54 protein-coding genes (1 of these 54 running past the window's edge) are annotated in these 56,690 nt (G+C 60.9%); 35 read left to right on the top strand and 19 right to left on the bottom strand.

Annotated features, from left to right (window positions below):
* Positions 1-133 carry the end of a TorF family putative porin gene (locus tag AB1462_RS11300; RefSeq protein WP_090400156.1) on the top strand. It extends 590 nt beyond the left edge of the window, so the window shows 133 of its 723 coding nt (coding positions 591-723); the start codon falls outside the window, past its left edge; it ends in the stop codon at positions 131-133.
* A gap of 67 nt (positions 134-200) precedes the next feature.
* Complete coding sequence (locus tag AB1462_RS11295) at positions 201-1,067, top strand: DUF6279 family lipoprotein (RefSeq protein ID WP_367246739.1); 867 nt, start codon at positions 201-203, stop codon at positions 1,065-1,067.
* Here AB1462_RS11295 and copD read toward each other — a convergent pair.
* The 5 genes from copD to AB1462_RS11270 form a co-directional block, all read right to left on the bottom strand.
* Positions 1,064-1,945 carry a copper homeostasis membrane protein CopD gene (gene copD / locus AB1462_RS11290; protein ID WP_367246738.1) on the bottom strand — a complete coding sequence of 294 codons (882 nt, stop codon included), beginning with the start codon at positions 1,943-1,945 and terminating at the stop codon, positions 1,064-1,066. The genes AB1462_RS11295 and copD overlap by 4 nt on opposite strands.
* Entirely contained in the window at positions 1,942-2,328 is a 387-nt protein-coding gene (gene copC / locus AB1462_RS11285; RefSeq protein ID WP_367246737.1) for a copper homeostasis periplasmic binding protein CopC, read from the bottom strand. Before copC ends, copD begins: the two co-directional genes overlap by 4 nt.
* 50 nt (positions 2,329-2,378) lie before the next feature.
* Positions 2,379-3,203: a copper resistance protein B gene (locus tag AB1462_RS11280; RefSeq protein WP_367246736.1), complete on the bottom strand. Its 825-nt coding sequence runs from the start codon at positions 3,201-3,203 to the stop codon at positions 2,379-2,381.
* Between the two features lie 10 nt (positions 3,204-3,213).
* The gene (locus AB1462_RS11275; protein WP_090400167.1) at positions 3,214-4,929 is read right to left on the bottom strand and encodes a copper resistance system multicopper oxidase; all 1,716 of its coding nucleotides are present in this window, start codon (positions 4,927-4,929) and stop codon (positions 3,214-3,216) included.
* Between the two features lie 131 nt (positions 4,930-5,060).
* The gene (locus tag AB1462_RS11270) at positions 5,061-5,450 is read right to left on the bottom strand and encodes a transcriptional regulator (protein WP_090400168.1); all 390 of its coding nucleotides are present in this window, start codon (positions 5,448-5,450) and stop codon (positions 5,061-5,063) included.
* A gap of 154 nt (positions 5,451-5,604) precedes the next feature.
* Between AB1462_RS11270 and AB1462_RS11265 the strand changes: the two genes are divergently transcribed.
* On the top strand, positions 5,605-5,880 hold the full coding sequence (locus AB1462_RS11265; RefSeq protein ID WP_090400170.1) for a hypothetical protein: 276 nt from the start codon (positions 5,605-5,607) through the stop codon (positions 5,878-5,880).
* Between the two features lie 52 nt (positions 5,881-5,932).
* Here the strand turns inward: AB1462_RS11265 and AB1462_RS11260 are convergent, their stop codons facing one another.
* Positions 5,933-7,279, bottom strand: coding sequence for a DEAD/DEAH box helicase (locus tag AB1462_RS11260; RefSeq protein WP_090400172.1), 1,347 nt, complete (start codon positions 7,277-7,279; stop codon positions 5,933-5,935).
* Between the two features lie 193 nt (positions 7,280-7,472).
* Here AB1462_RS11260 and AB1462_RS11255 point away from each other — a divergent pair, with 193 nt between their 5' ends.
* From AB1462_RS11255 to AB1462_RS11230, 6 genes are all read left to right on the top strand, one after another.
* Positions 7,473-8,762: a mechanosensitive ion channel family protein gene (locus AB1462_RS11255; protein WP_367246735.1), complete on the top strand. Its 1,290-nt coding sequence runs from the start codon at positions 7,473-7,475 to the stop codon at positions 8,760-8,762.
* A gap of 317 nt (positions 8,763-9,079) precedes the next feature.
* On the top strand, positions 9,080-10,459 hold the full coding sequence (locus AB1462_RS11250; RefSeq protein ID WP_259193684.1) for an iron-containing redox enzyme family protein: 1,380 nt from the start codon (positions 9,080-9,082) through the stop codon (positions 10,457-10,459).
* Between the two features lie 12 nt (positions 10,460-10,471).
* Positions 10,472-10,786: a Rieske 2Fe-2S domain-containing protein gene (locus AB1462_RS11245; RefSeq protein ID WP_053133022.1), complete on the top strand. Its 315-nt coding sequence runs from the start codon at positions 10,472-10,474 to the stop codon at positions 10,784-10,786.
* Positions 10,787-10,794: 8 nt separating this feature from the next.
* The gene (locus AB1462_RS11240; protein WP_090400176.1) at positions 10,795-11,976 is read left to right on the top strand and encodes an MFS transporter; all 1,182 of its coding nucleotides are present in this window, start codon (positions 10,795-10,797) and stop codon (positions 11,974-11,976) included.
* 12 nt (positions 11,977-11,988) lie between these two features.
* Positions 11,989-13,206 (top strand): ATP-grasp domain-containing protein, encoded by a 1,218-nt coding sequence (locus tag AB1462_RS11235; RefSeq protein WP_259193685.1) that lies wholly within the window; start codon positions 11,989-11,991, stop codon positions 13,204-13,206.
* Positions 13,207-13,210: 4 nt separating this feature from the next.
* Entirely contained in the window at positions 13,211-13,888 is a 678-nt protein-coding gene (locus tag AB1462_RS11230; RefSeq protein ID WP_090400181.1) for a phenylalanine--tRNA ligase beta subunit-related protein, read from the top strand.
* A 124-nt stretch (positions 13,889-14,012) separates the two neighbouring features.
* Here AB1462_RS11230 and AB1462_RS11225 read toward each other — a convergent pair whose 3' ends face one another.
* The 4 genes from AB1462_RS11225 to AB1462_RS11210 all read right to left on the bottom strand — a co-directional run bounded on the left by AB1462_RS11225 (position 14,013) and on the right by AB1462_RS11210 (position 16,653).
* Positions 14,013-14,429, bottom strand: a complete 417-nt coding sequence (locus tag AB1462_RS11225) for an Lrp/AsnC family transcriptional regulator (protein WP_027603763.1) — start codon at positions 14,427-14,429, stop codon at positions 14,013-14,015.
* 68 nt (positions 14,430-14,497) lie between these two features.
* Positions 14,498-15,373, bottom strand: a complete 876-nt coding sequence (locus AB1462_RS11220; RefSeq protein ID WP_090400183.1) for a carboxylate/amino acid/amine transporter — start codon at positions 15,371-15,373, stop codon at positions 14,498-14,500.
* A gap of 211 nt (positions 15,374-15,584) precedes the next feature.
* Entirely contained in the window at positions 15,585-16,187 is a 603-nt protein-coding gene (locus AB1462_RS11215) for an FMN-dependent NADH-azoreductase (RefSeq protein ID WP_090400185.1), read from the bottom strand.
* A gap of 151 nt (positions 16,188-16,338) precedes the next feature.
* A complete protein-coding gene (locus tag AB1462_RS11210) occupies positions 16,339-16,653 on the bottom strand; it encodes a 3-phosphoglycerate kinase (RefSeq protein ID WP_090400187.1) in 315 nt (104 codons plus the stop codon).
* Positions 16,654-16,702: 49 nt separating this feature from the next.
* Here AB1462_RS11210 and AB1462_RS11205 point away from each other — a divergent pair, with 49 nt between their 5' ends.
* The 5 genes from AB1462_RS11205 (at position 16,703) to aqpZ (ending at position 21,853) form a co-directional block, all read left to right on the top strand.
* Positions 16,703-17,626 carry a LysR family transcriptional regulator gene (locus AB1462_RS11205; RefSeq protein WP_090400189.1) on the top strand — a complete coding sequence of 308 codons (924 nt, stop codon included), beginning with the start codon at positions 16,703-16,705 and terminating at the stop codon, positions 17,624-17,626.
* Positions 17,627-17,640: 14 nt separating this feature from the next.
* On the top strand, positions 17,641-18,444 hold the full coding sequence (locus tag AB1462_RS11200; protein ID WP_090400191.1) for an alpha/beta hydrolase: 804 nt from the start codon (positions 17,641-17,643) through the stop codon (positions 18,442-18,444).
* Between the two features lie 3 nt (positions 18,445-18,447).
* Entirely contained in the window at positions 18,448-19,011 is a 564-nt protein-coding gene (locus AB1462_RS11195; RefSeq protein WP_367246734.1) for a peptidylprolyl isomerase, read from the top strand.
* Between the two features lie 82 nt (positions 19,012-19,093).
* Complete coding sequence (locus AB1462_RS11190) at positions 19,094-20,926, top strand: ABC transporter ATP-binding protein (protein ID WP_090400193.1); 1,833 nt, start codon at positions 19,094-19,096, stop codon at positions 20,924-20,926.
* A 225-nt stretch (positions 20,927-21,151) separates the two neighbouring features.
* Positions 21,152-21,853 carry an aquaporin Z gene (aqpZ, locus tag AB1462_RS11185; RefSeq protein ID WP_367246733.1) on the top strand — a complete coding sequence of 234 codons (702 nt, stop codon included), beginning with the start codon at positions 21,152-21,154 and terminating at the stop codon, positions 21,851-21,853.
* A 135-nt stretch (positions 21,854-21,988) separates the two neighbouring features.
* Here the strand turns inward: aqpZ and AB1462_RS11180 are convergent, their stop codons facing one another.
* The gene (locus AB1462_RS11180) at positions 21,989-23,113 is read right to left on the bottom strand and encodes a GNAT family N-acetyltransferase (protein WP_367246732.1); all 1,125 of its coding nucleotides are present in this window, start codon (positions 23,111-23,113) and stop codon (positions 21,989-21,991) included.
* 283 nt (positions 23,114-23,396) lie between these two features.
* Between AB1462_RS11180 and AB1462_RS11175 the strand changes: the two genes are divergently transcribed.
* Positions 23,397-24,740 carry a putative porin gene (locus tag AB1462_RS11175; protein ID WP_367246731.1) on the top strand — a complete coding sequence of 448 codons (1,344 nt, stop codon included), beginning with the start codon at positions 23,397-23,399 and terminating at the stop codon, positions 24,738-24,740.
* A gap of 82 nt (positions 24,741-24,822) precedes the next feature.
* Here the strand turns inward: AB1462_RS11175 and AB1462_RS11170 are convergent, their stop codons facing one another.
* The 5 genes from AB1462_RS11170 to aceK all read right to left on the bottom strand — a co-directional run bounded on the left by AB1462_RS11170 (position 24,823) and on the right by aceK (position 32,910).
* A complete protein-coding gene (locus AB1462_RS11170; protein ID WP_090400201.1) occupies positions 24,823-25,056 on the bottom strand; it encodes an anti-sigma factor in 234 nt (77 codons plus the stop codon).
* A complete protein-coding gene (locus tag AB1462_RS11165) occupies positions 25,050-25,664 on the bottom strand; it encodes an RNA polymerase sigma factor (protein ID WP_090400203.1) in 615 nt (204 codons plus the stop codon). The genes AB1462_RS11170 and AB1462_RS11165 overlap by 7 nt, the downstream gene beginning before the upstream one ends.
* Positions 25,665-25,681: 17 nt before the next feature.
* Complete coding sequence (locus AB1462_RS11160) at positions 25,682-26,803, bottom strand: beta-ketoacyl-ACP synthase III (RefSeq protein ID WP_027603750.1); 1,122 nt, start codon at positions 26,801-26,803, stop codon at positions 25,682-25,684.
* A gap of 361 nt (positions 26,804-27,164) precedes the next feature.
* Positions 27,165-31,076, bottom strand: coding sequence for an ATP-dependent RNA helicase HrpA (gene hrpA, locus AB1462_RS11155; protein ID WP_367246730.1), 3,912 nt, complete (start codon positions 31,074-31,076; stop codon positions 27,165-27,167).
* A 118-nt stretch (positions 31,077-31,194) separates the two neighbouring features.
* Positions 31,195-32,910 carry a bifunctional isocitrate dehydrogenase kinase/phosphatase gene (gene aceK / locus AB1462_RS11150; RefSeq protein WP_367246729.1) on the bottom strand — a complete coding sequence of 572 codons (1,716 nt, stop codon included), beginning with the start codon at positions 32,908-32,910 and terminating at the stop codon, positions 31,195-31,197.
* Between the two features lie 390 nt (positions 32,911-33,300).
* On the opposite strand from aceK, the gene AB1462_RS11145 reads away from it, so the two are divergent.
* Both AB1462_RS11145 and AB1462_RS11140 read left to right on the top strand, forming a co-directional pair.
* The gene (locus AB1462_RS11145) at positions 33,301-34,926 is read left to right on the top strand and encodes a methyl-accepting chemotaxis protein (RefSeq protein WP_259193695.1); all 1,626 of its coding nucleotides are present in this window, start codon (positions 33,301-33,303) and stop codon (positions 34,924-34,926) included.
* 52 nt (positions 34,927-34,978) lie between these two features.
* Complete coding sequence (locus AB1462_RS11140; RefSeq protein WP_367246728.1) at positions 34,979-35,863, top strand: DMT family transporter; 885 nt, start codon at positions 34,979-34,981, stop codon at positions 35,861-35,863.
* A 30-nt stretch (positions 35,864-35,893) separates the two neighbouring features.
* Here the strand turns inward: AB1462_RS11140 and AB1462_RS11135 are convergent, their stop codons facing one another.
* On the bottom strand, positions 35,894-36,754 hold the full coding sequence (locus AB1462_RS11135) for a DMT family transporter (protein ID WP_090400219.1): 861 nt from the start codon (positions 36,752-36,754) through the stop codon (positions 35,894-35,896).
* A gap of 421 nt (positions 36,755-37,175) precedes the next feature.
* On the opposite strand from AB1462_RS11135, the gene AB1462_RS11130 reads away from it, so the two are divergent.
* Both AB1462_RS11130 and AB1462_RS11125 read left to right on the top strand, forming a co-directional pair.
* Positions 37,176-37,967: a lysostaphin resistance A-like protein gene (locus AB1462_RS11130; RefSeq protein ID WP_367246727.1), complete on the top strand. Its 792-nt coding sequence runs from the start codon at positions 37,176-37,178 to the stop codon at positions 37,965-37,967.
* A 104-nt stretch (positions 37,968-38,071) separates the two neighbouring features.
* Positions 38,072-39,637 (top strand): PAS domain-containing methyl-accepting chemotaxis protein, encoded by a 1,566-nt coding sequence (locus AB1462_RS11125; RefSeq protein ID WP_090400247.1) that lies wholly within the window; start codon positions 38,072-38,074, stop codon positions 39,635-39,637.
* A 49-nt stretch (positions 39,638-39,686) separates the two neighbouring features.
* Here AB1462_RS11125 and AB1462_RS11120 read toward each other — a convergent pair whose 3' ends face one another.
* Positions 39,687-40,415 (bottom strand): alpha/beta family hydrolase, encoded by a 729-nt coding sequence (locus AB1462_RS11120; RefSeq protein ID WP_315338308.1) that lies wholly within the window; start codon positions 40,413-40,415, stop codon positions 39,687-39,689.
* A 79-nt stretch (positions 40,416-40,494) separates the two neighbouring features.
* Between AB1462_RS11120 and ccoN (AB1462_RS11115) the strand changes: the two genes are divergently transcribed.
* From ccoN (AB1462_RS11115) to hemN, 14 genes are all read left to right on the top strand, one after another.
* Complete coding sequence (ccoN, locus tag AB1462_RS11115; protein WP_090400251.1) at positions 40,495-41,919, top strand: cytochrome-c oxidase, cbb3-type subunit I; 1,425 nt, start codon at positions 40,495-40,497, stop codon at positions 41,917-41,919.
* 10 nt (positions 41,920-41,929) lie between these two features.
* Positions 41,930-42,538, top strand: a complete 609-nt coding sequence (gene ccoO / locus AB1462_RS11110; protein WP_090400253.1) for a cytochrome-c oxidase, cbb3-type subunit II — start codon at positions 41,930-41,932, stop codon at positions 42,536-42,538.
* A gap of 3 nt (positions 42,539-42,541) precedes the next feature.
* On the top strand, positions 42,542-42,742 hold the full coding sequence (locus AB1462_RS11105; protein WP_145337008.1) for a cbb3-type cytochrome c oxidase subunit 3: 201 nt from the start codon (positions 42,542-42,544) through the stop codon (positions 42,740-42,742).
* On the top strand, positions 42,739-43,653 hold the full coding sequence (gene ccoP, locus AB1462_RS11100) for a cytochrome-c oxidase, cbb3-type subunit III (RefSeq protein WP_259193715.1): 915 nt from the start codon (positions 42,739-42,741) through the stop codon (positions 43,651-43,653). Before AB1462_RS11105 ends, ccoP (AB1462_RS11100) begins: the two co-directional genes overlap by 4 nt.
* Before the next feature lie 418 nt (positions 43,654-44,071).
* Entirely contained in the window at positions 44,072-45,514 is a 1,443-nt protein-coding gene (gene ccoN / locus AB1462_RS11095) for a cytochrome-c oxidase, cbb3-type subunit I (protein WP_090400259.1), read from the top strand.
* A complete protein-coding gene (ccoO, locus tag AB1462_RS11090; protein ID WP_003193167.1) occupies positions 45,514-46,122 on the top strand; it encodes a cytochrome-c oxidase, cbb3-type subunit II in 609 nt (202 codons plus the stop codon). Before ccoN (AB1462_RS11095) ends, ccoO (AB1462_RS11090) begins: the two co-directional genes overlap by 1 nt.
* A gap of 6 nt (positions 46,123-46,128) precedes the next feature.
* On the top strand, positions 46,129-46,314 hold the full coding sequence (locus AB1462_RS11085; protein WP_003175465.1) for a CcoQ/FixQ family Cbb3-type cytochrome c oxidase assembly chaperone: 186 nt from the start codon (positions 46,129-46,131) through the stop codon (positions 46,312-46,314).
* A complete protein-coding gene (gene ccoP / locus AB1462_RS11080; protein ID WP_090400261.1) occupies positions 46,311-47,288 on the top strand; it encodes a cytochrome-c oxidase, cbb3-type subunit III in 978 nt (325 codons plus the stop codon). Before AB1462_RS11085 ends, ccoP (AB1462_RS11080) begins: the two co-directional genes overlap by 4 nt.
* Before the next feature lie 289 nt (positions 47,289-47,577).
* Positions 47,578-49,005 (top strand): cytochrome c oxidase accessory protein CcoG, encoded by a 1,428-nt coding sequence (gene ccoG / locus AB1462_RS11075; RefSeq protein WP_090400263.1) that lies wholly within the window; start codon positions 47,578-47,580, stop codon positions 49,003-49,005.
* A 33-nt stretch (positions 49,006-49,038) separates the two neighbouring features.
* Positions 49,039-49,578: a FixH family protein gene (locus AB1462_RS11070; RefSeq protein WP_090400265.1), complete on the top strand. Its 540-nt coding sequence runs from the start codon at positions 49,039-49,041 to the stop codon at positions 49,576-49,578.
* Between the two features lie 8 nt (positions 49,579-49,586).
* On the top strand, positions 49,587-52,037 hold the full coding sequence (locus tag AB1462_RS11065; protein ID WP_090400267.1) for a heavy metal translocating P-type ATPase: 2,451 nt from the start codon (positions 49,587-49,589) through the stop codon (positions 52,035-52,037).
* A 22-nt stretch (positions 52,038-52,059) separates the two neighbouring features.
* Positions 52,060-52,278, top strand: coding sequence for a cbb3-type cytochrome oxidase assembly protein CcoS (ccoS, locus tag AB1462_RS11060; RefSeq protein WP_053257431.1), 219 nt, complete (start codon positions 52,060-52,062; stop codon positions 52,276-52,278).
* Positions 52,271-52,954, top strand: a complete 684-nt coding sequence (locus tag AB1462_RS11055; protein WP_367246726.1) for a sulfite exporter TauE/SafE family protein — start codon at positions 52,271-52,273, stop codon at positions 52,952-52,954. The genes ccoS and AB1462_RS11055 overlap by 8 nt, the downstream gene beginning before the upstream one ends.
* A gap of 102 nt (positions 52,955-53,056) precedes the next feature.
* Positions 53,057-54,439, top strand: coding sequence for an oxygen-independent coproporphyrinogen III oxidase (gene hemN, locus AB1462_RS11050; RefSeq protein ID WP_259193717.1), 1,383 nt, complete (start codon positions 53,057-53,059; stop codon positions 54,437-54,439).
* Here hemN and AB1462_RS11045 read toward each other — a convergent pair whose 3' ends face one another.
* The gene (locus AB1462_RS11045; RefSeq protein WP_259193718.1) at positions 54,440-54,907 is read right to left on the bottom strand and encodes a hypothetical protein; all 468 of its coding nucleotides are present in this window, start codon (positions 54,905-54,907) and stop codon (positions 54,440-54,442) included. It abuts the gene before it with no gap.
* Between the two features lie 151 nt (positions 54,908-55,058).
* On the opposite strand from AB1462_RS11045, the gene fnr reads away from it, so the two are divergent.
* Positions 55,059-55,793 carry a fumarate/nitrate reduction transcriptional regulator Fnr gene (gene fnr, locus AB1462_RS11040; protein ID WP_146371568.1) on the top strand — a complete coding sequence of 245 codons (735 nt, stop codon included), beginning with the start codon at positions 55,059-55,061 and terminating at the stop codon, positions 55,791-55,793.
* Between the two features lie 79 nt (positions 55,794-55,872).
* Entirely contained in the window at positions 55,873-56,421 is a 549-nt protein-coding gene (locus tag AB1462_RS11035; RefSeq protein ID WP_090400275.1) for an adenine phosphoribosyltransferase, read from the top strand.
* Positions 56,422-56,690 lie beyond the last annotated feature (269 nt).

Below are 56,690 nucleotides of genomic sequence, written 5' to 3'. Positions count from 1 at the left end.
CTGGAATGGCATCGACCTGGACCTGATCTACAGCGACTCCAGCCTCAGCGGCGGCGATTGCTCGGCCTATTCCGGACACAATTCGCAATGCGATGGCCTGTTGACCTTGAAGGCGGTGCGGTCGTTTTATTGATGGGCTGAACTGTCGCGTGCGCCGCGGGTTCACATGCATTAACTCCCCTCTGCGCAAGGACACGCCCATGCTGCGTCGGCTCAAACTGCTGGTGGTATTCCTGACCCTGAGCCTGGTGCTCGCCGGCTGCAACCGCGTGGGCCTGGCCTATCGCAACCTGGACGTGATCATCCCCTGGACCCTCAACGACTACCTGGACATGAACGCCGGGCAGAAGAGCTGGTTCAACGACACACTCAAGGGACACCTGGCCTGGCACTGCACCACGCAATTGCCGGATTACCTCGACTGGCTCGACCGCCTGCAGGCAATGGTCGAAAGCAACCAGGTCACCGATGCAGCGCTGCAAACCCGCACGGTTGAGGCCAAGCAGGCGATTGCCAAGGTGGCGCGGGAAATCACCCCGTCGGCGATTGAATTGTTACAAGGGCTGGATGACCAACAGGTCAACGACATGAACGATGCCCTGGCCAAGGACCTGCGCAAACGCCAGGACGACTATCTCAAGCCGCCACTGGCCAAGCAGATCCAGGAGCGCGCCGAGCGCATGAACAAGCGCCTGGATACGTGGATGGGGCCACTGAGCGATAGCCAGAAGAACCGAGTGATGGCCTGGTCAATCAGCCTGGGCGAGCAAAACGAACAATGGATCGGCAACCGTGCCCACTGGCAGGCACAATTCATCGACGCCGTGCAGCAACGCCAAAGCGCCGATTTCCCGCAGAAAATCCAGCAACTGCTGGTGGACCGCGACAGCCTGTGGACACCGGAATATCGCGCGGCGTATGCACAGACCGAGGCCGCTGCGCGCGGCCTGATCATCGACGTCATGGCCGAAAGCAGCGTGCAGCAACGGCTGAAACTCACCCAGAAAATCGACAACGTACGCAGTGACTTCCAGGCACTCAAATGCCTGAAAAGCGCGCAGTCCTAATTGGGTGCCAGGGTGCCCAGCCAGGCCACCAGCGCGAGGATCAGCGCAGCCGTACTCAACTCCAGCACCATGCTGCGCCGCAGCGCAGCAATGGCAGCGACATAATCACCTGCCGCCACAGACCGTTGCAGAAGCGGGGTGAGGTGGAAACGATTGAGCGCCGCCAGCCCCAATATCAGGCCAAACAGCCCTAGCTTCAGGCATAACAGGATCGCGTAGACGCCACCGGTAAGGCCGTCCAGATTCGGTCCGACCACCAACAGATAATTCGCCACACCGGTGCCGATCAGCACCGCGACAAATCCCGCCCCCACGTGCTCGAACCCCGCCAGCGCTCTTGCCAACACCCGAACGTGATCGGCGTGGTGCAAAGACGCACGCCTCAACAACAACCCGAACGCGGCCAACGCCCCCACCCAACCTCCCGCCGCCAACAGATGCGCGCCGTCGCTGAGGATGTGCCACACACCCAGCGCGCCTTCATGCATCACTCCGTGCCCGGTCCACGCCAGTGTCACCAATGCGGTGGCGCCCGACAACGTGGTCAGTGGCAGGCAGGTGCCAAGCACAGCCACGCCCAGCGCCCCCATCCGTAGCCACCACATCAACCCCAGGTCGGTCTGCCAGAGCATCATGTGCAGATGCGGCCACAGCGTCTGCCAATCCGTGGCACCACTCATGGCCTGGGTCAGCGTCAACAGCGACGCCATCGACAGCACTAGCCCAAGGCCAGCCGTCAGCCGCAGCAGGCCGCTGAAATTCAGCAGCTCGCGCTCCGGCGCTTTCAACCCATAAAGACCAAAGAGCCCCAGGCCAAACAACACCATCAGGTCAAGATAGAGCGCAAAACGCAGTGCGACTTGGGTCAGTTCACTCATGGCTGGACGCTGAACACCACGTTACCGGTGATCGGGTGGGTGTCCGATGACACTGCACGCCAATCGACCCGATAGGTGCCGGTAGTCAGCGCATAGGCTGGCTTGATCAGCATCACCTTGGGGTCGGCGCTCGCCGTGACACTGGCCTTGACCGGCATCGGCGAATTGGGCATGCCGGGCATATCGGTCATGGTCAGCTTGGCCCCGGAAAACTGCGTCAGCAGGTTCTCCGAGAAGCGCAGTTCAATGACTGTCGGCGCGCCACCTTGGGCCCCGGCAGGAGGGAGGGACGACAGCAATTTCGGATGGGCCGACGCCGGCAGGCTGATCATTAATCCGGCCCACAGCGCACCACTCGTTAACGCGGTTTTCAACATTGACATGCAAGGCTCCAGGCCGCTCAAGGCGGCGAGTTATAAGAATAAGAAACCGTTTAAAACCACAAGCGCACGCCGACCACCCAACGCAGTTGGCTGACGTCTTCGTCTTCGTCGCGAGCGTATTGCGCCGTCTGGCCATAGCTGCGGTTCCAACTGACACCCACGTACGGCGCAAACTCCCGGCGCACCTCATAGCGCAACCGCAGGCCCAGCTCGCTTTCCGACAGGCCGGAGCCGACCCTGCGTTGCGGGTCGTTCTGCGCATAAAAATTGAGTTCGGCTGTCGGCTGCAGGATCAGGCGGTTGGTGAGCAAAATGTCGTAGTCACCTTCCAGGCGTGCCGCGGCGTGGCCCGACTCGCCAACAAACAGCGTCGCCTCGGCCTCGAAGTTGTAGAGCGCCAAGCCCTGTACGCCGAAGGCTGCCCAGGTCTGGCTGTCTGCGGGCTTGAAGTCCTGGCGCACACCGCCAACCAGGTCCCACCAAGGGCTGATGGCGTGCCCCCATAAGGCCTGGGCTTCGGCGCTGTCGGTGCGGCTGGCACTGCGCTCGCCCTCACTGCGCAACCACAGGCGGTCGATGTCGCCACCGACCCAGCTCTTGACGTCCCAGTTCAGCGCACCGCTCTCACCGCCGCCTTGCCATTCCAACTGGTTGATCAGCAGCATGGCGTTGATGGCGCTGTCATGCACCATGTGCCCGCCCGGCGCGTTGTACACAGCGGCGCGATCAGCGTCGGTCAGCAGCGGAATCGGCGTACGACTTTCGCTCAGCGCCGGAACCGCCGGGCTCATGCCCTGAAACTCCTCAGCCTGCGCCAGCGAGCCGAACGCCAACCAGGCCAGCGCGATACACACAAATAACACCCGACGGCTCATGCTCGCTTCCTCATTCATTCACGCGCACTTCACGGAACATGCCCATTTCCATGTGGTACAGCAGGTGGCAGTGATAGGCCCAACGGCCCAGGGCATCGGCGGTCACGCGGTAACTGCGGCGCGAGCCTGGCGGCATGTCGATGGTGTGTTTGCGCACCTGGAATTGGCCGTTTTCGTCCTCCAGGTCGCTCCACAGGCCGTGCAGGTGAATCGGGTGGCTCATCATGGTGTCGTTGACCAACACCAGCCGGACACGCTCGCCATAGGTCAGTTGCAAGGGCTCGGCATCGGAAAACTTCACGCCATTGAATGACCAGGCAAACTTCTCCATATGCCCGGTGAGATGCAATTCAAGGGTACGCGCGGGATCGCGGCCATCGGGATCGTCGAAGGTGCTGTGCAGGTCGGCGTAGGTCAGCACCCGACGACCGTTGTTGCGCAGGCCGATGCCGGGGTCATCGAGCTTGGGCACCGGGTTCATCGCCTGCATGTCCACCAAAGGGTTGTGCTGCTCGCTGGCCGGGTGGCTCTGCATCGACATCGCGCCCATCGCACTGTGATCCATGCCCGCCATATCCGGCATGTCCGCCATGGCGCCGTGATCCATCCCACCCATGCCCATGTCGTCCATGGTTATCCACGGGCGCGGCTCAAGCACCGGTACGGGCGCCGTCGCCCCCGCCTGGCGGGCAAGCGTGCCACGGGCATAGCCCGTGCGATCCATGGACTGGGCAAACAGCGTGTAGGCCGCTGCCGTGGGCTCCACCAGCACATCGAAGGTTTCGGCGACGGCAATGCGGAATTCATCGACGCTGACCGGCTTGACCGGCTGGCCATCGGCGGCGATGACGGTCATCTTCAGCCCCGGGATACGCACATCGAAATAGGTCATCGCCGAACCGTTGATAAAACGCAGGCGAATTTTCTCCCCGGCCTCAAATACTCCGGTCCAGTTGAGCCCGGGCGGCTGGCCATTGAGCAGGTAGGTGTAAGTCTCGCCGCTGACGTCCGCGAGGTCGGTGGGGTTCATCTTCATTTGTGCCCACATCAGCCGGTCAGAAACGGTGGCCGACCAGCCCTGCTTGCCCACATCGCGTACGAAATCGCCCACGGTGGGCTTATGCAGGTTGTAGTAATCGGACTGCTTCTTGAGGGTCTTCATCAGGGCGACGGGGTCTTCGTCGGTCCAGTCCGAGAGCATCACCACGTAGTCACGCTGATAGGTGAATGGCTCGGGCTCCAACGGATCGATGACCAGCGGGCCGTACACCCCCTGCTGCTCCTGGAACCCGGAATGGCTGTGGTACCAGTAAGTGCCATGCTGCTTGACCTTGAACTGATAGACAAACACGCCACCCGGCTCGATGCCCTTGAAACTCAGGCCGGGCACGCCGTCCATGGTCGACGGCAACAAGATGCCGTGCCAGTGGATCGACGTCGGCTCGCTGAGGCGATTTTTTACGCGCAGGGTCACGGTGTCGCCTTCGCGCCAGCGCAGCAAGGGGCCGGGCAGGCCGCCATTGATGGTCAACGCCGTGCGCTTCAGACCGGTGAGATTGACCGGCGTCTGGTCGATAAACAGATCGAATTCGGTGCCCGCCAGCACCGTGGGCTCGCCCGCACTTGTCAGCGCCCATACCGGCGTGCGCCATAGCCCGAGCCCGCCCAGCAGGCCGCCGGCGGCCAGGCCTTTGACGAAGGTTCGTCTGGAGGTAATAGAATGCATGCCGATTCAAGTCCGTCAGTTGAATGGCAGCAGATTAGGGTTCGCCGGCTGTCAGCAACCTTAGCGGCAGATTACCGATCCGACAGTTTCGGCGTGCCCGGCACCGCCAGAGTGCCGGGGCTTGCGGGGGCTCAGGCGATCTGCGCTTTGGAGGCCACTTGCGCGAAGGTCGCCGGGTCCAGCGCATCGGCCTGCTCATCCAGCACCTGGCGCGGGTGATCATTGCCCGGGATCGAGCTGTCGATCAGCGCCAATAGCTGCGCGCCCAGTGCGGTCAGAATGAAATTCTCACCATTGCCGCCCTCTTCCTCAGGCCGCGACTCGATAAACCCACGCTTGAACAACAGCGCTTCGTAGTCCGCAGCGGTCTTTTTCAACGCATCCAGGTTGCCGGTGGACTCGCCCGCCGTGGCCTTCTCGGCCGCTTCCTGCTCGGCGTACTTGCGCGGGGCAAAGCTACCCTCGCCGTTCTGCACTTCATGCAGCAGACGTTCGATCAAATCCCAGTTGTAAGTCGTCATCCTGATTCCTCCTGCGGGCCTAAGGAAAGTAGCCCGCCTATAGGAGTGACCCTGCGCGTCTATGGCCGTTCAGACCAACCGACGGACGTCATTTCTCTGAACTTTCCAGACGTTCGCCACCTCAACTGAGCATCACCGCCAAGGAGGTCCGACCATGAAATCCCTGAAAAACCTGGCCATCGTCGCCACGCTGCTCACCGCCCTGCCCGCCTGGGCCTGCACCCCGGAAGAGGCCACGGCCAAGCGCGAGCAACTGGCGCAGGAAGTGGCCAAGCTCACCGAGCAGAACCCGACCAAGGCCAAGGAGATGAACGACGAGCTGCAGAAGATGGACCTGGATACTGAAAGCGCAGAGTTCCCTGACAAGTGCCAGTTGATCGACGCCCGGCTCAAGGAATTGAAAGAAGCTGCCGCCAAGGCTAAAAATTGAGGACATAAAAAAACCGGACAAGGTCGTCCGGTTTTTTCACATCCCTTAAGCCTTACTCGGCCGCAGGTGCTTCTGGCTTGCGACGCTTGAGCGGCGCCATGCCATCCTTGCTGACGAGCGACAGGTTGTCGGTCTTCGGCCGGTTGGCGATCTTGCGCTTGGTCGGCGACTTGGCACCGGCCTTTTTCTTGTCGCCCTTGGCGTCGGTCTTTTTCTTCTTCACGCCAACGGCCTTGCCCGACGCCTTGACCTTCTTCGGCCCAGTGTAGGTGCCTTTGACTTCCTTGATGGTGCGACGCTCGAACGACTGCTTGAGGTAGCGCTCGATGCTCGACATCAGGTTCCAGTCGCCGTGGCAGATCAGCGAGATCGCCAGGCCATCGTTGCCCGCACGCCCGGTTCGGCCGATACGGTGCACGTATTCGTCGCCGCTGCGAGGCATGTCGAAGTTGATGACCATGTCCAGGCCGTCCACGTCCAGGCCGCGCGCGGCGACGTCGGTGGCGACCAGGATCTTCACGCCGCCGGCCTTGAGGCGGTCGATCGCCAGTTTGCGGTCCTTCTGGTCTTTTTCACCGTGCAGCACGAACGCCTTGTAGTCCTGCGCCACCAGGCGACCGTAGATGCGGTCGGCCGCAGCACGGGTGTTGGTGAACACGATGGCCTTCTGATAGGTCTCGTTGGCCAGCAACCAGTTGAGGATCTGTTCTTTGTGCACGTTGTGGTCAGCGGTGACGATCTGCTGGCGCGTGGTGGCGTTCAGGTCGCTGACGTTGTTGACCTGCAGGTGCTCAGGGTTGTTCAGGACCTTGGCGACCATGTCGCGCAGGGTCGAACCGCCGGTGGTGGCGGAGAACAGCATGGTCTGCTGGCGGTTCACGCATTCAGCCACCAGACGCTGCACGTCGTCGGCAAAACCCATGTCGAGCATACGGTCGGCTTCGTCGAGCACCAGCACCTCGACTTCCTTGAGGTCAAGGTTGCCGGCGTTGAGTTGCTCGATCATGCGGCCAGGAGTGCCGATCAGGATGTCCGGCACCTTGCGCAGCATGGCGGCCTGGACCTTGAAGTCTTCGCCACCGGTGATCAGGCCGGACTTGATGAAGGTGAACTGCGAGAAGCGCTCGACTTCCTTCAAGGTCTGCTGGGCCAGCTCGCGAGTTGGCAGCAGGATCAGGGTCTTGATGCTGACGCGGACTTTGGCCGGGCCGATCAGGCGGTTAAGAATCGGCAGGACGAAAGCGGCGGTCTTGCCACTCCCGGTTTGAGCCGTCACCCGCAGGTCACGCCCTTCGAGCGCGAGCGGGATGGCCGCTGCTTGCACAGGCGTAGGCTCGACAAATTTCAGCTCGGCCACAGCTTTGAGCAGGCGTTCGTGCAGGGCGAATTGGGAAAACACGGGTGCTACCTCGAAGAAATACAAAAAATCAGCTGCATAGGGTACCGGTTTCGGGCGTCCAAACCGAGTGTCTTTACGCGAACGGCGCCAATCTGTTGCTTTTTTGTCAGGGCATTTGTCCACGGCATCAACTTTGTTGCACTTAAATGCTCTAATCGCGCCGTCTTGTCTTACAGAAGAATCGGTTTCATCCATGGATATCAAACAGCTCTGGCTCAACGTCCAAGACCTCTGGGGCGCCCTCGACGAACACCCGCTGCTGCATGCCAGCCTCGGTTTCCTGGTGTTGCTGGTGGTGGCCCTGCTGCTCGGACGGGTGGCGCGCTACCTCATCCTCCACGCCGTCAAATTACTCGGCCGGCAACCGGCGCTGCACTGGCTCAACGACCTGCGGCACAACAAAGTCTTCCACCGCCTGGCGCAGATGACGCCTTCGCTGGTGATCCAGTTCGGCCTGTACCTGGTGCCGAACCTGAGCAAGACCGCGATCCTGTTTATCGGCAACGTGGCACTGGCATTGACCATCCTGTTCCTGGTGCTGGCGATGAGCGCCCTGCTCAACGCCCTGCTGGACATCTATGCCCGCACCGAACACGCGCGTACCCGCTCGATCAAGGGTTATGTGCAACTGGCGAAGATGGTGCTGTTCGTGTTTGGCGCGATCATCATCGTCGCCACGTTGATCGACCGTTCGCCACTGTTGCTGCTGTCAGGCCTGGGTGCGATGTCGGCGGTGATCCTGTTGGTCTACAAGGACACGCTGCTGTCGTTCGTCGCCAGCGTGCAGTTGACCAGCAACGACATGCTGCGCGTCGGCGACTGGATCGAAATGCCCCAGGTCGGCGCCGACGGCGATGTGGTGGACATCACCCTGCACACGGTCAAGGTGCAGAATTTCGACAAGACCATCGTCTCCATCCCCACCTGGCGCCTGATGTCCGAGTCGTTCAAGAACTGGCGCGGCATGCAGGCCTCGGGTGGGCGACGTATCAAGCGCAGCCTGTTCATCGATGCCAGCGGCGTGCGCTTCCTGCGTGACGATGAAGAAATACGCATGACCCAGGTGCACCTGCTCACCGACTACATCGGGCGCAAGCAGGCCGAACTCAAGGCCTGGAACGAAGCCCAGGGCCACAGCGCGCAACTGTCGGCCAACCGCCGGCGCATGACCAACCTCGGGACCTTCCGCGCATACGCCCTGGCCTACCTTAAGAGCCATCCGGACATCCAGCCGAACATGACCTGCATGGTGCGCCAGATGCAAACCACCGCCGAAGGCGTGCCGCTGGAAATCTACTGCTTCACTCGCACCACCGTGTGGGCCGACTACGAGCGGATCCAGGGGGATATTTTTGACTACCTGCTGGCCGTGTTGCCGGAGTTCGGACTGAACCTGTACCAGCAACCCAGTGGCACCGACTTGCGCACCGGGATACTGGCACTGACACAAAATACCCGCACCCCGGAAACCGCGGAGTACTGACAACGATACCGGCGAGGCACTGGCAAGCGCCTCGCCGGTAGGTGCGACAAACACTGGAGCGGTATTGATCTGAACACCACTGATAAAACAGCACGTTCACGTGCAACTTGAGCCACCGCTGACACACCCCACGATAAAAGCACGCAACTATGTGTAGCCGTCGCTGCCGATTATTCAACCGGCTGACCCCATAAAGAAAATTCTTCCTACGCCTTTAGTGAATTTCACTACTTGCGCGCACCATTTCTAATCTGTTTTAAAAAAAACCAACGCCTTAGCATCTGGCCATCGAACAACGCCAGCAAAAGGCCCCCCTCATGTTATGGACAACTCAGCTTTCCGATAATGCAGCAGACTTTGTATTAAGTTCGAATGCCGAAGCGTTGACCCACTATTGTGGTGCTACTGCCTTTGCTCAACCTCGCGACTTCTATACCCAAAGCCCCTATCAACGACCTTCGCGGCCGCAGGATGTAACCGACGCAATCATCACAACCTGCCTGACCAGCGATCAGCTTTCAAACAGCCAGCATCTATTGGCGCAACGGTTGTTATTGAATATCTACGAGCAAGACTTGGTCTTCTTGCCCAAGCCGCCATTGGAACTGGATTTCAAGGCGTTCAAGAACTTCTATGACCCCCAGCACGCGGCCAGTGGCAAAAAGATCCGCCCGTTGCTGGAACACTACCTGTACAACTGGCTCAAGGAAGAAGTGCATATCAACGGCCCTTGGTGCCTGGACTCTTTTATCGCCCACACCGATAAAGTATTGGATGACGTCGCCCAGTCCGAGTCCAAACTCCATGAAGTGCTGACCACCAGCCGCCATCCCGAACGTGCCGCCAGGTTTTTCATGACGCAATGTGCGGGAGACTTCCTCAGTGAAGCCTCGGCCATGGCCCGCAACGTGCTGGGTAACAGCGGCGTGTACACCAGCGAATTGTTCAAGATCCTGATCGACGAGTATGGCTACGGCGTCGACAAAAAGAAGCACAGCACCATTTTTGAAGACATGCTCCAGGGCATGGACATGTCGCATCACGTGCATCACTACTGGCAGTTCTATACGCCGGCATCGCTGTCGCTCACCAACTACTTCCACTATGTGTCGGCCAACCATGGCGAGCTGTTCCGCTATATCGGCGCCATGTACTACACCGAAGCCACATTGGCGCTGACGACCAAGCACCAGTCACGCGCGATCAAGACCATCTTCAACGGCAGCGTCTCCACCGACTATTTCGATGAGCATGCACACATCGATGTACACCACGGAAGAATGGCCCTCCAGCGCCTGATCATTCCCATGATCAAGCAGTTCGGCACCAAGATCATCCCCGACCTTATTCGCGGCTTTGAAGAGTTCAGGCTGCTTCAGGACATCGCCGACGAAGAGTTGTATGCCCATATCAAATGGCATGACGAGTTCGATGAGCATCGCGCCAAGGCAGCGGCGCTCCAGGGCCACAAACCCGTGGACCTGAAGATTACCGAACCTGAACACGAGCTCTCGGTGCTGCATACCCACCCGAATGACGAACTGTTCTGGGTCGAATCCGGTGAGCTGGAGTTTGTCGCCAGCCCCGAACTGACGGTGCGCCTCAAGGCCGGCGAAGGCGTGGTGATTCCCAAGGGAATGCTGCATGGCACCCGCATCGTCAGCCCGTCCTGCACGTACACCGTCACCGCCATCTGAGTGGGCAACCCAATGAAAGCCATCAGCCTGAATCTCACCCACGCCAACTATGTGGCCGTGGAGGAAAGAACCTACTTTCTCAAGCGTCACGCGTATTCGACGCAATTGCTGCCCACCGCGTGCCCCCATCGTGGCGGCCCGCTGCACATGGGCGAAGTGACAGGCGACGGCCAAAGTGTGATCTGTCCCTGGCACGACAACGCCTACAAGGTCTGCAACCTGGAAAAGAAGGCGCTGCCCACCGTGCGCGTCAGGAACCAGATCAGCACCGTCGTCGGCGACACAGAGCGCTGTGTGCCGTTACTTAAAATCTCCCGTTACGACTGATGAAGCCCATGAAGACTAAATCGACACTGACCGCGTTCTATTCAATCGTGACCCTCTTCACCGGCCTCGACATGGCGATCGTCATCGCGATGGTCTGGTTCGGCCTGGAGACTACCGGCTCGACATTCCTGGTCGGCGCGACCTTGTGCGTCGCGACCGTGGTGCCCTATTTGTGCGAACAATACATCGGCAAGTTCTTTACGATTGAACTCAGCCTGAAACGGCTGCTGTACATTCGCCTGGCCGCCTTCGCAGCGGTACTGGGGCTGTCGTTTACCCAGGCCGCCTTGCTGCCGATCGGCTTCCTGGCCATCGCCTTCGTGGTGGGCGTCACCGACTACTTCACCATCAGCACCTTGGAATCGAAAAATACCAAGCTGGTGCTGGCCGGCCTTACCGACAGCGATACCTGCGCACGGTTGATGCAAACCTCCATACAGATCGGTGCCTTCGGCGGTGCACTCCTGGGCGGGTTGATCGTGGATGTGTTCTCGGTCAACCACACGCTGCAGATCATCAGCCTGGCGGCGATTCTCTCGCTCGCGGCCATCCTCCTGGTGGCCGACACCCCCAACGAACACGCCGCCGAACAGGCCACCGGCACCTCCACTGTGCGGCCGCTGGAGCTGCCGCGAAACCTCTACATCCTGATCATCGTGTTGAGCATGATCGGTTTCCATATCGGTGCGTTCAACAGCCTGGTGCCCATCGTTTTCCAAAAACTCAATGAGTGGAATGCCACCCTGTTTGGCGTAGCCAGTGGCCTGGCGGGCCTGGGGGCTTTCAGCGCCGCCGTGTTGCCGCGCATCAAGCTCAACAGCTACGGGGCCATCTCGCTGGTGATCCTGGCGGACGTGGCAATCGTCTACTTCCAGAACCTCTACGTAATGATGGCCGCAGCCTTCCTGCTGGGTTTTTGCATCAACAGCCTGCGGATCCAGTTGCGTAAAACCCTGATCGAGTCGGCGCCCAACGCTCGGGTAGCCGACGTGATCGCCGCCAAAAGTTCGCTCTACTACCTGCTGGTCAGTGGTTCGGCACCGATGATCCTGACGTTCTTCACCACGTCGGGGTTTCTCGGGCTCGAAGGCGCACGCCTGTTGATGATCGTCTCCGCCGGCCTGTTGGCCACTGCCGTACTGGCGTGGAACCTGACCCCGGCCGCCGCGCCCACCGCCACCACGGAATAAGGAATACACGACGTGAAAACCGTACTGATCGTTGACCCGTTCTCCACGGGCAAGCTCTATGCCCGCCTGCTCAAGGCCCAGGGTGTGAAGTGCTATGCCGTGATCTCGACAGACACCTTGCCCAAACACTTCACCGATGACCTGATAAGAGAAGACTTCGAAGAAGTCTACCGCTGGGAAGAGAGCCTGCTGGTCGACCTCGAAAGCCTGTCACTGCACGCCGTGATCGCGGGCTGCGAAACCGCGATCTACCTCACCGATTACCTCACGAAAGTGCTGTGCATCAAGGGTAACAGCCACGTCACCAGTGATTTGCGCCGCAACAAATTCTCCATGCAGCAAGCGCTCAAACACCATGGGCTGGCGAACATTGAGTCACAACTGCTGAGTTCACAGAGCCATATTCGCAAGGTGGTCGACGCGCTGGAGGAAACCGCCACCTACGTCGTCAAACCGCTGAATTCGGCCGCCACCGAAGGCGTGGTATTTGCCCAAGGCAGAGGCGAAGTTGAGACCGCATTGAACAACGCGGCCTGGAAGCAGAAAAACGACCTGGGGGAAATCAACCTCGGGTTTATCGTGCAGCCATTCATTTCTGGTCCGGAGTATGTGGTGGATATGGTCGCTTTCGGCGGCGAATACATCATTGCTACGGTGTGCAAGTACACCAAGATCCATAAAAACGGCAGCAAGTTTGTCTACGAAAGCCTGGACACCCTTGACCCCCAGGCAGCGCAGTTGCAACCACTGACCGACTACGCCCGCCAGGCAGCGGCGGCCCTGGGCGTGCAGGTCGGGCCGATTCACATGGAAATCATCTGGTCCGCTGCCGGCCCCGTGATGATCGAGGCCGGTGGCCGACTGCACGGCGGTATTGCCCCCCTGCTGTTTCAACAGGTGTATCACCCAGACTTGCTGTCACTGGCGATTGATAGCTACCTGGACCAACCAAAACCCCAAGCCGATGCTGTCAGCCAGATCAGCCATGGCCGCATCGGGTTCTTCTGCTCCGACGAACGCCGCACTTTCACCCCTCCCTTGCCGCAGGTAGTCCAAAGCGCGCAAGAGGACGAGGCCTATTGCGGCCATCGTTACTTCATCAGCGCCAGCGATACCACGCCGATCACCGTCGACTTCGCGACCTGCCCGGGATTGTTCTGGCTGCAGCACCCTTCGGCGCAGCAACTGGACGTCAGTACCGCGAACCTTCGAAAAAAACTGTGGGGCTAAGGTTATGAAAAGTCGCTTGATCATCAGAAAGTCAGCCTGTGAGCTGGGCATCAACAATGCGTGTGCCGCCGTTATCGAAGACATCACCGTCTCGGATGACCAGAGCTTCGTCGGGGTACTGCAAAGTAACCTGAACCACGTGGCCTCGCGTCTTAACGAGTTGGACTCAAACATCGTGTACGAAGGGTTTGCCAGGCAGCTCAAAAAACTCGGCTACGAAAATACCGTCAGTGCCAACGAAAAGCTGCTGCGCCGCTTCATCGCCAAAGGCGTGTACCCCATCAACAACATCGTCGACGCCTATAACGCGGTCGCGATCCGACATGGGGTCAGCATCGGCGTGCACACGTATCATCAGAAGGATGACATCTACGTGATGCGCTCGGACAAGCCGAGGGTGCTACGCCCACTGTTCGCCAAGAAGGCCATCACGATTCCCGTTGGCGATATCGTCTATACCTGCGGTGATGTGCCGTTGGCGAGCATCGGCAAGGTTGACGCCGATGCCCATGACTTCCGGCTGACGAAAGACTCGTCGAGGCTGTTGGTGGTGATCCTGGGGCATGACGACACGTCGCTCCAATTCAACCAGGCGGTCATCGAAGAACTCGTGGACACCCTGCGTCAAAAAATGCCGAACCTGAGCCATCATTTTCTTGAAACCGTCCGCGATCACGCCTGAAGCATAAATCCAGCAGATAGGGCTATTGTGGCGAGCGGGCTTGCCACAAGGAGAGTTATCAGTATCTGAAAGTTGTGTAGATACCCATGCAGCTGAAGCCAGGCCATGCAGAGGTGGCCGGCGCCTAGCGCCAGGCCTTCAGCACGGGGTTGACCACGACTTCCTTCACATGCTCGATCTTCAGCAGGCTGTCCTTGAAGACCATCAGTTCTTCAAAGCTCCTGTACCGAACGTCGAGCATCATGTCCACGTCGCCAAACAGTGAGTAGGCATGCACCACCTGGCTGAACTGCTGGATCTTCGGAAACACCAGATGGCAATTGCTGCCATTGAGCGTCAGCATCAAGAACGCCGCTTGCAGGGTCTCATCACCCTCGGCGACGTTGATGGTGAAGCCCAGGATGATGCCTTTTTCAATCAGCTTCTGAACGCGCGACTCCACTGCGGTTCGAGACTTGTGAACTTGCCGCGCCAATTGCGCCAGGCTGACTCGGGAGTCATCCTTCAAGGCTGCAATGATCAGTTCATCAATCTTGTCCACTCTGCCGCCCCCACACCGTTCTTTTCGATAGCAGACTTTCATTGCCGCTCACGCATGCCCTCGACCCATCACCTCGCAGACTGTACGCCAGACACGGGCTTTACGCCCAATCGACTGATCCACACCGCCCCCAGAATCACCAACCCACCCAAGGCCAGGCGGCCCAGCGGCTCGTGCTGGTTCCAGATCAGCAGGTTCAGCAGCAACCCTACCGGCACATGCAGGTTGTTCATCACCGCCAGCGTGCCGCCATGCACCAGGCAGGCGCCCTTGTTCCACCAGTACATCCCCAGCGCGGTGCTGACCAGCCCGAGGAACACCAGCACGCCCCACTGCAGCGGCGCCTCGGGCAGGAAGTTGGCCTTGCCGAACATCAGGAACGCCGGCAGCACCACCAGCAACGCGCCGAGGTAGAAGTAACCGAAGCGCCGGTAGTGCGGCAAGTTACTCGGGTAGCGTGCCACCAAGTGCTTGTACATCACTTGTCCGGCGGCGTAGGTGAAGTTAGCCAATTGCAGCAGCAAGAAGCCCATCAGGAAGTGCGGGGTGATCTGGTCGAAGCGAATCACCGCCGCCCCCGCCACTGCCACCAGGGCGGCAACCAGTGCCCACGGGTTGAAGCGCCGGTTGAGCGCATCTTCGATCAGGGTCACGTGCAACGGCGTGAGGATGGTGAACAGCAACACCTCCGGCACCGTGAGCACGCGAAAGCTCAGGTACAGGCACACATAGGTCACGCCAAACTGCAGCGCGCCGATCACCAGCAGGCCGCGCATAAAGGCAGGTTCTACCGAGCGCCAGCGGGTCAGCGGGATAAATACCAGCCCGGCCAGCACGACACGCACCAGCACCGCGAAGTAACTGTCGACGTGACCGGCGAGGTATTCGCCGATCAAGCTGAAGGAAAATGCCTGAATCAGGGTGACAACCAGTAGATAGCCCATGCGCGCCTCGTCTCGAATGGGCGGGACATTAAAGGTTTTCGGCGATTGAAGAAACTCGGGGCAAAAAAAACCCGACCTCGCTAAAGCGGCAGTCGGGCAGGAGCACTCAGGAGCAACAAGTGCAAAGGGAGGTTCGTACGCGGACTTGAAGGGTTTGCGTGGAGCGATATAAACACCACGCGATTATGTGGCGATTAAAGGATCAAGCGGCTCATGCCACGAGCTGTACCAGCTGGGCCTTGGCGTGGTTGATACCCTTTTCCTGGAAGTCGCCACTCAGGTTCACCCCTTCGGCGTGAATGAAAGTGACGTCGTGGATGCCGATAAAAGCCATGACCTGGCGCAGGTAGGGTTCCTGGTGATCGGAGCTGGCGCCGGTATGGATACCGCCCCGCGCGGTCAGCACAATGGCACGCTTGCCGGTCAACAAACCTTGCGGCCCGGTGGGGGTGTACTTGAAGGTCACACCCGCCCGCAACACGTGATCCAGCCAGGCTTTGAGGGTGCTGGGGATGGCGAAGTTGTACATCGGTGCAGCCATCACCAGCACGTCGGCGGCCAGCAGTTCGTCGGTCAATTCGTTGGAGCGGTCGAGGGAAGCCTGTTCGTTGCCGTTGCGTTGATCCGCCGGTTTCATCCAGCCGCCGAGCAGGTTGGCGTCCAGGTGCGGAACCGGGTTGAGCGCCACGTCACGCACAGTAATCCGGTCCGTCGGGTGAGCGGCCTGCCACTGGCTGATGAACTGCCGGGTCAGTTGGCGGGAGATCGAATCCTGCTGGCGGGCGCTGCTTTCGATGATCAGAACATTGGACATGGCTTCGTAGGCTCCATCTGTAATTGCTGTAAGTCGATGGAGTGGAGATTAGACAGAGCCAATTCGATAAAAAAGCGCAAAAAACTGCTATAACCCATCTATAAATTTGTTTATAAGCGGAGTATTGCTATGGGCATGCTCCGCTGCCGCGTTATTTCGGGGCGCAGGCCAACGCGATACGCATCTTGATAATGGCGCGGTTGAACTTGACCGTGGTGTTGGTGCTTTTCCCCGCCGGCACCGTAACCGTGCGACGACGCGGCGATTCCGGGCCGTTGGTGAACGTTACCGAACACACGGCGTCCTGGGTGCCGTAGTTATTCAGCTGGATCGAGCTGATATCGCCGTCCACGTCGGAGGCGGTGTAATCGATGCTCACGCCGTCGATCTTTTTCGTCACATCGATGGGGTAGGCAAACGCGCTCATCGGCAGCAGCGCCAGCAACACACAACAGAATTTTCTCATTCGGCAGTCTCCAATAGGGACCGTCAGCTTAGGACAAGAGGAACACATCTTGAAAGCGCCCCGCGTTACCCTCGATCAATGGCGTACGCTGCAAGCCGTCGTCGACCACGGCGGCTTCGCCCAGGCAGCGGAAGCGCTGCACCGTTCGCAGTCCTCGGTGAGCTACACCGTGGCCCGTATGCAAGACCAACTCGGCGTGCCGCTGCTGCGCATCGACGGGCGCAAGGCGGTGCTCACCGACGCCGGTGAAGTGCTGCTGCGCCGTTCCCGGCAACTGGTAAAAAACGCCAGCCAGCTGGAAGACCTCGCCCACCATATGGAACAGGGCTGGGAAGCCGAAGTGCGGCTGGTCGTCGATGCGGCGTACCCCAACGCGCGCCTGGTACGCGCGCTCACCGCGTTTATGCCGCAGAGCCGTGGTTGCCGGGTGCGTTTGCGTGAAGAGGTACTGTCCGGCGTCGAAGAGCTGTTGATGGAAGGCGTGGCCGACCTGGCCATTTGCGGCTTCAGCATCCCCGGCTACCTGGGCACCGAAATGAGCGATGTGGAATTCGTCGCCGTGGCCCACCCCGAACACGCCTTGCACCGCATGAACCGCGAGTTGAGCTTCCAGGACCTGGAAAGCCAGATGCAGGTGGTGATCCGCGACTCCGGCCGCCAGCAACCCCGGGATGTGGGCTGGCTCGGCGCCGAACAACGCTGGACCGTCGGCAGCCTGGCCACCGCCGCCGCTTTTGTGGGCAGCGGCCTGGGCTTTGCCTGGCTGCCACGGCACATGATCGCGCGCGAACTCGCCGAAGGTGTGCTCAAGCAGCTACCCTTGGAACAGGGCGGCAGCCGCCACCCCACGTTCTACCTGTATTCAAACAAGGACAAACCCTTGGGGCCGGCAACGCAGATCCTCGTGGAGCTGCTGCGCACCTTTGACACGGCCCCTCTGGACGCGCCTTTCGCCGCCCCCCAGCAAGCCTGAAACGGAGTTCATGCATGGCCTGGTTCGACCATGAAGGCTGCAGCCTGCACTATGAGGAATACGGTCACGGCACTCCGCTGATCCTGATCCACGGCCTGGGCTCCAGCAGCCAGGATTGGGAGCTGCAGGTGCCGGTGCTGGCCCGTCACTACCGCCTGATCGTGGTGGATGTGCGCGGCCATGGACGTTCCGACAAACCTCGGGAGCGCTACAGCATCGAAGGGTTCACCTACGACCTGATTGCGCTGATCGAACACCTGGACCTGCCGCCCGCCCATGTGGTGGGTTTGTCCATGGGCGGCATGATCGCGTTCCAGCTGGCGGTGGACGAACCCGGCCGGGTCAAGAGCCTGTGCATCGTCAACAGCGCGCCGCAGGTCAAGGTACGCAGTGCCCAGGAATACTGGTGGTGGGTCAAGCGCTGGACGCTCGCCCGTGTGCTCAGCCTGACCACCATCGGCAAGGCCCTCGGCGACCGGCTGTTTCCAAAACCTGCGCAGGCCGACCTGCGCCGCAAGATGGTCGAACGCTGGGCAAAAAACGACAAACGTGCTTATCTCGCCAGCTTCGATGCGATTGTGGGCTGGGGCGTACAGGAACGACTTTCGAGGATTACCTGTCCAACCCTGGTCATCAGCGCCGACCACGACTACACCCCCGTGGCCCAGAAAGAAATCTATGTAAAACTGCTGCCCGATGCGCGGCTGGTGGTGATCGAGGATTCCCGCCATGCCACGCCCTTGGACCAACCCGAAGTCTTTAATACCACCCTGCTCGATTTTCTAAAGACAGTCGAAACCACTACCCAGGATCACTGACCCATGCTGAAAAAAATCGCCTTTTTTGCCGGTTCCGTTCTGTTCGCTACCAACCTGATGGCCGCCGAGCCTTCCAAGGCGCCACACGTATTGATCTCCACCACCAACGGCGACATTGAAATCGAACTGGACCCGGTCAAGGCGCCGATCAGTACCAAGAATTTCCTCGCCTATGTCGACAAAGGCTTCTACACCAACACGATCTTCCACCGCGTGATCCCGGGCTTCATGGTCCAGGGTGGCGGGTTCACCCAGCAGATGTCGCAAAAGCCGACCGAAGCGCCGATCAAGAACGAAGCCAGCAACGGCCTGCATAACGTGCGTGGCACGCTGTCGATGGCCCGCACCTCGAACCCGGATTCGGCCACCAGCCAGTTCTTCATCAACGTGGCTGACAACGCCTTCCTCGACCCGGGTCGCGATGCCGGTTATGCCGTGTTCGCCAAAGTGGTCAAAGGCATGGATGTGGTCGACATCATCGTCAACTCGCAGACCACCACCAAACAAGGCATGCAAAACGTGCCAATCGATCCTGTCCTGATCAAGTCGGCCAAGCGCATCGACTGAGGTCTGCAGGAAATTCCGCGCGCGGCCCACAAGGCTGCGCGCGCATTTGAAAGGAGAGCCCGCCAGGCGGGCGTCAACCCTAATGCTCTATCGTCGTTTTGAACAACTGATCGATATTTTCCGCGACGCCCCCAGCGCCGCCCCTCCCGACAAAGTCCTGCCCTTCTATCTCTACTACCTGCGCCAGGTGTGGCCCTGTTTTGCCGCACTGCTGGTGGTGGGCCTGGTCGGGGCGCTGATCGAAGTCGCGCTGTTCAGCTACCTGAGCCGTATCATCGACCTGGCCCAGGGCACACCGCCCGCTGACTTCTTCCAGATCCACAGCACCGAGCTGATCTGGATGGCCGTGGTCGCCCTGCTGCTGCGCCCGATTTTCAATGGCCTGCATGACTTGCTGGTGCACCAGACCATCAACCCCGGCATGACCAGCCTGATCCGCTGGCAGAATCACAGCTATGTGCTCAAGCAGAGCCTGAATTTCTTCCAGAATGATTTCGCCGGACGCATTGCCCAACGCATTATGCAAACCGGCAATTCCCTGCGTGACTCTGCGGTGGCAACAGCCGAGGCCATCTGGCACGTGTCGATCTACGCCATCACCTCCCTGGTGCTGTTTGCCGAGGCCGACTGGCGGCTGATGATTCCGTTGATCACCTGGATCATTTGTTACTGCCTGGCCTTGCGTTACTTCGTGCCGCGGGTCAAAGAACGTTCGGTGATCTCTTCCGAGGCACGTTCCAAACTCATGGGGCGCATCGTCGACGGCTACACCAACATCACCACCTTGAAGCTGTTCGCCCATACGCAGAATGAGCAGGAATACGCCAAGGAAGCGATCATTGAGCAAACCGAAAAAACCCAGCTGGCGGCACGCGTGCTCACCAGCATGGATGCGGTGATCACCGTCCTGAACGGCCTGCTGATCGTCACCACCACCGGCCTGGCCCTGTGGCTGTGGACGCAGTCGCTGATCTCCGTAGGGGCCATCGCCCTGGCCACTGGCCTGGTGATTCGCATCGTCAATATGTCCGGTTGGATCATGTGGGTGGTCAACGGCATTTTCGAAAACATCGGCATCGTGCAGGACGGTCTCAAGACCATCGCCCAACCCCTGGCCGTGGTCGACCGCGACAACGCCCCCCGGCTGACAGTGCCCCATGGCGAAGTACGTTTTGAGCAGGTGGATTTCCACTACGGCAAGAAGAGCGGGATCATTGGCGACCTGAACCTGAACATCCAGGCCGGGGAAAAAATCGGCCTGATCGGCCCGTCGGGTGCGGGCAAGTCGACCCTGGTCAACCTGCTGCTGCGCCTCTACGACCTGCAAGGCGGACGCATCCTGATCGACGGCCAGAACATCGCCGAGGTGGCCCAGGAGACCCTGCGCGAACAGATCGGCATGATCACCCAGGACACCTCGCTGCTGCACCGATCGATCCGCGAAAACCTGCTGTACGGCAAGCCGGAGGCCACCGACGAAGAACTCTGGGCCGCAGTGCATAAGGCCCGTGCCGATGAGTTCATCCCGCTGCTGTCGGACGCCGAAGGGCGTACCGGGCTGGATGCACATGTGGGCGAACGCGGGGTGAAACTCTCCGGCGGGCAACGCCAACGTATCGCCATCGCGCGCGTACTGCTCAAGGATGCGCCGATCCTGATCATGGACGAAGCCACGTCGGCGCTGGACTCGGAAGTCGAGGCGGCGATCCAGGAAAGCCTGGAAACCCTGATGCAAGGCAAGACGGTGATTGCGATTGCGCACCGGTTGTCGACCATCGCACGGATGGACCGCCTGGTGGTGCTGGAGAAAGGCCAGATCGCCGAGACGGGCAGCCATGCCGAGTTGCTGGCCCATGGCGGGTTGTATGCGCGGTTGTGGCAGCACCAGACCGGGGGGTTTGTCGGCATCGACTGAAGCAAATGTGGGAGGGGGCTTGCTCCCGATATCGGTGGGTCAGCCACCAAATTTTGCGACTGACACTCCGCCATCGGGGGCAAGCCCCCTCCCACATTGGTGGCCTGGACTTGTGTAAAAACCGTGCTGTACTCAGTGCAGTGCCCAGACGGGCGCTGAAGTAAATCTGCAGGGAGCATCACTGGTTTACTGATTGGGTAGAGCGATCTATCAAGGACGTGCTGCATGTCTTTGTTCAAGCGTTCAGTCACAGAGGGGTTAGGTACGTTTTGGCTGGTGTTGGGCGGTTGTGGAAGTGCGGTGTTGGCCGCCGCGTTTCCCGCTGTCGGGATCGGGTTGTTGGGCGTGGCCCTGGCGTTCGGGCTCACGGTGCTGACCATGGCGGTGGCCATCGAACACATCAGCGGCTGCCATCTCAACCCGGCGGTATCGGTGGGGCTGGTAGTGGGCGGAAGGTTTCCGGCCAGGGAGTTGCCGGCGTACATCGTTGCCCAAGTCATCGGCGGGGTAGTCGCCGCTGCATTGTTGTACTTCATCGCCAGCGGCAAGCCGGGCTTTGAACTGGCCGGGGGGCTGGCCTCCAACGGTTATGGCGAGCATTCGCCAGGCGGCTATTCAATGGCAGCGGGGTTTGTCTGTGAGTTGGTGATGACAGCCATGTTCGTGCTGATCATCCTCGGCGCCACCGACCACCGTGCCCCGAAGGGCCTCGCGCCCATCGCCATTGGCCTGGCTCTCACGTTGATCCACCTGATCTCCATCCCCGTGACCAACACCTCGGTCAACCCGGCCCGAAGTACCGGCCCCGCATTGATCGTGGGCGGGTGGGCGATCCAGCAATTGTGGATGTTCTGGCTCGCGCCGATCCTGGGTGCGGTGGTGGGCGGTGTTATCTATCGATGGTTGGGCAAAGAGGAGCCGGCCTGAAACGCAACCCCCGTAGCAGCTGCCGAGCGCAAGCGAGGCTGCGTCAGGCGCACTGCCGATTCAGGCTCGAGTCGCGGCCGACGCAGCCTCGCTTGCGCTTGGCAGCTGCTACGAATTTGCGCGGTGTGGGGCGGTTTAGGCTTGCCGATAAGGCAGGGCCGCCCTCGCCTCTTCGGCATACGCCACAATCCCCACCCGTTCGCGCTCGAGGAAATCCTCCACGGCATTCTTCAATCCGGGATGGCGCAGGTAGTGCCACGACCGGGTGATCACCGGTTCGAACCCGCGAATCAATTTGTGCTCACCCTGGGCACCAGCGTCGAAGCGTTGCAGGCCGTGGGCGATGGCGTAATCCATGCCCTGGTAGAAGCAGGTTTCGAAATGCAGCCGGTCGAACTCGGCCAGGCAACCCCAGTAGCGGCCGTAGAAGCTGTCACCACCGATCAGGCTGAAGGCCATGGCCACCGGGCGTGAACCTTGTTTGGCCAGCACCACGCGGATCGCCTCGGGCATGCGCTCGGCCAGCAGGCTGAAAAATGCGCGGGTCAGGTACGGTGCCTGGCGACGTACCGCGTAGGTATTGGCGTAGCAGGCGTAGACAAAATCCCACTGCGCCTCGCTCAGCTCGTGGCCTTGCAACCACTCGAAGTCGATGCCCTGCCCTGCCACTTGTTCACGCTCCTTGCGCATTTGTTTGCGCTTGCGCGAACTGAGGGCCTCGAGGAAATCCTGGAAGTCGCGGTAGCCGCGGTTCTGCCAATGGAACTGACAACCCAGGCGCTGTAACCAACCCGGCTGCAGGGCTAACGCCTCATCGGCCAAACCGTCGGTGAAGTTGATATGGGCACTGGAGAGCCCTTCGATCTCCAGGTAGCCCGGCAGGCTCTTCAGCAGCTCGAAACCATCGTCGGCGCTGGCAGCCAACAGGCGGGGGCCACTGACAGGGCTGAACGGTACGGCTGTCAGTAGCTTGGGGTAGTAATCAATGCCCGCCCGCTCGCAGGCATCGGCCCAACCATGGTCGAACACGTACTCGCCGTAGGAATGCCATTTGCGATAACTGGGCAATGCCGCCACCAGTCGATCGCCATCCCAGTGCAACAAATGCTCCGGTTGCCAGCCCGATTGAGGGCCCAGGCTGGCACTGTCTTCCAGCGCGCTGAGGAAGGCGTGCCGCACAAAGGGCTGGGCGTCCGGCACCAGTGCGTCCCAGGCCTGCGGGGCGATTTCGGACAGGCTGTCCAGGCGTTGCAGCGGCATTGGCATCCTCACTACGTCATGGCATGAAAGCCTCGCGAGTATCGCTTATCGCACGTCCGCGCACACCCCCAAATCGCCCGACAAGGCTCTAAATCAATAGTTCCATTCTTAAATAATTTGTCATCTAGATGACATCACTTAGCCACTGCGGCGTCATAAACGATCGTGATACTGACGCCTGTTTTTAGAGCGCCTGGTTCTAGCAGGTGGTTATTTTTCCGTCCGTCATCGGTCGGTTGTGTCCTGGATGGCTTGCCATCCCTCCTCACTTTCGGAGATTGATATGCGTCTTGCTTCCACTAAAACTGCGGCGGTCCTGTGCGGCGGCCTGCTAATGGCCCTGAGCGTTCCGGCCAGCGCCGCAGTCGACGCTAAATTGCTCGACATGCTCAAGGCCAACGGCCAGATCACCGCTTCGCAGTACACCGAACTGCAAAACGAGTTGGCCAAAGACCAGAAAGAACAGCAGATCGCACGGCAAGCTCAACAAGAGACCAACGAACAGATCGCGGCCACCGCGAAAAAAACCAACGAGCTGAGCAGCTTCGACCAGAAGCTGGCCTGGGCCGCCAAGACTCAGTTCAAGGGTGATGTGCGCATGCGTCATGAGACCATCAAGGTCGAAGGCGAAAATGGCGTCACCCGTGGGGGCGTCACCGGTCGTGACAAGGATCGCGAACGGATCCGCGCGCGCCTCGGCGCCTACACCGAAATCAACCCACAGGTGGACACCGGTATTCGTATCGCTACCGGCGGCGGCAGCGATGCGCGCTCCACCAACCAGGACCTGGACGGCTACTTCGATAAAAAATCGATCTGGCTGGACCTCGGCTACATCGACTACCACCCCGACCAGATCAAAAACCTGCACATCATTGGCGGCAAAATGCTGCAACCCTGGGTCAACATGGGCGATGTGATCTGGGATAGCGACATCAACCCGGAAGGCCTGGCCCTCACCTACAAGTACCCACTGGGCGGCAGCGCCGAGCTGTTCGGCAGCCTGGGTAACTACAACCTCAAGGACAACGTGGACGGTGACGGCGTGCAGTACCGCCATGACCTGCGCCTGACCACCGGCCAGTTGGGGACCCGTTTCTCGGTGACCGACAACCTGAAAATGACCCTGGGCGGCAGCGTCTACGCCTACCAGAACGATGAAGACAGCCGTGCCTCCGGTACCAGTACCCCGAACGTGCTGGCAACCAACGGTAACACCCCCAACGGCGAGTTCCGCCTGTATGAAGGCTTCGGTCAAGTCGATATTGGCGGCCTGGCGGTACCCCTGTCGTTCTACGGTCAGTACGTGAAAAACAACGACGCCATCGATGATGCGGACACTGCCTGGTTGCTGGGCGCCAAGTCCAAGGTGTTCGGTTTCAACCTGGACTACAACTACCGCGACGTGCAGAAAAACGCCGTGGTGGGTGCCTTCACGGATTCGGACTTCGGCGGCGGCTTCACCGGCTCCCGTGGTCACAAGTTCAAAGTCGGCTATGACATCGACAAGAACTTCGCCGTCGGCGCAACCTACTTCCTGACCAAGACCGACACCTACAGCCGCACACTCGTGGACGGTAGCGCCAAAGCCAACACCTTCCAGCTGGATGCAGAAGCCAAGTTCTAAAGAAGCAGCTTTGAGCGGCAAGCGACGAGCTTCAAGGAGAAGCGCGTTACTTGCCGCTTTTCCCTTGCAGCTTGAAGCTGCCCTATTGCCCCTTGAGCCGCTCGGCAGCCAGTTGCTGCGCCAAGGCATCCAGATCCTTTACCGGCTCCTGCGGCAGAATCCGCAACGTCGCCTGCATCAGGCGCATCTGGCGGATAAACCGTCGGCAGTTAGGGCAGAACATCAAGTGATGACGCACCAGCAGACGCTCGCGAAAGGTCAATTGCCCATCGAGATAGTCACTGGAACGTGCCACTTGTTCTTTACAGGTCAACATTCGCCCGTTTCCTCAAAATGCTCCACCGTGGCGAAGACTTTAAGCCGTGCTCGATGCAACAGCACTCGGACATTGGAGAGAGAGAGCGTCAGAAGATTACAGATCTCCTCCAGCTCCAGACCCTGGCGTTCACGCAGCACCAGCACGCTGCTTTGCAGTTCGGACAAACTCAGCAACGTGTGCTCCAGGCACTTACGCAGTTCATCCTCGGTCAGCAAGGCTTCCGGGGTGTCCTGGTGCCAGGCATACGGGGCGACGGCCCAGTGGCCATCATCGGGGGAGAATCGGTCATCACCGATGGTGCCGTGGGGCGAAGGTAAATCGTCGAGCAACACTTCCCGGCGATTCTGCTTATAGCGCCCCTTGGCAGCGTTGGCGGTAATGGTCAGCAGCCAGGTTTTGAGGCTCGAACGCCCTTCGAATTTGGCCAGGTTACGCACCACCGACAGCCAGGCGTCCTGCACCACTTCGTCGGCATGGCGCTGACCGGCGATGGCATAGGCCACCGCCCGCATTGCGCTTTGGTACGTGCTGACCAATTCCTTGTAGGCCCGTTGCTCGCCCTTGAGCAGCCGTTCAAGCAGGTGCGCGTCGTCCGCTGCTGCCATTCAAGACCTCGATTGTCTTAACGCTTGCGCAGGATCACGCTACCGATCGAATAGCCTGCGCCAAACGAACTGAGTACCGCGACGGCGCCCTTGGGCAGATCGTCCTGGTAGGTATGGAACGCAATCACCGAACCCGCCGAGCTGGTATTGGCGTAAGTATCAAGGATCACCGGTGCTTCTTCTACCGTGGCTTCGCGGCCCAGCAGTTTCTTCACAATCAGGTGGTTCATGCTCAGGTTGGCCTGGTGCAGCCAGAAGCGCTTCACATCGGCCACGTTCAACTGGTTTTCTGCCAGGTGCACGCCGATCAGCTCGGCGACCATCGGGCACACGTCACGGAAGACTTTGCGGCCTTCCTGCACGAACAGCTTGTCGGGCGCACCGATGCCCTCTTCCGCCGCGCGGTTGAGGAAGCCGAAATTGTTGCGGATGTTATTGGAGAACTTGGTCAGCAGCTTGGTGCTCACCACGTCGAACTGATGCTCGGAGGTCGCCAGGTCGGCGCGCTCGAGGACGACGGCAGTGGCGGCGTCGCCGAAGATAAAGTGGCTGTCGCGGTCGCGGAAGTTCAAGTGGCCGGTGCAGACTTCCGGGTTGACCATCAGGATCGCCCGGGCCTGGCCCAGCTGGATGCTGTTGGCGGCGTTCTGGATGCCGAAAGTTGCCGAGGAACACGCCACGTTCATGTCGAAACCGAAGCCTGCGATGCCCAGGGCTTCCTGGACTTCGATGGCGATGGCCGGGTAGGCACGTTGCAGGTTGGAACAGGCGACGATCACACCGTCGATGTCGGCGGCAGTCTTGCCGGCGCGCTGCAGGGCCTGTTCGGCGGCGCCGATGGCCATCTGGCAAAGCACCGACCACTCGTCATTGCTGCGCTCAGGCAGGCGCGGCGCCATGCGCTGCGGGTCCAGGATGCCGTCCTTGTCCATCACGAAGCGGCTCTTGATGCCCGAGGCTTTTTCGATGAACGCAGCGCTCGACTCCGTCAGCGCCTGGACTTCACCGCGCTCGATGGCGGCGGCGTTGTCCGAGTTGAACTGGTGCACGTAAGCATTGAAAGACTGCACCAGCTCTTCGTTGGAGATGCTGTTGGCAGGGGTGTAAAGGCCAGTGCCGCTGATGACGACGTTATGCACGATCGTTCCTCTAAATCTGTCAGGCAGATGATATTGGTACCGTCGTACCAAATTTTAAGTAGTTTTATTCCGCCCAGCGGACATCAAACTGGCAACGCTTTATTCCATCGCGCCGCGGCTGCACACCAGCCCATCACGACGATCCCGGCATTTATAACCGCGAAGTTTGCCACAAACCCTGGGGTTTGGCGCCATATGCCGGACAAACACCCTGATCAAAGCGCCATCAAGTTTCAATGTGGGAGGGGGTTTTCCCCCGATAGCGGCGTGTCAGACAAAGATTCTGTGACTGATATACCGCTATCGGGGGCAAGCCCCCTCCCACATTTGGACCTGCCTGGCCTGGGTGACCGAGAAAGGATCAGGCCTCTACCAGGCTCCACTGCTTGCTCAATCGCTTATCGGAAATCGGCACCTTGGTACCCAACTGCTGGGCAAACAACGACACCCGATATTCCTCCAACCACCAGCGATAAAGCGCCAACTGAGGGTCGCGCTTGCCTTCCTGGGTGTGCTTGTTCAAACGGTTCTGGTACTGCGCCCACAGGCCGCCCAGCTCGCTGCTCCACACGCGGTCCTTCTGCACTTGACTCGGCAGTTTCTCCAGGCGCAATTCGATGGCCTTGAGAAAACGCGGCAGTTCCTTGAACCACTGCGTCGGGGTTTCGCGCACAAAGCCGGGATACACCAGGTTGCTCAATTGCTGCTTGATGTCGTTCAGGGCCACGGCCTGGGCCAGGTCGATCTTGCCCTTGAAGCGCTTTTGCAGGCCATGCCAGAGCTTCAGCACTTCCAGGGTCAGGCGCGCCAGGCGTTCGGCGTGTTCGGTCCAGCTGCCACGCTTGCGTTCAGCCAGCGCCGCCAAACCGGCACCGTCACGCGGCAAACTGGCTTCACCTTCCAGTACGCAAGTGTCAAGGCTGGCCAGCAGGATGTCTTCCACAAGGGCGTCGATACGCCCCAGTTCGCGGTACATCAGGCCCAGTTCGGTCAGGCCGGGCAATTTGCCGCGCAGGAATTTGGCCGGTTCCGCCAATTGCTGCATCAGCAGGCGCTGCAACGCACGGCGGTGCTGGAACTCAGCCTCGGCGGCGGTGGAAAAACGTCCCTCTTTCACGGTGCCGTTTTCTTCCACCAGCGCCGGGTAGACCGTCATCGACAGCCCGGCGATCTTCTGCTGGGTTTTTTCAGCCACCGCCGCGAACACCTTGGCCTCCACCGGCTGCTGGCTTTTGGCGGTTTGCGGCACGGCCAGCGCGGCCTGGCTGGCTTCGACAAAACGTGCGGTCAACTCGGCCAAGTCGCGGCCTTCGCCAAGGAACTTGCCTTGGCCGTCGACCACTTCCAGATTCATCTTCAGATGGTTTTCCACCTGCTGCGCCGCTTCGGCCCAGGCTTCATCGCTGACCCGCGCCCCGGTCATGCGCAGCAACTCGCGTCCCAATGCCTGGGGTAGCGAGCCTTGGCCAAACTCAATGCGCTGCAGCGCCGCCTTGACGAAGTCCGGCACCGGCACGAAGTTCTTGCGCAGGGCCTTGGGCAGGTTGCGCACCAGGGCGATGCACTTGGCTTCGATTACCCCCGGCACCAGCCACTCCAGGCGCTCCGGCGGCAAAGCCGGCAGCAGCGGCGCCGGTACGCGCAGGGTCACGCCGTCGCGCGGGTGGTTGGGTTCGAAGTGGTAACTCAGGGCCAGCTCCAGATCGCCCAGGTGCAGGGTGTCCGGGTAATGCGCGGCAGTGACTTCACTGGCCTCGCGGGCCAGCACGTCTTCCTCGCGCATGATCAGCAACTGCGGGTCTTTCTGGCTGTTGACCTTGTACCAGCTGTCAAAGGTGGCGGTCTGGTGGATCTCCGCCGGCAGCCGTGCATCGTAGAAGGCGTACAGCGTCTCTTCATCGGCCAGGATGTCGCGGCGGCGCGCCTTGGCTTCCAGTTCGTCAAGCTGCTCCAGCAGTTGCTGGTTGGCTGTCAGGCACTTGGCGCGGGACTGAATCTCGCCGCGCACCAAACCTTCGCGAATAAACAACTCGCGCGACACCACCGGGTCAATCGGCCCGTAATGCACCGGCCGACGCCCGACCACGATCAGCCCGAACAGGGTGATCTGCTCAAACGCCACCACCTGGCCGCGCTTCTTCTCCCAGTGGGGTTCGAAGTGGTTTTTCTTGATCAGGTGCCCGGCCAGCGGTTCGATCCAGTCGGCATCGATCTTCGCCACCATGCGCGCATACAGCTTGGTGGTTTCCACCAGCTCGGCGGTCATCAGCCATTGCGGGCGTTTTTTGCCGATACCCGAGGACGGGTGAATCCAGAAGCGTCGCTGACGGGCGCCGAGGTAATCGCCGTCTTCGGTCTTCTGGCCGATCTGGCTGAGCAGGCCGGACAGCACTGCCTTGTGCAGCTTGGGGAAGTCCGCCGGTTCTTTGTTGACGGTCAACTGCATGTCGCGGCAGATCAGGCTCAACTGGCGATGGGAGTCGCGCCACTCGCGCAGGCGCAGGTAATTGAGGAAGTTCTTGCGGCACCAGTTGCGCAGCGGGCTGGCGGTCAGTTCCTGGCGCTGCTCTTCAAAGCCGCGCCACAGGTTGACCAACCCGGCGAAGTCCGAATCCGGGTCCTTCCATTGGGCGTGGGCCTGGTCGGCGGCCTGCTGGCGCTCCGGTGGGCGCTCGCGCGGGTCCTGGATCGACATGGCACTGGCCACGATCAACACTTCCTGCAAACTGCCAAGCTTGGCGGCTTCGAGCAGCATGCGGCCCATGCGCGGGTCCACCGGCAGGCGCGCCAGCTGGCGGCCGAGCGGGGTCAGCTGGCTGTTGCGGTCGACCGCCGAGAGTTCCTGCAACAGGTTGAAACCGTCGCTGATGGCCTTGCCATCCGGCGGCTCGATAAACGGGAAATCGGTGATTTCGCCGAGGCGCAGGTGCAGCATCTGTAGGATCACCGCCGCGAGGTTGGTGCGCAGGATCTCAGGATCGGTAAATTCCGGACGGCCGATAAAATCCTCTTCGCTGTACAAGCGAATGCAAATCCCCGGCTCAACCCGGCCGCAACGACCTTTACGCTGGTTGGCACTCGCCTGGGAAATCGCCTCGATCGGCAGGCGCTGCACCTTGGCACGGTAGCTGTAGCGGCTGATGCGTGCGGTGCCGCTGTCGATCACATAACGGATGCCCGGCACGGTCAGCGAGGTTTCCGCGACGTTGGTCGCCAGTACCACGCGGCGCCCTGGGTGGGACTGGAAAATGCGCTGCTGCTCGGCCGGCGACAAGCGCGCGTACAACGGCAGGATCTCGGTGTGCTTGAGCTGGGCCTTGCGCAGCATGTCGGCGGCGTCGCGAATCTCACGCTCGCCGGGCAAAAACACCAGCACATCGCCGGGGCTGCGCCGTTCGCTGCGCTCATAGGCGGCGATTTCATCGAGGGTGGCGAGGATCGCCTGGTCGACGGTCAAGTCGTCTTCGACGCGGTTGCCTTCCTCGTCCTGTTCCAGGGTCAGCGGGCGATACCAGGTGTCCACCGGGAAGGTGCGACCCGACACCTCGACAATCGGTGCGTCGTCGAAGTGCTTGGAAAAGCGCTCCAGGTCGATGGTGGCCGAGGTGATGATGACTTTGAGGTCGGGACGACGCGGCAGCAGGGTCTTCAAGTAGCCCAGCAGGAAATCGATGTTCAGGCTGCGTTCGTGGGCTTCGTCGACGATGATCGTGTCGTAGCGTTCCAGGTAACGGTCGTTCTGGGTTTCCGCCAGCAGGATACCGTCGGTCATCAGCTTGATCAGGGTGTTGGAGTCGCTTTGGTCTTCGAAGCGCACCTGATAGCCGACCAACGCGCCCAGCGGCGTGGCCAACTCTTCGGCGACGCGGCTGGCAACACTGCGCGCCGCGATCCGGCGTGGCTGGGTGTGGCCGATCAGGCCGTATTGGCCGCGCCCGATCTCCAGGCAGATTTTCGGCAACTGGGTGGTCTTACCCGAGCCGGTTTCGCCGGCAATGATCAGCACCTGATGCTTGAGCAGCGCGTCCTTGATTTCATCGCGCTTGGCCGCGATCGGCAGGCTGTCGTCGTAACGAATCAGCGGCAGGCTGGCGCGCCGCGCCGTGACCTGGGTGCAGGACGCCTGCATGCGGGTCACCCACTGCGCCAGCTTGTCCTCGTCGGGTTTCTTGCGCAGCTCGAGCAACTGGCGCCGCAAGCGGTGACGGTCGGCGAGCATGGCGTGATCGAGGTTTTTCAGCAGTTGGTCGATAGCGGGCGCTTGGTCAGTCATCAGGTACGCAAAGGTCGTCTATTTATGCAGGGTGCGGATTGTCGCAGAAAAGCAGCTGCGAGCGGCAAGCTTCAAGCGGCAAGTCAGGGCGGATCTGCTTTTACTTGCCGCTTTGAGCTTATGGCTGCTCTTTTCTTTTATAAGGGAAGACATCGATCACTTTGCCTGCACGAATCGCATCCTGCAGGCCTTTCCAATAATCAGCGTTATACAGCTCGCCATGCAGTTCATCGAACAGCTTGCGCTGGCCGGCGTCGGCGAACAGGAACGGCGGGAATTCTTCCGGGAACACGTCCAGCGGGCCGATGGAGTACCAGGGCTCCGAGGCCATTTCATCCTCGGGCGTGCGCGGCGCGGGGATGTGGCGGAAGTTGGCTTCGGTGAGAAAGCAGATTTCGTCGTAGTCGTAGAACACCACGCGACCGTGACGGGTGACACCGAAGTTCTTCAGCAGCATGTCGCCGGGGAAGATGTTCGCCGCCGCCAATTGCTTGATCGCCAGGCCGTAGTCTTCCAGGGCTTCGCGTACCTGGGCGGGGTTGGCGTTTTCCAGGTAGAGGTTGAGCGGGGTCATGCGCCGTTCGGTCCAGCAGTGGCGGATCAGCACGGTGTCGCCTTCCACTTCGACGGTGCCGGCGGCGACGTCCAGCAGTTCAGCCAGGCACTCGGGCTCGAACTTGCCCAGGGGAAAGCGGAAGTCGGCGAACTCCTGAGTATCGGCCATGCGCCCGACGCGATCGACACTTTTGACCAGGCGGTACTTCTCGATCACCGTGGCGCGGTTGACGTTTTTCGACGGTGAAAAACGGTCCTTGATGATCTTGAACACGGTGTTGAAGCCCGGCAGGGTGAACACGCTCATGACCATGCCACGCACGCCGGGCGCCATGATGAATTGATCATCGGTGGTCGCCAGGTGGTTGATCAGCGCGCGGTAGAACTCCGACTTGCCGTGTTTATAGAAACCAATCGAGGTGTACAGCTCGGCGATGTGCTTGCCCGGCAGGATGCGTTTGAGAAAGCCGATGAATTCCGCCGGCACCGGCACGTCGACCATGAAGTAGGAGCGGGTAAACGAAAAGATGATCGACACCTCGGCTTCGTCGGTGATCAGCGCATCGATCCGGATGCCCTGGCCTTCACGGTGCAGCAGCGGAATCACCAGGGGCCATTGTTCGTCGCGGGTGTAGATGCGCCCTACGAGGTAGGCGCCTTTGTTGCGGTAGAGCACCGAGGAAAACAGCTCGACCTTGAGGTCCGGGTCCTTGCACACCCAGTCCGGCAGGTTTTCCCGCAGTTGGGCTTCGAGGCGACGCAGGTCGGCGCTCAGGTCGGCGTAGGGCTCGCTGAAGCGATAGTCGGCAAAAATCTGCGCAAGCATCTCGGGAATTTGGCCCGCAGGCGCGTAGATACGGGTTTGCGCCGCCCGCGCCCGGCGCAGGCTCGGCCGGGTGGTGTGGATGAACATGCAGCCGTCGCTGATCAGGTCATGGCTGAACAGGCCGCAGAAGATCGAGTTGTACCAGGTCTCGGACAGCTCATCGTCAAAGCGCAGGTCGATCAGGCCGATGTAGGCGCTTTTCACCAGCGGCCATAGATCTATGTCGAGCAATGTGCCGCCGTCGAAATTCCCACGCAAGCGCGTGGTCACCTCGCCGACCTTGTCTTCGTACAGGGCGATCCGCGCCGCCGACGCCGCTTGCCCCTGTTGCCACTGGGCCTTTTCGAAACGCTCGCGGGCGCCATCGGTGATCTGGCGGAAATGTTCGCGGTAATCGTCGAAGCCTTCGAGGATTGTACGGGCAATAGCAAGGGCGGGCGTGGATGGCGACATGCGGGAAACCTCGAACGGGCATCTGGAAGCCCAGAGCTTAGCCAGTGTACGAAGGCAGGAGAAGGGTCATTTTTTGCACTGACTTGTACAGCTCTGTTCGCTTCGTACATTTATTTTCAATTTATTTAATTCGACCATCCGGTCAATAAATGCACCAAAACGTCGCACTGTGTTTTATCCACACGCCTTTAACCCTGTGGCCTGGCAGGTAGAGGCCGGAAAACCGCCAGCCGTGACGGTCACATCCCCGCCGTAGGGTATTGGATCCAACTAAGGGAAACCCCGATTACCACCTTGATGGCACTTTGATATATAGCGCGCCCTCTCCCACCCTAACAAGGTCCGAAGACCGATCCGGGAGCAGGTTCTAATCGCCCAAGGAGCATTGAGATGTCATTGAGGAACATGAGGATCGGTCTGCGTGCCAGTCTGAGTTTTGGGGTTTTGGCCAGCTTACTGGTGATTGTGGGAATGTTTGGCCTGGGCCAGATGGCCAAGCTGCGCGAAAGCGCGCTGGTCATTGAACAAACATGGATGCCGAGCATCGAGAATATCCACGACAGCGCAGCCTTGGTGGCCACTGTCCGCCTGGAGTCCCTGCGCCTGGTGAGCACCGACGAATCTCGCGTGCGTGACACCAGCAGAGGCCTGATCACCCGCTCCAGCAGCGAACTGCAAGCCCTGCTCGAACGCCATGAAACCTTGCTCAGCAATGACGAAGAGCGCGAACTGCTGAAAACGCTCAAGACCCATGTAGCAACGTACCTCGCCATCGTCGGGCAAATGGTCGCGTTGGTGGACAAAGATCAACAGCAAGACGCACTCGACCTGCTCGTCAGCCGCCTCGCCCCCCAGGGCACGATCCTGAGCCAGAGTCTGGAAAACCTGATCGTCTTTAACCAGAACGGCGTCGAAGCGGCAGCCGGTTCGGCCGCACAGGTGTATTCAAGCGCGCAGTGGATTGTCGGCCTGATTATCGCTGTCGCACTGATCGCCACCTTGCTGCTGGCCTGGCTGCTGACCCGCAGCATCACCGCACCGATCAACCAGGCATTGGTCGCGGCACGCACCATTGCCAGCGGTGACTTGAGCCAGCCGATCGTGGTGCGCGGCCATGACGAACCCGCGCAATTGCTGACCGCCTTGGCAACCATGCAAATGCAACTGCAGACCACCATCCGTGGCATCAGCGAATCGGCGCAGCAACTGGCTTCCGCCGCCGAGGAAATGAGTTCGGTGATGGAACAAAGCACGCGCGGCCTGCAGGCGCAAAACGATGAAATCGAACAAGCCGCCACCGCCGTGACCGAGATGAGCACGGCAGTGGACGAGGTCGCGAGTAACGCGGTGTCCAGCGCCGAGGCGTCCCAGGCTTCGGATGAAGACAGCAAGCACGGCCACTACCAGATCAGCGAAACCATCAGCTCGATCCAGAACCTGGTGGACGAAGTGCTCGACGCCTCGAACAAGGCCGAAGGCCTGGCGGTTCAAGCCCAGGACATCAGCAAGGTGCTGGAAGTGATCCGTGGCATCGCCGGGCAGACCAACCTGCTGGCACTCAACGCAGCGATTGAAGCAGCGCGTGCCGGTGAAGCCGGGCGTGGGTTTGCGGTAGTCGCCGACGAGGTGCGTTCGCTGGCGCAGCGCACCCAGGACTCCACCGAAGAAATCGAGCAGATGATCACCGGTATCCAGCAAGGCACCCAGGACACCGTCGAGGCGCTGAACAGCAGTGCCGAGCACGCCGGCCAGACCTTGAAACGGGCCAACGGCGCCGGCAGTGCACTGGAAAAAATCACCGCCTCCATCTCGCAAATCAGCCAGCGCAACCTGGTGATCGCCAGCGCCGCCGAGCAACAGGCGCTGGTAGCGCGCGATGTGGACCGCAGCCTGGTGAATATCCGCGACCTGTCCACGCAGACCGCCGCCGGCGCCACCCAGACCTCGGCCGCCAGCCAGGAACTGTCGCGCCTGGCGGTGGACCTCAATGGGCTGGTGACGCGGTTTGTCCTGTAATCAGTGAAAGCGGCGTGCAACACTCGCCGCCTTATTGATGTAGGAGTGTTCCGTGAGACCTGTTGACACCCTTTACCTGCTGGGGCTCGCCGCCATCTGGGGCGCGAGCTTTCTGTTCATGCGCATCATCGCGCCGGAAATCGGCACGGTACCGACCGCATTTTTCCGCGTATCAATCGCCGCCGCCGGGCTGTTGGTGATCCTGGCGATGATGCGGGTGAGATGGGATTTCCAGGGCAAGTTCAAGACGGTCCTGCTGCTGGGGGTGATCAACTCGGGGATCCCGGCGACCATGTACTCGGTGGCGGCCCAGGTACTGCCGGCGGGTTACTCGGCGATCTTCAATGCCACCACGCCATTGATGGGTGTGTTGATTGGCGGGCTGTTTTTCAGCGAACGGCTCACACCGTCGAAAATCGCCGGGGTGTGCCTGGGTCTGTTTGGCGTAGGTGTGTTGACCCGTGCGGGACCGGTGGCATTTGACCTGGAATTATTGATGGGCGCACTGGCCTGCCTGTTGGCCACCACCTGTTATGGCTTTGCCGGTTTCCTGGCTCGGCGCTGGCTGGACCAGCGCGGCGGGCTCGACAGTCGTCTCGCGGCCCTGGGCAGCATGCTGGGCGCGACACTGTTTCTGCTGCCGATCTTTGCCTACAGCGCGATCAGCCATCCGCCTGCGAGTTGGGGTGGGTGGCAGGTGTGGCTGTCGTTGCTGGGCTTGGGCCTGGTGTGTACGGCGTTTGCCTACGTGTTGTACTTCCGCTTGCTCACTGCGATTGGACCGGTGAGATCGATGACCACCACCTTTTTGATCCCGCCGTTTGGGGTGTTGTGGGGGGCGCTGTTGCTGGATGAGCCGTTATCAATGGCGCATATATATGGTGGGGTGTTGATCGCCGGGGCGCTGTGGCTGGTATTGCGGCCTCGAAAACCGTAGGCGCCGGCTGACCGGCGCCTACGGGGGGGGTCAGTTTTTGCGGAACACAAACACCAACCCAACAACAATCAACCCCATCCCCAACAAGCTCAGCACAGCCAGCCTATTGCCAAAGATCAGATAGTCCATCACCGCCGTCACCGCCGGCACCAGATAGAACAAACTGGTGACATTCACCAGATTGCCGCGGGCGATCAGGCGGTACAGCAACAGCGTTGCCAGTAACGACACCACCAGGCCCATCCACAGCACCGGCAGGTAAAAGCCGGCGTTGTGTTCAACGTGGAAGGGCTGGAACGGCACAAACACCGAACACAGCAGCAGCCCCGCCAGGTACTGCACCGGCAGCGTGCCGAGGGGGTTGTCGGTGATGCGCTTTTGCATGATCGAGCCGAAGGTCATGCTTGCCAGCGCCAGCAGCCCGAACAGCATCCCGGCCAGGGACATGCCCGACAGCCCGATGCCTTGGTAGACCACCATGATCAGCCCGGCCAAACCCAGGCTCAGGCCAAACATCCGACGCCAGGAACGCTGGCGCTCCATCAGCACCACGGTGAGGATCGGCTGCACCCCCATGATGGTCGCCATGACGCCGGGGGTGACGTTGAGGTCCAGGGCCAGCAGATAGAAAATCTGATAGGCCCCCAACAACACCAACCCGGTTGCCGCCGCGTAGAGCAGGGGCTTGCCGGGACGCGGCAGTTTCAGCTTGAGGATCGGCACCAGCACCACCAAGCCTGCAAGGGCGACGGCGAAGCGGACCAACAGAAACGCGAAGGGTGACGCATGGGCCAGGCCCAGTTTGGAGAAGATCGCCCCGCTGCTCCACAGCAAGACAAACAGGCTCGTCGAGGCCGCCGCGGCCACGGAGTGTTTCGAAAGAACGGACATGGTTACCACCTGTAATCAGGCAAAAAAAGCCGATTCAGCAGTTGCTGAAACTCAGTAGGTTTTTTTCAGGCGGGCCGACGGGAACAGCAAACAGCTGATCAGCCCGAAATGCCAACACCCGGCGGTGATACGACTGCGTACACCGGCGTGCTACTGACAGGTGGGGGGTAGTGACTGATCTGCGCAGGCTGCTTGTTCGCGCACGGCACGAGCACAGCGTTGACCGCTGAATCGACTACCGCTATGCGCAGGGAAGCTGGCATGTGCTGATCTTTTTGAAGGGGTAAAGACGCGAGGACTATAACCAGCCGATGACATGTTTTGCAATCACTTGCCCAAGCCCTTTGGCGCGGAAGCGTTTTCACGTTGCGGGGCGCGGGCCGTCGTTATAATGCCGGCCGGCTTTTTTTAAGGACTCCCCATGCTCGCACTGCCCTGGCTGTACCTGGCGCTTCTTTCCATCGGCTATGTGCTGGCCCTGGCCTACGGGCAACTGGGCGTGCTGGCGCTGGTGTCCATCGCCCTGCTGTTGATCGCCGGCTATGCCGTCCGACAGCAACGCACGCCGTGGGCACGCTACCTGGGTCACGGGCTGTTTATCGTACTGGCCCTGAGCCTGGCGATGCACTGGCTGCCGGGGTTCTATAACGGACGCGGCATTGACCCGCAGCGATTTACGCCTGATGCCGTGCCGTTCTCGATGTACCTGAACCAGGACAAGCCGTTGATCGGCTTCTGGTTGCTGCTGGCCTGCCCGTGGATCGTGGCGCGACGCTCGTTGCGGCTGTCGATCTGCGTCACCGCGTTGGCGCTGGCGCTGACCGCCATCGTCGCTCTGGGTGGCGCCGCGTTGCTGGGCGGAATCAGTTGGGCGCCGAAATGGCCGGACCAGGCCTGGCTGTGGGTGCTCAATAACCTGTTGCTGGTGACCCTGGTGGAAGAAGCGCTGTTCCGTGGCTACATTCAAGGCGGCTTGAGCCGGCGCTTCAAACATTTGTCCTACGGCGAAAACCTCGCGCTGTTGCTGGCATCGCTGCTGTTCGGGCTGGTGCACGTGGGCGCGGGGTGGCAGTGGGTGCTGCTGTCGAGCATCGCCGGGGTTGGTTATGGCCTGGCCTATCGATTTGGGGGGCTGGGTGCGGCGATTGCCACGCACTTTGGCTTGAATCTGCTTCACTTCGGGTTGTTTACGTATCCGATGCTAGCGGGCTGATGCCACCGCAGAGGAACGAGCAACCCGCCAATTGTTGCAAAAATAAGTTAAATAAACCCCCGTTACCGCCGATACCCAATGAAAGCCTTGCGGATTGAACAATCATGCGTAATAACCAACCCGTTACCCAGCGCGAACGTACCTTCCCCGCTCAGCAACGGTTGATCTCCACCACAGATGCCAAAGGCGTGATCACCTACTGCAACGACGCTTTCGTCGAAATCAGTGGGTTCTCTCGCGACGAACTGGTGCGTGCGCCGCACAATCTGGTCCGTCACCCGGACGTGCCAGCGGCCGTGTTCGGGCATATGTGGACCACGCTCAAACAAGGCTTGCCATGGATGGGCATCGTTAAGAACCGCTGCAAGACGGGCGATCACTACTGGGTTAACGCCTATGTGACGCCGGTCTTCGAAGGCAACCAGGTGGTCGGCTACGAATCGGTGCGCATCAAGCCCACCGCCGAGCAGATCCGCCGTGCCGAAGCGCTCTACCAACGCATCAACCAGGGCAAGTCGGCCGTTCCCCAGCGGGACAAGTGGCTGCCGGTGTTGCAGGACTGGCTGCCGTTTATCCTGATCAGCCAATTGAGCTTCATGATCGGTGTGTCGCTCAACTCCCACTGGGGCTTTGCCCTGGCGGCGGGTTTGTCGGTGCCGTTGGGCTTGCTCGGTCTGAGCTGGCAACAGCGCGGTCTCAAGCGTTTGCTGCGCCTGGCCGAGCAGACCACGTCCGACCCGTTGATCGCGCAGATGTACACCGACAGCCGTGGCGCCCAGGCGCGCCTGGAGATGTCGATCCTCAGCCAGGAGGCACGTCTGAAGACCTGCCTCACGCGCTTGCAGGACACTGCCGAGCACCTCAACGACCAGGCGGCGCAGTCCAATACCCTGGCGCACAACAGCTCCAGCGGCCTGGAACGCCAGCGCGTGGAAACCGAGCAGGTGGCCACGGCGGTCAACCAGATGGCGGCGACCACTCAGGAAGTGGCCAGCCATGTGCAGCGCACCGCCGACGCCACCCAGGAAGCCAATCGCCTGACCGGTCGCGGTCGCGATATTGCCGGGGAAACCCGCGAGGCGATTCAGCGTCTGTCGGTGGCCGTGGGCGAGACCGGCGTGACCGTCACCCAACTGGCCAAGGACAGCGATGAGATCGGCGGCGTAGTCGACGTGATCAAAGGTATTGCCGACCAAACCAACCTGTTGGCGCTCAACGCCGCCATTGAAGCGGCGCGTGCCGGTGAGATGGGCCGGGGGTTTGCGGTGGTCGCCGATGAAGTCCGCCAACTGGCGCAGCGCACAGCTGAGTCGACCGGGCAGATCCATGCCCTGATCGCCAAGCTGCAGCAAACCGCTGCCGCCGCCGTGCAAACCATGGACGCCGGGCATCGCCAGGCCGAAGAAGGTGTGGCGCGGGTGATGGAGGCGGATCAGGCGTTGGTGGGCATCAGTGAAGCGGTGGCGCATATCACCGACATGACCACCCAGATTGCGGCCGCCACCGAAGAGCAAAGCTCGGTAGCCGAAGAGATCAGCCGTAATATCAGCACCATTGCGCTGTTGGCGGATCAGACCTCGGAGCAGGCGATGAACTCGGCGCAGTTGAGTGAGGAATTGACGCGTACGGCCAATACCCAGTACTCCCTGGTCGAGCGTTTTAACCGCTAGACCGCTATCGAGGGCAAGCCCCCTCCCACACTTTGACTGTATTCACACATCAACATGTGGGAGGGGGCTTGCTCCCGATGAGGCCCTGACAGGCACCGAGAAACCTGGCGACCTGCACCGCCGCAGCCTCCAGATGCTGCTCATGGCTGAACCCCGAAGCCTTCAACGGCTTCAAGTCATGATCCCCCGCGACCAGCCACATCACCTCGATGCTCGGCGATAATTCATAGCCCGCCACCGCCACCCGATTACCCAAGGCATCGCGCTCGCCCTGCACAATCAGCGTCGGCGTGTTCAGCCCGGCCAGATGCTCGACCCGTGGTTTCTCCGGCTTGCCCACCGCATAGAACGGATACCCCAGGCACACCAGGCCATCGACGGCCAATTCATCCGCCAACAGACTCGCCATGCGCCCGCCCATGGACTTGCCGCCAATGGCCAGTTTCCCAGCGACATGACGTCGCACCTCGGCATATACCCCGCGCCACGCCTCCAGCAGTTTCGGCGCCGGGTTGGGTGGGCGTTTGCCGCCGTCCAGTCGGCGCTGGGCCATGTAGGGAAACTCGAAGCGCAACACGTTCACGCCATGCCCGGCAAGGCGTGCAGACATGTCGTTCATGAAGGATGAGTCCATCGGCGCGCCGGCGCCGTGGGCCAGGATCAGCGTCACGCAGTCACTGGAAACAGCGCCCGACGCACCATTCCATAACCAGCCATGTTCCCGCACACACTGCGCCCATTGATCCCCGTCAATACTGGCCTTGTGCTCTTTGCCCATGCTTGCCTCGCTATTCAGTCTGCCTATAACTCCAGCCCAAGTGCCGCATCTGCTTGGGTTGAACCGTGGATGGGGAACCATGAACACTACTTTAAGTACCGCCTATAACTACAAGGTGGTCCGCCAATTCGCCATTATGACGGTGGTGTGGGGCATCGTCGGCATGGGGCTCGGGGTTTTTCTCGCCGCCCAATTGGTTTGGCCCGCGCTCAACTTCGACTTGCCCTGGACCAGCTTCGGCCGCCTGCGCCCGCTGCACACCAACGCGGTGATCTTCGCGTTCGGTGGCTGTGCGCTGTTCGCCAGCTCCTTCTACTCGGTGCAGCGTACCTGCCAAACCCAACTGTTCGCGCCGAAAATCGCCGCGTTCTGCTTCTGGGGCTGGCAGTTGGTCATCCTCTTGGCCGCAATCACCTTGCCGCTGGGTTACACCAGCTCCAAGGAATACGCCGAGCTGGAATGGCCGATCGACATCCTGATCACCGTCGTCTGGGTGGCCTACGCCATTGTGTTCTTTGGCACCGTGGCCAAGCGCACCACCAAGCACATCTACGTCGGTAACTGGTTCTTCGGTGCATTCATCATCACCGTGGCGATCCTGCATATCGTCAACAACCTGGAAATCCCGGTCAGCCTGACCAAGTCCTACTCGCTGTATGGCGGTGCGACGGATGCCATGGTGCAGTGGTGGTATGGGCATAACGCGGTAGGCTTTTTCCTCACCGCCGGTTTCCTCGGGATGATGTACTACTTCGTGCCGAAACAGGCCGAACGTCCGGTGTATTCCTATCGCCTGTCGATCGTGCACTTCTGGGCACTGATCACCCTGTACATCTGGGCCGGTCCTCACCACTTGCACTACACCGCGCTGCCGGACTGGGCACAGTCGCTGGGCATGGTGATGTCGCTGGTACTGCTGGCTCCGAGCTGGGGCGGCATGATCAACGGCATGATGACCCTGTCGGGCGCTTGGCATAAGTTGCGCAGCGACCCGATCCTGCGCTTTTTGGTGGTGTCCCTCGCGTTCTACGGCATGTCGACCTTTGAAGGGCCGATGATGGCGATCAAGACCGTCAACTCGCTGTCCCACTACACCGACTGGACTATCGGCCACGTACACGCCGGCGCCCTCGGTTGGGTGGCGATGATCTCCATCGGCGCGCTGTACCACATGATCCCGAAAGTCTTCGGTCGCGAGCAGATGTACAGCCTCGGCCTGATCAACGCGCACTTCTGGCTGGCGACCATCGGCACCGTGCTCTACATCGCCTCGATGTGGGTCAACGGCATCGCCCAGGGCCTGATGTGGCGTGCGATCAACGACGACGGCACCTTGACCTACTCCTTCGTCGAAACCCTGGTGGCCAGCCACCCAGGCTTCATCGTGCGGTTGGTGGGCGGTGCAGTGTTCCTCAGCGGCATGTTGCTGATGGCTTACAACACATGGCGCACCGTGCGCTCGGCACAACCTGTCGAAGCCGCCCCTGTCGCGCAGATGGCCTGAGGAGTCAGTGATGAAACACGAAACGATTGAAAAAAACGTCGGCCTGCTGATGCTGCTCATGGTGCTCGCCGTGAGCATCGGCGGCCTGACCCAGATCGTCCCGCTGTTCTTCCAGGACGTGACCAACAAGCCGGTGGAAGGCATGAAGCCCTACACCGCGCTGCAACTGGAAGGCCGCGACATCTACATCCGCGAAGGCTGCGTACAGTGCCACTCGCAGATGATCCGCCCGTTCCGCGCCGAGACCGAGCGCTACGGCCACTACTCGGTGGCCGGCGAAAGCGTGTGGGACCACCCGTTCCTGTGGGGTTCCAAGCGTACCGGGCCAGACCTGGCGCGCGTCGGCGCTCGCTACTCGGACGACTGGCACCGCGCGCACTTGTACAACCCGCGCAACGTAGTGCCTGAGTCGAAAATGCCGGCCTACCCGTGGCTGGTCACGGCCGCAGTCGACAACAGCCACACCGAGACCAAGTTGAAAGTGATGCGCACCCTCGGCGTGCCGTACACCGACGACGACATCAGTGCCGCGGTGGCCAGCCTCAAGGGCAAGACCGAGATGGACGCGCTGGTTTCGTACCTGCAAGTGCTCGGCACCGCCATCAAGAGCAAGAGGTGAGCCATGGGATTTGAATTCGATGCAGGCACCATCCGCGGCCTCGGCACGCTGGTCGTCGCCATCGCCTTTATCGGCCTGTCGCTGTGGGTATTCAACAACCGGCGCAATGCGGAATTCGAGGAAGCGCGCCTGCTGCCCTTCGCCGATGAACCTTCGCCATCCGACGCTCACCAAGAGCCTGCAACAAGGAGCAACCGGCCATGACTACCTTCTGGAGTACATGGATCTGCGTACTGACCATCGGCAGCCTGATCGGCCTGACCTGGCTGTTGTTCGCCACCCGCAAGGGCGAGACCAAGGGCAGTGTCGACCAGACTATGGGCCACGCCTTCGACGGTATCGAGGAATACGACAACCCCCTGCCCCAGTGGTGGTTCATGTTGTTCGCCGGCACCCTGGTGTTTGCCGTCGGCTACCTGATCCTCTACCCGGGCCTGGGCAACTGGAAAGGCGTGTTGCCGGGTTATGAAGGCGGCTGGACCTCGGCCAAGGAGTGGGACAAGGAGATGGCCAAGGCCGACACCAAGTTCGGGCCGATCTTCGCCAAATTCTCAGCCATGCCTGTGGAAGAAGTCGCGAAAGACCCGCAAGCGCTGAAAATGGGCGGTCGCCTGTTCGCCTCCAACTGCGCGGTATGCCACGGCTCGGATGCCAAGGGCGCATTCGGCTTTCCAAACCTGGCTGACAACATCTGGCGTTGGGGCGGTTCGGCCGAAGCGATCAAGACCACCATCATGAACGGTCGCCACGCGGCAATGCCGGCCTGGGGTGACATGCTGGGCGACGACGGCGTGAAAAACGTCGCCGCCTATGTGCGTCACGATATCGCCAAGCTGCCCCTGCCGGCCGACAGCACCGCCGACCTGGCCGCCGGCCAAGCCACGTTCAACACCACCTGCGTGGCCTGCCATGGTCCGCAAGGCCAAGGCATGGAAGCCATGGGCGCGCCGAACCTGACGCTGCCCGCCGGTTACATCTACGGCACCAGCCTCGCGCAGTTGCAGCAGACGATTCGTCACGGCCGCCAGGGCCAGATGCCAGCGCAGGAAGTGCTGCAGGGCAATGACAAAGTGCATCTGCTGGCGGCTTACGTGTATAGCCTGTCCCATCAATAGCAGCAGGTGAGCTGGAAGTTTTAAGCTTCAAGCTGCAAGAGAAGAGCCCCCAACTTGGATCTTGCAGCTGCTTTTTCTTGCGGCTTGCAACTTGCCGCTTATGGCTGCCGCTCTGCGGCAGTTCGTCACACCCTTCCAAAGCACAACTTTCCCCTCCTGCCATTCGGGTCTACGCTTGCTTGCACAGCGGACCAATCTTGGCGTACGCGACGACAGTCGTTGCGACCCCCAAAATTTCCTGTCCACTCGATCAGCTTTCGATTTCGGATTTTATCCTTACGCCAAACATGGAAAGGGCGCAGAATCTGGCGTGGAACGCATTGACACAGGTCAGCCTTGCGTTGCAATGGCCCCTTGCTTTCTACATACTTGCGGCCGAATTTTACCTATAAAAAAACCTAAACCGTGGAACCTTAGAATGAGCACAGCAATCAGTCCGACTGCTTATAACTATAAGGTAGTCCGCCAGTTCGCCATCATGACGGTGGTCTGGGGGATCCTTGGCATGGGGCTCGGGGTGTTCATCGCCTCGCAACTGGTTTGGCCGGAATTGAATTTCGGCTTGCCATGGACAACCTTCGGCCGCCTGCGCCCGCTGCACACCAACCTGGTGATTTTCGCCTTCGGCGGATGTGCCTTGTTTGCCACCTCCTACTACGTCGTGCAGCGAACCTGCCAAACGCGACTGATCTCCGACAGCCTTGCGGCCTTCACCTTCTGGGGTTGGCAAGCGGTCATCGTCGGTGCCATCGTTACCCTGCCGCTGGGCTACACCACCACCAAGGAATACGCCGAGCTGGAATGGCCGATCGCGATTTTGCTCGCCATCGTCTGGGTGACCTACGCGGTGGTGTTCTTCGGCACCATCGTCAAGCGCAAGACCAAGCACATCTACGTGGGCAACTGGTTCTACGGTGCCTTCATCCTGGTGACGGCGATGCTGCACATCGTCAACCACGCCTCGTTGCCGGTCAGCCTGTTCAAGTCCTACTCGGCCTACGCCGGTGCGACGGATGCGATGATCCAGTGGTGGTACGGCCACAACGCTGTAGGTTTCTTCCTCACCACCGGTTTCCTGGGGATGATGTACTACTTCGTGCCGAAACAGGCCGAACGTCCTATTTACTCGTATCGCCTGTCCATCGTGCACTTCTGGGCACTCATCACCCTGTACATCTGGGCCGGCCCGCACCACTTGCACTACACCGCGTTGCCGGACTGGGCACAGTCCCTGGGCATGGCGATGTCGATCATCCTGCTGGCCCCGAGCTGGGGTGGCATGATCAACGGCATGATGACCCTCTCGGGCGCCTGGCATAAATTGCGCACCGACCCGATCCTGCGCTTTTTGGTGGTGTCCCTGGCGTTCTACGGCATGTCGACCTTCGAAGGTCCGATGATGGCGATCAAGACCGTCAACTCGCTGTCCCACTACACCGACTGGACCATCGGCCACGTACACGCCGGCGCCCTCGGCTGGGTAGCGATGATCTCCATCGGCGCGCTGTACCACATGATCCCCAAACTGTTCGGCCGTGCGCAGATGCACAGTGTCGGGCTGATCAACACGCACTTCTGGCTGGCCACCATCGGCACCGTGCTCTACATCGCCTCGATGTGGGTCAACGGCATCACCCAGGGCCTGATGTGGCGTGCGATCAACGATGACGGCACCCTCACCTACTCCTTCGTCGAAGCGCTGCAAGCCAGTCACCCTGGTTTCATCGTCCGCGCCATCGGTGGTGCGTTCTTTGCCAGCGGCATGCTGTTCATGGCCTACAACGTCTGGCGCACCGTGCGTGCCTCCGACCCGGCCGAAGCCGAAGCCGCCGCCAAGATCGCCGTTGTGGGAGCCCACTGATGAAGCATGAAGTAGTCGAGAAGAATATCGGCCTGCTGGCCTTCTTCATGGTCATCGCCGTGAGTATCGGCGGCCTGACCCAGATCGTTCCGCTGTTTTTCCAGGACGTGACCAACAAGCCGGTCGAAGGCATGAAGCCGCGCACCGCCCTTGAACTGGAAGGCCGCGACGTCTACATCGCCAACGGTTGTGTCGGCTGCCACTCGCAGATGATCCGCCCGTTCCGCGCCGAAACCGAACGCTACGGCCACTACTCGGTGGCCGGTGAAAGCGTGTGGGACCACCCGTTCCTGTGGGGTTCCAAGCGCACCGGCCCGGACCTGGCCCGTGTCGGCGGGCGTTACTCCGATGACTGGCAACGTGCGCACTTGTACAACCCGCGCAACGTGGTGCCTGAGTCGAAAATGCCAGCGTACCCGTTCCTCGTGGAAAACAAGCTCGACGGCAAGGACACCGCGAAGAAGATGGAAGTCTTGCGCACCCTGGGCGTGCCCTACACCGACGAAGACATCGCCGGTGCAGCCGCAGCCGTGAAGGGCAAGACCGAAATGGACGCATTGGTGGCCTACCTGCAAGGCCTGGGCACCATCATCAAAAGCAAACGGTGATTCTTCATGGATATCGGGATGATTCGTGGCCTGGGCACCGTTGTCGTGATGGTGGCCTTTATCGGCCTGGCGTTGTGGGTGTTCAGCCCCAAGCGCAAGTCGGAGTTTGAAGACGCGACCTTGCTGCCCTTTGCGGATGATCCCGAAGCCATCAAGCACGTCGAGCAAGCTTCTAGGAGTAACAAAGAATGACTACGTTCTGGAGTCTGTACGTCACAGTCCTCAGCCTGGGTACCATCTTCGCCCTGACCTGGCTGCTGCTGTCGACCCGCAAGGGCCAGCGCGCCGAGCAAACCGACGAGACCGTCGGCCACTCGTTCGATGGCATTGAGGAGTACGACAACCCGTTGCCGAAGTGGTGGTTCATGCTGTTCGTCGGCACCATCATCTTCGCCCTCGGCTACCTGGTGCTGTACCCCGGCCTGGGCAATTGGAAAGGCCTGCTGCCGGGCTACAACTACCTCGACAACGACAAGCAAACCCCGTTCGCCAACGGCCAGACCGGCTGGACCGGCGTGCACGAATGGGAAAAGGAAATGGCCAGGTCGGACGCCAAGTTCGGGCCGATCTTCGCCAAATTCGCCTCGATGCCGATTGAAGACGTCGCCAAGGACCCGCAAGCCCTGAAGATGGGCGGTCGCCTGTTCGCCTCCAACTGCTCGGTGTGCCACGGCTCCGACGCCAAGGGCGCCTACGGCTTCCCCAACCTGACCGACGCCGATTGGCGCTGGGGCGGCGAACCGGCGACCATCAAGGAAACCATCATGAAAGGCCGCCATGCCGTCATGCCGGCCTGGCTGGACATCCTCAAGGAACAAGGCGTCAGCGACGTCGCCGCGTTCGTCGTCACCAACCTCGACGGCCGCAAGCTGCCGGAAGGCGTGAAAGCCGATGTGGCCAACGGCGAGAAACTCTTCGCCGCCAACTGCGTGGCCTGCCACGGCCCCGCTGGCAAAGGCACCCCCGCCATGGGCGCGCCCGACCTGACCCACCCCGGCGCGTTCATCTACGGCTCGAGCTTCGCCCAACTGCAGCAGACCATCCGTTGGGGTCGTCAGGGCCAGATGCCTGCGCAGGAGCAACTGCAGGGCAACGACAAGGTCCACTTGCTCGCGGCGTATGTCTACAGCTTGTCCCATGGGGATAAGAAGGCCGAGGAGCAGTAAGGCTGATCGTTATTTAGACACCCAGAAGATCCAATGTGGGAGGGGGCAAGCCCCCTTCCACATTGGATCTTCGGCATTTTGAAGGTTGAGCCCACAAAAACCGTCCATACTTCCCAAGTCAATTGATCCAGGTCACGTACACCATCAATTGATTTCCCCCAACGCGACCAAAGGTCGCACCCTTTGAGCGGCATCGGGGGCGTATCATTACGCCACTGCAAGACCCTTTATTTGACCCCGGTTGGCACGTACTGGCCGAGGCAAATCTCCACCGCCGTGGGATGCAATGATGAGCAACCAGATACCGGTACACGACGTTACCCCGCCTGCCAAAAACTCGAATAGCCCTGACGGTAAGAGCGTCGACCTCTACGCGTCGCGAGAGAAAATCTACACCCGTGCCTTCACCGGCCTGTTCCGCAACCTGCGCATGCTCGGCGGCGCCGGTCTATTCCTGCTCTACTTCGGCACGGTGTGGCTGAACTGGGGTGGCCACCAGGCGGTGTGGTGGAACCTGCCGGAACGTAAATTCTTCATTTTCGGCGCGACCTTCTGGCCCCAGGACTTCATCCTGCTGTCGGGCATCCTGATCGTCGCGGCGTTTGGCCTGTTCTTTATTACCGTGTACGCCGGCCGCGTGTGGTGCGGTTATACCTGCCCGCAAAGCGTGTGGACGTGGATCTTCATGTGGTGCGAAAAAGTTACCGAAGGCGACCGCAACCAGCGCATCAAGCTGGACAAGGCGCCGATGGGCGCCAACAAGTTCCTGCGCAAGTTCAGCAAGCACACGCTGTGGCTGCTGATCGGCTTTGCCACCGGCATGACCTTCGTCGGCTACTTCTCGCCGATCCGCGAACTGGTGTTCGACTTCTTCACCGGCCAGGCCGATGGCTGGTCGTATTTCTGGGTCGGCTTCTTCACCCTCGCCACCTATGGCAACGCCGGCTGGCTGCGCGAACAGGTGTGCATCTACATGTGCCCGTACGCACGCTTCCAGAGCGTGATGTTCGACAAGGACACGCTGATCGTCTCCTATGACCCACGCCGTGGCGAAGTGCGTGGTCCGCGTAAAAAAGGCGCCGACTACAAGGCCCAGGGCCTGGGCGACTGCATCGACTGTACGATGTGCGTACAGGTATGCCCCACCGGTATCGACATCCGCGACGGCCTGCAAATCGAGTGCATCGGTTGCGCCGCCTGTATCGATGCCTGCGACAACATCATGGACAAGATGGAGTACCCGCGCGGCCTGATCAGCTACACCACCGAGCACAACCTGTCCGGGCAGAAAACCCACAAGCTGCGCCCACGCCTGATCGGGTATGCCCTGGTGTTGCTGGCAATGATGAGCCTGCTGGCAGGAGCGTTCTTCATGCGTTCGCTGGTGGGCTTCGACGTGAGCAAGGACCGTGTGCTGTACCGCGAAAACGCCGAAGGGCGCATCGAAAACGTCTACAGCCTGAAGATCATGAACAAGGACCAGCGCGATCACACCTACGTGCTCGACGCCGCCGGCCTGCCGGACCTCAAGCTGCAAGGCCGACGTGAAATCAAAGTGGCGGCCGGCGACATCGTCAGCATGCCGGTGGAACTGTCGAGTGCGCCGGAGCAACTGCCGTCGAGTACCAACGAGGTGACGTTCATCCTCAAGGATGCCGATGACGCCAGCGTCCATATTGAAGCGAAGAGCCGATTCATTGGCCCCCAGGTTCGTTAATAAATAGAAAGCTTCGTTAAAGAGAGCAGAACAATGCCCCAAGCCACTGCCGCAAGCCCTTGGTACAAGCACCTCTGGCCCTGGATCATCATTGGGATCCTGGCCTGCTCGGTGACCTTGACCTTGTCCATGGTGACCATCGCGGTGAACAACCCGGACAACCTGGTCAACGACAACTACTACGAGGCCGGCAAAGGCATCAACCGCTCCCTGGACCGCGAACGGCTGGCCCAGACCCTGCAACTGCGCGCCAAGCTGCACCTGGATGAGCTGACCGGTGAAGTCGAGTTGAACCTCACCGGCTACAGCAACCCAAACACCCTGGAACTGAACCTGATCTCCCCGACCCAGCCAGAGAAGGACCGCAAGATCAACCTGACCCGCAGCGACAGCGAACCGGGCCGCTACATCGGCCAGGTCACCGACAAGGTCGAAGGCCGCCGCTTCGTGGAACTGCTGGGTGTGGAAGGCGACAAGACCTGGCGCCTGTTCGAGGAAGAAGAAGTCAGCCACGACAAGGACTTGCTGCTGGGTGATGAACCGTTGCAGGGTGCTGAAGACCTGAAAAAATAGCAGTGCCCATGACCAGCCCAACCCCCTGCTACCACTGCGCCCTGCCCGTCCCGTCCGGCAGTCGGTTCACCGCCGTGATCCTCGGCGAGCGCCGCGAGCTGTGCTGCCCCGGCTGCCAGGCCGTGGCCGAAGCGATTGTGGCCGGTGGGCTGGAAAGCTATTACCAGCATCGCAGCGAAGCCTCGGCCAACCCAGAGACGCTGCCGGTGCAGTTGGTGGACGAACTGGCGCTGTATGACCGCGCCGACGTGCAAAAACCCTTCGTGCACCATGAAGGCGACCTCGCTGAAACCACCCTGTTGATGGAAGGCATCAGTTGCGCCGCCTGTGGCTGGTTGATCGAAAAACACCTGCGCAGCCTGCCCGCCGTGGCCGAAGCGCGGCTGAACCTGTCCAATCATCGCCTGCAAGTGCGCTGGGCCGACGGGCAATTGCCGTTGAGCCAGGTGCTCAGTGAACTGCGCCATATCGGCTATGCCGCCCATCCGTATCAAGCCGACCGCGCGGCCGAGCAACTGGCCAGCGAAAACCGCCTGGCCCTGCGCCAACTGGGGGTCGCCGGGCTGCTGTGGTTCCAGGCGATGATGGCGACCATGGCCACCTGGCCGGAATTCAACATCGACCTGAGCCCCGAACTGCACGTGATCCTGCGCTGGGTGGCGATGTTTCTGACAACGCCCATCGTGTTCTACAGCTGTGCGCCGTTCTTCAAGGGCGCCCTGCGCGACTTGCGTACGCGCCACCTGACCATGGACGTGTCGGTGTCCCTGGCCATTGGCGGGGCTTACGTGGCCGGGATCTGGACCGCGATCACCGGCGTGGGCGAGCTGTATTTCGATGCGGTGGGCATGTTTGCGCTGTTCCTGCTGGCCGGTCGCTACCTGGAGCGCCGCGCCAGGGAACGTACGGCCGCGGCCACCGCGCAGTTGGTCAACCTGCTGCCCGCCTCATGCCTGCGCCTCAAAGATGACGGCCAGAGCGAACGTATTCTTTTGAGCGAACTGGCACTCGGCGACCGTGTGCTGGTGCATCCCGGCGCGGTTCTGCCGGCAGATGGGGTGATCCTCGACGGCCGGTCCAGCATCGATGAGTCGCTGCTCACCGGTGAGTACCTGCCGCTGCCGCGCCAAACCGGTGATGCCGTCACCGCCGGCACTTTGAACGTCGAAGGCGCGCTGACCGTCGAAGTGCGCGCCTTGGGTCACGAGACCCGCCTGTCCGCCATCGTACGCCTGCTGGAACGGGCCCAGGCCGAGAAGCCGCGCCTGGCCCAGATCGCCGACCGCGCCGCACAGTGGTTCCTGCTGGGCTCGCTGATTGCCGCCGCACTGATCGGCCTGCTGTGGTGGCAGTTGGATCCATCGCGGGCATTCTGGATCGTGCTGGCGATGCTGGTCGCGACCTGCCCCTGCGCATTGTCCCTGGCCACGCCGACCGCCCTCACCGCCGCCACCGGCACCCTGCACAAACTCGGGCTATTGCTGACCCGTGGCCATGTGCTCGAAGGCCTAAACCAGATCGACACGGTGATTTTCGACAAGACCGGCACCCTCACCGAAGGGCGCCTGGCGTTGAAAGCGATCCGGCCACTGGCCGCCCTGAACAGCGACGAGTGCCTGGGCCTCGCCGCAGCCCTGGAAAACCGCTCCGAACACCCGATTGCCCGCGCCTTTGGCCGTGCGCCGCTGGCCGCCGACGAGGTGCTCAGCTCACCCGGTCTCGGCCTGGAAGGACGTGTCGGCACACGCCAGTTGCGCATCGGCCAGCCGGGGTTTGTCTGTGCACTCAGTGGTTGTCCGATTCCCGCCTCTCCGGAAGATGACGGCCAATGGCTGCTGCTGGGCGACCGTGACGGCGCCCTTGCCTGGTTCGTCCTCGACGACCGCCTGCGCAGCGATGCCCCTGCCCTTTTGGCCGCCTGCAAGGCACGCGGTTGGCGCACGCTGCTGCTGTCGGGGGACAGTTCGCCGATGGTCGCCAGTGTCGCCGCTGAACTGGGTATCGATGAAGCCCACGGCGGCCTGCGCCCCGACGACAAGCTGCAGGTGCTGCAACAACTGCACAAGGAAGGCCGCAAGGTGCTGATGCTCGGCGATGGCGTCAACGATGTGCCGGTGCTGGCCGCCGCCGACATCAGCGTGGCCATGGGCTCGGCCACCGACCTGGCCAAGACCAGCGCCGATGCGGTGCTGCTGTCCAACCGCCTGGAGGCCCTGGTGCAAGCCTTCACCCTGGCGCGACGCACCCGCCGGGTAATCATTGAAAACCTGCTGTGGGCCGGGCTGTACAATGGCCTTATGCTGCCGTTTGCGGCCCTCGGTTGGATCACTCCGATCTGGGCGGCGATCGGCATGTCCCTCAGTTCGTTGACCGTGGTGCTCAACGCCCTGCGCCTGACTCGCCTGCCGAGTGCGCAGGCCCACAGCGCCCCTTTGGTAACCCGTCCGCTGCCGGCTTGAGCCGCGTGGGCATGGAGTGCAGATGCCAGCTCTATACGTGATGATTCCGGCGGCGCTGCTGTTAGTGGGCGTGGCCATCTACATCTTCTTCTGGGCGGTGGACAGCGGCCAGTACGACGACCTCGACGGCCCGGCCCACAGCGTACTGTTCGACGACCAGGACCCGAACCACCTGGCGGCCGTCGACGAAGCCAACGGCCCCGAGCAACCGCCCGCGCCCAAAGACCCGCCCCATGCTTGAGCTGGCGCCGCTGCTGGTCTCTGCGCTGATCCTCGGCCTGCTGGGCGGTGGCCATTGCCTGGGCATGTGCGGCGGGCTGATGGGCGCGCTGACCCTGGCGATTCCCAAGGAGCAACGCAGCCGCCGGTTCCGCCTGCTGCTGGCGTACAACCTGGGACGCATCCTCAGCTATGCCAGCGCCGGGTTATTGATTGGTCTGGCCGGCTGGGCCGTGGCCAACAGCCCAGCGGCGTTGTTCATGCGCGTGCTCGCCGGGTTGCTGCTGATCTGCATGGGCCTGTACCTGGCCGGCTGGTGGAGCGGCCTCACCCGTATCGAAAGCCTCGGGCGCGGCCTGTGGCGCTACATACAGCCAGTCGCCAACCGTTTGCTGCCGGTGTCCAGCCTGCCCCGCGCACTGTTGCTGGGCGCGCTGTGGGGCTGGTTGCCGTGCGGGCTGGTCTACAGCACCCTGCTGTGGGCCGCCAGCCAGGGCAATGCGCTCGACAGTGCATTGCTGATGCTGGCTTTTGGGTTAGGCACGTGGCCAGTACTGCTGGCGACCGGGTTGGCGGCCGAACGCGTGACCGCGTTATTGCGCAAGCGCAGCGTGCGTATGTCCGGCGGCGTGCTGGTGATTATTTTCGGTGTCTGGACCCTGCCAGGTCCGCATCAGCACTGGCTGATGGGCCACTAAAAGGCCATGTGGCATAGCGCCGCTCCCCGTTGACGCAAATCAAGATGCCATATCGGCCACGCCCCTACACTCGGCTCACTAGCCTATCCGGGGAATGCCCGCATGCTCGACGCCATTCGTTGGGATCCAAATCTGATTCAACGCTACGACCTGGCGGGACCGCGCTACACGTCCTACCCCACCGCCGTACAATTCGACAGCCAGGTCGGCACCTTCGACCTGCTCCACGCCCTGCGTGAAAGCCGCAAGGCCACGCGACCGTTGTCGCTGTATGTGCATGTGCCGTTCTGCGCGAACATTTGCTACTACTGCGCGTGCAACAAGGTGATCACCAAGGACCGCGGCCGCGCCCAGGCTTACCTGCAACGCCTGGAGCAGGAGATTCAGTTGGTGGCCTGCCACCTCGACCCGAAACAGTCGGTTGAACAACTGCACTTCGGCGGCGGCACCCCGACCTTTCTCAGCCACGACGAACTGCGTCAGATCATGGGCAGCCTGCGCCAGCACTTCAATCTGCTCGACGATGACTCCGGCGACTACAGCATCGAGATCGACCCCCGCGAAGCCGACTGGGCGACCATGGGCCTGCTGCGTGAACTGGGCTTCAACCGTGTGAGCATCGGCCTGCAAGACCTCGACCCCGAGGTGCAGCGCGCGGTCAACCGCCTGCAAAGCCTGGAAGAAACCCGCGCGGTGATCGACGCCGCGCGCACCCTGCAATTTCGCTCGATCAATATCGACCTGATCTACGGTCTGCCCAAGCAGACGCCGATCAACTTCGCGCGCACCGTGGAGGAAGTGATCAAGCTGCAGCCGGACCGCCTGTCGGTGTTCAACTACGCGCATCTGCCGGAACGCTTCATGCCCCAACGACGGATCAACAGCGAGGAGCTGCCGTCGCCGGAATCCAAACTGCTGATGCTGCAAACCACCATCGAGCAATTGACCCAGGCCGGCTACCGCTACATCGGCATGGACCACTTCGCCCTGCCGGACGACGAACTCGCCATTGCCCAGGAAGAAGGCACGCTGCAACGTAACTTCCAGGGCTACACCACCCATGGCCATTGCGACCTGATCGGGCTAGGCGTGTCAGCCATCAGCCAGATCGGCGACCTGTATTGCCAGAACAGCAGTGACCTCAACGGCTATCAGACCGCCCTGGCCAGCGCCCAACTGGCCACCAGCCGTGGCCTGCTGTGCACCACGGACGACCGGTTGCGACGGGAAGTGATCCAGCAGTTGATCTGCAGGTTCCGCCTGGTATTCGAGCAGATCGAACAGGCGTTCAACATTGATTTTCGTGGGTACTTCGACGAGATCTGGCCGCAACTTGAGGCCATGGCGCAAGACGGCCTGATCGAACTGGATGCGCAGGGCATCCACGTTCTGCCGGCCGGGCGACTGCTGGTGCGTTCGGTGTGCATGGTGTTCGATGCCTACCTGGAGCACCAGAACAGGCAACGATTTTCACGGGTGATCTAGTTACATCGACAACGAAGCGGCCTTGAGGGCACCATCAGAGCTCATGCTTTTCATCGCCTTGAGCAGGGAGCCCTGGGAGGTCATCAAACCGGCCTGCAGCGAACTGATATCGCCCTGGATGTTGTTGGTCTTAATCCGGGCCTGCTCCGGCGTCAGGCTATTGTCATTCGCGACCGCCTGAAGCTCAGCCATTTTCTCGGCGATCTGTTGCTTGAGCTTGCGGATCATTTTGAGGATCTGTTTAACGCTGTCGTCCAGGCCACTGTCATCAATATCGGAGTTGGCTTTCCTGGCCACCGCCACCGCCTTGAACGCCGCGCCGGAAATCGTCACCTTCACGCCTTCCAGCACGTTGGTTTCGGCAGCCGGTGCAGCGGCCTGATCTTTTACGGCGGTTTCGGCCGCTGACTTCGCGCCCGACACTGTAGGAACTCGGATGGCAGGATTGTAGGCGGCGATGACAGACATGCTCCGAGCTCCGGGGTGTGGGAATGCCCTTGTATCGGCATCGGTACAAAAAACTTTATATGGCTGCTTGTTTTTTGTACAAGCTGGCTTCACCGCCCCACAGTGCGGTACCCTTACGTCTTATGTGTGTTTTCCCACAAGGATTTAAGAAATGTCCGAGCCAGTCAAACTGCGCGCTAACAGCCAGGCTCACTGCAAGGATTGCAGCCTGGCCCCCCTCTGCCTGCCACTTTCGCTGAATCTGGAAGACATGGAAGCGTTGGACGAAATCGTTAAACGCGGTCGCCCGCTCAAGAAAGGCGAGTTTCTGTTTCGCCAGGGTGACAAGTTCGATTCCGTTTATGCAGTACGCTCGGGCGCGTTGAAGACGTTCAGCCTGAGCGACGGCGGCGAAGAGCAGATCACCGGTTTCCACCTGCCCAGCGAGCTGGTCGGGTTGTCGGGCATGGACACCGAGATTCACCCGGTATCGGCGCAGGCCCTGGAAACCACGTCGGTGTGCGAAATCCCCTTCGAGCGCCTGGACGAACTGGCCCTGCAACTGCCACAACTGCGCCGCCAGTTGATGCGCGTGATGAGCCGCGAGATCCGTGACGACCAGCAGATGATGTTACTGCTGTCGAAGAAAACCGCCGACGAGCGCATTGCGACCTTCCTGGTCAACCTGTCGGCGCGGTTCCGTGCCCGGGGTTTCTCGGCCAACCAGTTTCGCCTGAGCATGTCGCGCAACGAAATCGGTAATTACCTGGGCCTGGCGGTGGAAACCGTGTCCCGCGTATTTACCCGCTTCCAGCAGAACGAACTGCTGGCCGCCGAAGGCAAGGAAGTGCACATCCTCGACCCGATCCAACTGTGCGCACTGGCCGGTGGTTCTTTAGAAGGCTGATGCAGACGCTTGTGGCCGCGCCAACCGGCGAGGCCGCAGGTATACTTCGAGTCCGTTTTCCGCCCAGGACTCTTCGACGATGACCTTCGATTCGTTCGACATCAAATCCCTGATCCGCCCCGTCATCGACTTCCCCAAGCCTGGGGTGATCTTTCGTGACATCACCCCTCTGTTCCAATCGCCCAAGGCCTTGCGCCTGGTGGCTGACACCTTTGTCCATCGTTACGTCGAAGCCGACTTCAGCCATATCGGCGCGATGGATGCACGAGGGTTCCTGATCGGCTCGATCATCGCCTACCAACTGAACAAGCCGCTGATCCTGTTCCGCAAACAGGGCAAGCTGCCAGCTGACGTGCTGGCCGAGGGTTACCAGACCGAATACGGCGAGGCCTTCCTCGAAGTGCATGCCGACAGCCTGTGCGAGGGTGATTCGGTGCTGATATTCGATGACCTGATCGCCACGGGGGGCACCCTGATCGCGGCAGCCAACCTGGTGCGGCGCATGGGGGCGAAGATCTTTGAAGCGGCGGCGATCATTGATTTGCCGGAGCTGGGTGGTTCGCAGCGGTTGGAAGACATGGGGATTCCCACCTTTTGCCTGACGCAGTTTGCGCTGACCGAACGGTAAGGGTTGCCGGCACTGATGCTATCGGGGGCAAGTCGAATCGTCGCGCCGCCCCTCCCACATTTTGATGTGTGAACACCTTCACGTGTGGGAGGGGGCTTGCCCCCGATGAGCATAGGTATCTACACAATTTTCAGAGACTGGCGAGTTCCCCTGTGGCGAGCGGGCTTGTCCCGCGTTGGGCTGCGAAGCAGCCCCAAAACCAGCCTCCACAGAGTGTCTGATACACCGCGTTCTTCCTTACTGGGGCTGCTACGCAGCCCCAGTAAGGA

This window comes from Pseudomonas sp. SB113, from assembly GCF_040754745.1.
GTDB classification, from domain to species: Bacteria; Pseudomonadota; Gammaproteobacteria; order Pseudomonadales; family Pseudomonadaceae; genus Aquipseudomonas; species Aquipseudomonas grimontii.
Note: the sequence above shows the minus strand (reverse complement) of the source record. Positions and strands in the feature narration are given on the sequence as shown.

Bases quoted from the DNA above. Each gene is read 5' to 3' on its own strand.
- AB1462_RS11295 (WP_367246739.1), top strand. From the start codon at position 201: ATGCTGCGTCGGCTCAAACTGCTGGTGGTATTCCTGACCCTGAGCCTG.
- copD (WP_367246738.1), bottom strand. From the start codon at position 1,945: ATGAGTGAACTGACCCAAGTCGCACTGCGTTTTGCGCTCTATCTTGAC.
- copC (WP_367246737.1), bottom strand. From the start codon at position 2,328: ATGTCAATGTTGAAAACCGCGTTAACGAGTGGTGCGCTGTGGGCCGGA.
- AB1462_RS11280 (WP_367246736.1), bottom strand. From the start codon at position 3,203: ATGAGCCGTCGGGTGTTATTTGTGTGTATCGCGCTGGCCTGGTTGGCG.
- AB1462_RS11275 (WP_090400167.1), bottom strand. From the start codon at position 4,929: ATGCATTCTATTACCTCCAGACGAACCTTCGTCAAAGGCCTGGCCGCC.
- AB1462_RS11270 (WP_090400168.1), bottom strand. From the start codon at position 5,450: ATGACGACTTACAACTGGGATTTGATCGAACGTCTGCTGCATGAAGTG.
- AB1462_RS11265 (WP_090400170.1), top strand. From the start codon at position 5,605: ATGAAATCCCTGAAAAACCTGGCCATCGTCGCCACGCTGCTCACCGCC.
- AB1462_RS11255 (WP_367246735.1), top strand. From the start codon at position 7,473: ATGGATATCAAACAGCTCTGGCTCAACGTCCAAGACCTCTGGGGCGCC.
- AB1462_RS11250 (WP_259193684.1), top strand. From the start codon at position 9,080: ATGTTATGGACAACTCAGCTTTCCGATAATGCAGCAGACTTTGTATTA.
- AB1462_RS11245 (WP_053133022.1), top strand. From the start codon at position 10,472: ATGAAAGCCATCAGCCTGAATCTCACCCACGCCAACTATGTGGCCGTG.
- AB1462_RS11240 (WP_090400176.1), top strand. From the start codon at position 10,795: ATGAAGACTAAATCGACACTGACCGCGTTCTATTCAATCGTGACCCTC.
- AB1462_RS11230 (WP_090400181.1), top strand. From the start codon at position 13,211: ATGAAAAGTCGCTTGATCATCAGAAAGTCAGCCTGTGAGCTGGGCATC.
- AB1462_RS11220 (WP_090400183.1), bottom strand. From the start codon at position 15,373: ATGGGCTATCTACTGGTTGTCACCCTGATTCAGGCATTTTCCTTCAGC.
- AB1462_RS11215 (WP_090400185.1), bottom strand. From the start codon at position 16,187: ATGTCCAATGTTCTGATCATCGAAAGCAGCGCCCGCCAGCAGGATTCG.
- AB1462_RS11210 (WP_090400187.1), bottom strand. From the start codon at position 16,653: ATGAGAAAATTCTGTTGTGTGTTGCTGGCGCTGCTGCCGATGAGCGCG.
- AB1462_RS11200 (WP_090400191.1), top strand. From the start codon at position 17,641: ATGGCCTGGTTCGACCATGAAGGCTGCAGCCTGCACTATGAGGAATAC.
- AB1462_RS11195 (WP_367246734.1), top strand. From the start codon at position 18,448: ATGCTGAAAAAAATCGCCTTTTTTGCCGGTTCCGTTCTGTTCGCTACC.
- AB1462_RS11190 (WP_090400193.1), top strand. From the start codon at position 19,094: ATGCTCTATCGTCGTTTTGAACAACTGATCGATATTTTCCGCGACGCC.
- aqpZ (WP_367246733.1), top strand. From the start codon at position 21,152: ATGTCTTTGTTCAAGCGTTCAGTCACAGAGGGGTTAGGTACGTTTTGG.
- AB1462_RS11180 (WP_367246732.1), bottom strand. From the start codon at position 23,113: ATGCCGCTGCAACGCCTGGACAGCCTGTCCGAAATCGCCCCGCAGGCC.
- AB1462_RS11175 (WP_367246731.1), top strand. From the start codon at position 23,397: ATGCGTCTTGCTTCCACTAAAACTGCGGCGGTCCTGTGCGGCGGCCTG.
- AB1462_RS11170 (WP_090400201.1), bottom strand. From the start codon at position 25,056: ATGTTGACCTGTAAAGAACAAGTGGCACGTTCCAGTGACTATCTCGAT.
- AB1462_RS11165 (WP_090400203.1), bottom strand. From the start codon at position 25,664: ATGGCAGCAGCGGACGACGCGCACCTGCTTGAACGGCTGCTCAAGGGC.
- hrpA (WP_367246730.1), bottom strand. From the start codon at position 31,076: ATGACTGACCAAGCGCCCGCTATCGACCAACTGCTGAAAAACCTCGAT.
- aceK (WP_367246729.1), bottom strand. From the start codon at position 32,910: ATGTCGCCATCCACGCCCGCCCTTGCTATTGCCCGTACAATCCTCGAA.
- AB1462_RS11145 (WP_259193695.1), top strand. From the start codon at position 33,301: ATGTCATTGAGGAACATGAGGATCGGTCTGCGTGCCAGTCTGAGTTTT.
- AB1462_RS11135 (WP_090400219.1), bottom strand. From the start codon at position 36,754: ATGTCCGTTCTTTCGAAACACTCCGTGGCCGCGGCGGCCTCGACGAGC.
- AB1462_RS11130 (WP_367246727.1), top strand. From the start codon at position 37,176: ATGCTCGCACTGCCCTGGCTGTACCTGGCGCTTCTTTCCATCGGCTAT.
- AB1462_RS11125 (WP_090400247.1), top strand. From the start codon at position 38,072: ATGCGTAATAACCAACCCGTTACCCAGCGCGAACGTACCTTCCCCGCT.
- AB1462_RS11120 (WP_315338308.1), bottom strand. From the start codon at position 40,415: ATGGGCAAAGAGCACAAGGCCAGTATTGACGGGGATCAATGGGCGCAG.
- ccoN (WP_090400251.1), top strand. From the start codon at position 40,495: ATGAACACTACTTTAAGTACCGCCTATAACTACAAGGTGGTCCGCCAA.
- ccoO (WP_090400253.1), top strand. From the start codon at position 41,930: ATGAAACACGAAACGATTGAAAAAAACGTCGGCCTGCTGATGCTGCTC.
- AB1462_RS11105 (WP_145337008.1), top strand. From the start codon at position 42,542: ATGGGATTTGAATTCGATGCAGGCACCATCCGCGGCCTCGGCACGCTG.
- ccoP (WP_259193715.1), top strand. From the start codon at position 42,739: ATGACTACCTTCTGGAGTACATGGATCTGCGTACTGACCATCGGCAGC.
- ccoN (WP_090400259.1), top strand. From the start codon at position 44,072: ATGAGCACAGCAATCAGTCCGACTGCTTATAACTATAAGGTAGTCCGC.
- ccoO (WP_003193167.1), top strand. From the start codon at position 45,514: ATGAAGCATGAAGTAGTCGAGAAGAATATCGGCCTGCTGGCCTTCTTC.
- AB1462_RS11085 (WP_003175465.1), top strand. From the start codon at position 46,129: ATGGATATCGGGATGATTCGTGGCCTGGGCACCGTTGTCGTGATGGTG.
- ccoP (WP_090400261.1), top strand. From the start codon at position 46,311: ATGACTACGTTCTGGAGTCTGTACGTCACAGTCCTCAGCCTGGGTACC.
- ccoG (WP_090400263.1), top strand. From the start codon at position 47,578: ATGAGCAACCAGATACCGGTACACGACGTTACCCCGCCTGCCAAAAAC.
- AB1462_RS11070 (WP_090400265.1), top strand. From the start codon at position 49,039: ATGCCCCAAGCCACTGCCGCAAGCCCTTGGTACAAGCACCTCTGGCCC.
- AB1462_RS11065 (WP_090400267.1), top strand. From the start codon at position 49,587: ATGACCAGCCCAACCCCCTGCTACCACTGCGCCCTGCCCGTCCCGTCC.
- ccoS (WP_053257431.1), top strand. From the start codon at position 52,060: ATGCCAGCTCTATACGTGATGATTCCGGCGGCGCTGCTGTTAGTGGGC.
- AB1462_RS11055 (WP_367246726.1), top strand. From the start codon at position 52,271: ATGCTTGAGCTGGCGCCGCTGCTGGTCTCTGCGCTGATCCTCGGCCTG.
- hemN (WP_259193717.1), top strand. From the start codon at position 53,057: ATGCTCGACGCCATTCGTTGGGATCCAAATCTGATTCAACGCTACGAC.
- AB1462_RS11045 (WP_259193718.1), bottom strand. From the start codon at position 54,907: ATGTCTGTCATCGCCGCCTACAATCCTGCCATCCGAGTTCCTACAGTG.
- fnr (WP_146371568.1), top strand. From the start codon at position 55,059: ATGTCCGAGCCAGTCAAACTGCGCGCTAACAGCCAGGCTCACTGCAAG.
- AB1462_RS11035 (WP_090400275.1), top strand. From the start codon at position 55,873: ATGACCTTCGATTCGTTCGACATCAAATCCCTGATCCGCCCCGTCATC.